This window comes from Micromonospora sp. DT48 (assembly GCF_049844495.1).
Taxonomy (GTDB): Bacteria; Actinomycetota; Actinomycetes; order Mycobacteriales; family Micromonosporaceae; genus Micromonospora.
The window spans coordinates 57672-115342 of sequence record NZ_JBNCLE010000007.1; the positions used below are offsets into that span (position 1 = coordinate 57672).

The following is a 57671-nucleotide window of genomic DNA, read 5'->3' on the forward strand; positions in this document are numbered from 1 at the left end:
GCCACCCTGGTCTGCGTCCCCTACGGCGGTGGCAGCGCCGTGGTCTACCAGCCGTTGGCCGACGCGCTGCCGCCCGGCTACCGGCTGCTGTCGGTGGCGGTGCCGGGGCACGACATCGGCCTGGCGGACGACCCGGCACCCCTCGACGAGGTCGCCGCCGAGGTGGTCGCCGAGGTGCTGGAGCGGGCTCCCGGGCCACTGATCCTGTACGGACACTGCGGCCCCGGCGGAGCCCTGGCGGTGGAGGTCGCCCGGCGGTTGGAGGCCGCCGGGCGGGAGCTGACGGCTGTCTACCTCGGCGCGGTCTTCCCCTTCGGGCGGCCCACCGGCGGCCTGCTCGGGCCGCTGCTGCGGCTGCGTTTGGCCGAACGGCTGCGCAGTGACCGGATCTACCGCACCTGGTTGCAGGCGCAGGGCACCAACGTCGGATCGCTCGCTGCGGACGAGGTCCGGTTCCTGATCCGCGCGATGCGGCACGACGCCGAGGTGTCCGAGGAGTACTTCACCGAACTCATGCGGCAACGGGTGACTCCGCTGCGCGCCCCGATCGTCTCGGTGGTCGGTGAGCGCGACCGCAGCACCGACTTCTACGAGGAACGCTACCGGGAGTGGCACTTCCTCACCGACCGCACCGCGCTCGCCGTGATCGACGAGGCCGGACACTACTTCCTCAAGTACCGGGCCGCCGAGCTGGCCGAGATCGTCACCGGCGCACACCGCCGGCTCGACGATCCGGCTTCCGCCGGAACCGACCGGCCCCCGGTGACCGGCGCGCCCCCCGCGTGGCAGCTCGCCGGGGTGTCCCGACACGACCGGGCCGAGGCATCCGAGGCGCGGACGGCGGTCGATGCCGCGCCACCGCCGAGCCTGCGCCGCTTCGGCATGGTCGCCGCCGGTCAGATCCTCTCCGGCCTGGGCACCGCGCTGACCACCTTCGCCGTACCCCTGTGGATCTACACCCAGACCGGCTCGCTCGCCCGGTTCGCCCTCTTCGCGGTGCTCGCGCTGATGCCCGGCCTGCTCGTCGCCCCGCTGGCCGGTGCCGTGGTCGACCGCTTCAGTCGACGCCGCGTCCTGTTGGCAGCCTGCGCCGCGGCGGGCAGCGCCGTCGCGGTGATGGCCACGCTGGTGCTGGTCGACCGGGTCCAGGTGTGGCACTTCTACCCGTTCACCGCGTGGCTGTCGGTGGCGTTGGCCTTCCAACGGTTGGCCTTCGTCTCGGCGGTGCCGCAGTTGGTGCCCAAGCGTTTCCTCGGGCACGCCAACGGCCTCGCCCAGACCGCCGTCGGCCTCACCCAGTTCACCGTGCCGCTGCTCGCCGTGGCGTTGCTGCAAGCCGTCGGACTGCGCGGCATCCTGCTCATCGACGTCGCGTGCTACCTGTTCGCGCTCGGCGTGCTGGCCGCCGTGACGTTCCCTCGTACGCTGGCGCTGCGACGCCGGGAGGGCATCGGCGCGGAGATCCTCGCCGGGCTGCGTTACTCGCTGCGGCGCCGGCATTTCCGCGCCATGCTGGCGTTCTTCGCGGCGCTGAACTTCTTCCTGTTCCCCGTGCTGTTCCTGGTCTCCCCGCTGGTGTTGGGCTTCGCCGAGTTGGACCAGGTGGCGCAGGTGGCGCTGACCGGCGGGATCGGCGCGGCGACCGGCGGCCTGGTCATGCTGGTCTGGGGCGGCCCGCGTCGCCGCCGGATGCGGGCGGTGCTGTTCGGCACCCTCGGCATCGCGGTGGCGGCCGTGGTCACCGGGCTACGACCGAATCTGCTGGTCATCGGTGCCGGCGCGTTCGGCATGTACCTGGCGCTCGGCATCGTCAACGGCGTCTACAACACCATCATCCAGACCAAGGTGCCGCCGCGCGTCCACGGCCGGGTCTTCGCGCTCAACCAGATGGTCGCGCAGTCCACCCTGCCACTGGGCTGGGGACTCGTCGCACCGGCCGCCGCCCGGGTGGTGGAACCGATGCTGCTCGCCGACGGTCCGCTCGCCGACACCGTCGGCGTGGTCATCGGCGTCGGTCCGGGACGCGGACACGGGCTGCTCTACGTGCTGTTCGGCGTCTGCATCGCGTTGACCGCGTTGGTGTCGCTGGCCACGCCGGTGCTCGCCCGGTTCGACGACGAGGTACCCGACGCCCCGCCGGACGACCTGATCGGCCTCGAGGAACGCCGCGCGAGGACCGGCGGTGTCGAGGGCGAACCGGCACCGGCCACGGCGTCCGGGGTGGGCCGGTCGTGAGAGCCACCACCGTCCGTACCGTGCCCGACCTGCTCGACTGGCGCACCGCCGTGCATCCGGACCGGGTGGCCGTCGAGGTGCACGGCGTGGCCACGCTGACCTTCGCCGAATGGTCCGCCGGTGCGCGTTCGGTCGCCGCCGCCCTGAGCGCCCGAGGGCTGCGGCCCGGCGACCGGGTGGGCCTGCTGTTCGGCGCCCGGGACTGGACGTCGTTCGCCGTGGCGTACTGCGGGGTGCTGCGGGCCGGTGGGGTCGCCGTCCCGCTGTCCGACCGGCTCGCCGCCGGACAACTCGGGTACGCGTTGACGCACTGCGCGGCCACCGCCGTCGTCCACGGCGACAGCACGCCGGCACCGGCCGTGCCCGCCGCGACACCGGTGTACGGCTGCGGTGAACTGCTCGCCGAGGTGCCGACCGCCCCCGCCGTGACCATGCCCCGCCCCACCGACCTGGCGCAGATCCTCTACACCTCCGGCACGACCGGGCGACCCAAGGGCGTCGCGGCCAGCCACGCCAACCTCACCGCCGGTGCCCCGAACCATCCGCGTCGGCTGGCCCTCGGCCACTCGGAGAAGTTCCTGCACGCCTTCGCCATCGGCACCAACGCGGGCCAGACGATGCTGCTCAACGCGCTCACGGCCAAGGCCACCGCGCTCACCCTGCCGCGCTTCACCCCGGCCCGGTTCGCCCGGCTGATCGAGGCACCCGGGACCGGGACGCTCTTCGTCGTCCCGTCGATCGCCCACGAACTGCTCGACTCCGGGGCACTGGAGGGCCGCCACACCGGCGGCGTACACCTGATCGGCTCCACCGCCGCGCCGCTGGCACCGGCGGTCGCCGCCCGACTGGCAGCGACCTTCCCGACCGCCACGATCGTCAACTACTACACCTCCACCGAAGCGGCACCGGCCCAGACCACGATGGTGTACGACCCGTCGCGGCGGGACTCGGTCGGCCGGCCGCTCGGCGGCCGGTTGATGGTCGCCGACGCCGACGGGACACCACTGCCTCCCGGCAGCACGGGCGAGGTCTGGCTGCGCGCCCCGCACCCGCGCTCCTACTACCGCGACGACGCCGCCAACCGGGCCACCTTCCGCGACGGCTGGGTCCGGATGGGCGACATCGGTCGCGTCGACGCCGACGGCTACCTGTATCTCACCGACCGGCATCAGGACGTCATCAAGACCGGGGCGTTCAAGGTCTCCACCCTGGAGGTCGAGGCGGCGCTGCACGAACATCCGCTGGTCGCCCAGGCGGCGGTGGTGGGCGTGCCGCACCCGGTGCTCGGCTCGGCTGTCGCCGCGGCCGTCGTACCCCGACCGCACGCCGACCCGGACGGCCTCTCCCTGCCGGCACTGCGCGGATTCCTCGCCGACCGGCTGGCCGACTACCAGTTGCCGGCCCGGCTGCTGCTGCTGGACCAGTTGCCCCGCAACGAGGGCGGCAAGGTGCTCAAGCGGCAGCTCACCGACCTGTTCGACGACTGACCACCACCAGCACAACCCAGGGAGCGCATGTGGGCACCGCCGAGGCGACATACGCACAGCACGCCGTCTGGTTCACCGAGCAGGCCGGGGTCGCCGGCACCGCGTACCACATGGCGCTGGGCATCCGGTTCGCCGCTGACCTCGATCGCACGGCACTCGTCGCCGCGTGCGTCGCGTCGACCGAGCGGCATCCGATCCTCCTCGCCCGGGTCACCGGCGACGACGACGGCGGTCCGCGTCTCGCCCCCTCCGACAGCCGTTCGTCGGTCACCTTCGGCGAGTTGACCGAGGCGCGTATCACCGAGGAGATCGCCCGGCCGTACGACCTGCGCACCGGCCCGCTGGCCCGGTTCACCCTGTTGTCCGCCGCCGACGGCACCCACCTGCTGCTGGTCACGGCACACCACCTGGCCTTCGACGGCATGTCCAAGGACGTGCTGGTCCGGGAGCTGGCCGAGGCGTACGCGGCGGCCCGTGACGGCGCACCGCTCCGCCCCGCTCCGCCCGCCGACGGGTACGCCGGTCTCGCCGCCGCCGAACAGCACCGCGTCGCCGCCGACCTGCCCGCCGCCCGCGCCTACTGGGCACGGCACTGGACCGGCCCGCAGCCGGTGGTGCTGCCCGGCCTGCGTCGCTGCCCGACCGGTGCCGAGCCGGGGGTCGCGGTCGCCGTCGACCTGCCGGCCGAGGTGACCGACGGGCTCGACCGGGCAGCCCGGTCGCTCGGGGTGACTCGCTTCGAACTGCTCTTCACCGCGCTGCACACGCTGCTCGGGCGGTACGGCAACGGCGCGATCCCGCTGGGGGTGTCACTGTCCACCCGGACCCCGGACCAGGCCGACCGGATCGGGTTGTTCGTCAACGAACTGCCGGTGACCGTCGACCCGGCCGAGGGCACCTTCGGTGAGCACGCACGCGCCGTTCGGGCCCGGCTGCGCGAGGTCTACCGCCATCGTGCGGTTCCGCTGACCCACGCGGTGCCCGGTCTGCGGCCGACCCCGGCGGTGACACCGGTCAGCATCGGCTACCGGCGGCGCGGCGCGGAGCCGACCTTCCCCGGGGTGGCCAGCCAGGTCGACTGGACCATGTTCTGCGGGGCCGCCCGCAACGCCCTGCACGTGCAGATCGTCGACGCATCCACCGGGCTCACGATCAGCCTCCAGCACACTCCGGCGGCGATCGACACCGAGGCGGTACGCCGGGTCGGTGACCACCTGCGGACCCTGCTCGCCGCGGCGGTCGCCGACCCCGACCGACCGGTGGCCGACCTGCCGGTGCTGCCCGCCGACGAGTTCGACCAGGTCACCACCGGCTGGAACGACACCATCCGCGGCTACCCGCAGACCACGGTGACCGCCCTGTTCGCCGCCCGGGTCGCGGCGGCGCCGGACGCCCCGACACTGGTCGACGGCGACCGTACCCTCAGCTACGCCGAGGTGGACGCCGCCGCCAACCGGCTCGCCGAGGTCCTCCGGCAGCGCGGGGTGGGGCCCGGCGCGCTGGTCGCGGTCGCGCTGGACCGGTCCTGGCAGGCGGTGGTGACCCTGCTGGCGGTGCTGCGTCGCCGGGCCGCGTACCTGCCGATCGATCCGGCGCATCCACCGGCCCGGCAGGAGATGGTGCTGGCCGACGCCGAGCCGGCCCTGGTGGTCACCCGCACCGAGGGCCGGTCGACCCGGCCAACGCTCGCCCTCGACCGGCTCGACCTGCTCGACGGCCCGCAGCCGCCGCCTCCCGCCGAGGAACCGACCACGCGGGACCTGGCGTACGTGCTCTACACCTCCGGCTCGACCGGGCGGCCCAAGGGCGTGGCGGTACCCCACGGCGCGTTGACGAACATGCTGCTCGGCGTGCGTGACCTGCTGGGCAGCGGACCGACGGACCGGTGGCTGCACCTGACCTCGCTGTCGTTCGACATCTCCACGGTGGAGGTCTTCCTGCCGCTGGTCACCGGCGGCCGGGTGGTCGTCGCCTCGGGGATCAGCGCCCTGGACGGCCCGGCCGTGCTCCGCCTGCTCCACGCCGCCGGAGTGACCCACGCACAGGCCACCCCGTCGGGTTGGCGGGTCTTGCTGGAGGCCGGTCTCGGCACCACCGCTCCGACCGGCGAGGGCACCACGGCGTCGCCACTGGTGGCGCTCACCGGCGGCGAGGCGCTGCCGGTCACCCTCGCCCGCAAGTTGCGGGCCCGCACCGCTCGACTGGTCAACGGGTACGGCCCGACCGAGGCGACCGTCTACGCGACCATGGCCGAGATCCCGGCCGAGGTCGACGAGGTCACCATCGGACGGCCGCTGCCGAACGTGCGGGCGTACCTGCTGGACGCCGCGGGCCGGCCGGTGCCGGTCGGGGTGCCCGGCGAGCTGTACCTGGGCGGTGCCGGGCTCGCCGACGGCTACCGGGGGCGCGTCGACCTGACCGCCGAGCGGTTCGGACCGGACCCGTTCGCACCGCCCGGCGGTCGGCTCTACCGCACCGGTGACCGCTGCCGCTGGCTGCCGGACGGGCGGATCGAGTTCCTCGGCCGCCTCGACGACCAGGTCAAGGTCAGGGGACACCGGATCGAGCTGGGGGAGGTCGACGCCCGACTGCTGGAGCACCCGGACGTGGTCGGCGCGGCCACCGTGCTGCGGGAGGACGCGGGGGAGGCGTCGCTGGTCGCGTACGTGGTGTGCCGGGCCGGTGTCGTCGTGACCCCGGCCGAACTGCGTCGGCACCTGACGCTGAGCCTGCCGCCCGCCGTGCTGCCCAACGCCTACGTGGTGCTCGACCGGCTGCCGCTGAACCCGAACGGCAAGGTGGACCGGGCCGCCCTGCTGGCCTCGACGGCTCCGGCGGTGGACCCCGGGCCGGTCGCCTCGGCGTCGCCCACCACCGGTGACCCGGCCGAGACGGACGACGACCCGGTGGTGTCACAGCTGCGGCTCATCTGGCAGGAGGTGCTGCGCATCCCCGACATCGGCGTGCACGAGGACCTGTTCGACCTGGGTGGGCACTCGTTGCACATCACCCGGATCAGCGGCCGGATCCAGCAGCGGCTCGGTGTGGAGGTGCCGCTGGACGCCTTCTTCGACACCCCGACCATCGCCGAGATCGCGGAGGTCGTCCGTACGTCCGGAAAGGAGTCCTGAGCATGACCGCCACCGAACGGCGCGTACGGATCGCGGAGCTGGTCAGCGCGGCCACCGGCGGTGCCGTCGCGGTCGACGACGTCCTCTCCGGCGAGTCCATGATCGCCCTGGGCGTCGACTCGCTCGCGCTGCTGCGTCTGGTCGACGCCATCGAGCTGGAGTACGGGGTGGAGGTCGAACTGGCCGGCGGTGGCCGCGCGGTGGACAGCGTCGACGACGTCGTGGCGTTGCTGGCCGACCAGGACGATCGGGCCACGGCACCCGGCACCCGAGAGGTCTGATCTGACCGGGAACCGCCCGGCACCAGAGCGACACTGGTCTGGTGCCGGGCAGGCCGCCCGGACAGGTCCTGTGGGTGGGTGCGTGGTTCGTCAGCCGGCCGTGCAGGTCAGCGTCGGTGTGCTGGGCGTGCCGCTGGTGGAGCCGAGGAATCCGAACGTGGTGCTGGCACCCGCGCCGAGACTGCCGTTGTAGCTGACGTTACGAGCGGTCACCGTCGATCCCTGACTGGTGACGGTCGCGTTCCACGCCTGGGTGACCGTCTGACCGGCCGGGTAGGTCCAGGTCACCGTCCACCCGGTGATCGGCGAACTGCCCGCGGTGACCTGAACCTCGCCCTGGAAGCCACCTGCCCACTGGTTGACCACCGTGTAGGTCGCGGTGCAGCCACCTGCGGTGGGCGGCGGCGTGGTCGTCGGCGGCGTGGAGGGCGGGGGAGTCGTCGGCGGGGGCGTGGTGGGCGGCGGCGTGGTCGGCGGGGGAGTGGTCGACCCGCCCCAACCGGCGGTGGAGTCGAGCCAGGCCGCCCGGCGCAGCATCCAGTCCCGCATGAAGTCGACCTGCCCCTGCCAGGTCGGCGCGGTCGGCGTGATGAACGGCCCGACCATCCGGCTGCTCAGGTTGGGCCAACGCTGGAAGTTGCGCTGCGCGGCGGCCGTCAGCGGTGCGCTGAGCTGGTTGACCAGGGACTGCAGCGACGCGTCCGAGAGCAGACCCTGACGCAACGACTGCCAACGTAGCCGTACCTCGTTGACGAAGGCCGGGTCGCGCATCAGCTGCGTGTACCAGTCGTTGGCCAGCGGCTGGCGGATCTGCTGGTACTGCCAGCCGGCGATCTGGTCGTTCTGGAAGAAGCCACCCACCCCGAAGCTGAGGTCGTAGTCCCAGAGCGGACCGGCGAAGATCTTGGTGTCGCGGTCCTTGTAGAAGTACGCGCTGCGGATGTACGAATCCATCTCCCGGCTCAGTTCGTTGATGATGAGCTGGTCGATGAAGGAGTCCACGTCGATGTACGCCCGGTAACCGGTTGTCGGGTCGGCGAAGTTCGGTGCTCGTAGCACGTTGTGGAACTCCTGGATGTGGTTGCGCAACCAGTCACGCTGCTCGGGTTGCAGCGGCGACGGATCGGCGACCTCCAGGTAGTTCCAGCAGGTCGCCGTCGGGCCGGTGCAGGGCAGGGTGGGCTCCTCGGCCGCCATCCACTCGAACTTCCAGATGTAGCCGCCGGTGATCCTCGGCAGGGTCCGGTCGTCCTCGCGTAGCTGCTTGAGGTCGAGACGGTTCTTGGAGTTCTTGATCGTCTCCACGATCATGTAGACGCCCATGTAGTCGTCGGCCCCGACCGGTCCGGCGTCGGTGTTCAGGTAGAACTCCGCGAAGGCGTACCGGGGCGCGGGCAGACCCATCTGCCGCCCGAGGTCGTAGATGAACGCGTCGCGGATCAGGGACTTGTCGCTGAACGGCCCGCGCAGCACCCAGTCGGAGTCGGCCGGCATGCCGAGCACCGGGTAGTCGGCGTCATCGTCGTCGTTGTCCCAGAATTCGATGCGGAACGGTGTCTTGTCGAACATCGACGACGACTGCCCGCGCAGCCGGAACCCGGCCCGGGTGGCCACGGCGGGCGCGGCGGCCAGGGAGGTGCTGCCACCGTTCGGTTCGAAGATCATCGTGGTGGAGTCGAAGTACTGCCGGTCGGGTCGGCCCGCGCCGTACGAGTCGATCAGGATGATCGGCAGGTCGTGTGCGGCGCTGGTGTTGCGGGCCACGTACATGGCGGTGCCGGGCGCGCCCGAGGCGGTCTGTCCGACGAACGCCTGCGCCCGCAGCTGGGTCGTACGGGTGAACCGCAGCGCCGATCCGGAGTAGAGCGGCGACTGTGCGTTCGGCAGGCTTCCGTCGGTGGTGTACCGGATCTGGGCGCCGCTGACGGTGGTGGTCAGCGACACCGAGACCTCGCCGGAGAAGGTACCGCTGGGTACGGAGAAGCCGATGTCGCCGACCAGGTCGTCGGCGGCCTCGGCAGCCGCCGCGGTGTCCGCGGCGGTGCGGGCGGCCTCGGCCTGGTCGACCCGGGTACTGGAACTGGACGTGTCGGCGACGGGTTCAGCGCCGGCCGGTGTGGGCGACGGGACGAGGATCCCGGCGACCAGCACGGCGACGGCCGCGACCCCCGCGATGCGCAGGGGTGCCGCCGAGGTGCCGGCGCTGCGGTCGGTCAGACGCACGATGCCTCCTGTACGGGACGGTGGGTGGTGGCGGTCGGTGCCGTGCCCACCGACGTCGTGGTACGGAAGTGGCGGCGCAGTGTGCGACGCCAGGGCGCGTCCGGCAGCTCCGGACGTAGCGCGGCCAGACCTGTGGCGTACTTGGAGATGCGGGCGGGCCGCAGCCCCTGTTGCCACAGCATCCGGTCGGCGGGTGACGCGGCGGCGCTGGTCTTGGTCTCGACCACGGCCAGGGCGGGCAGTTGCAGGGACGCGTCACCGGCCTGCCAGGCGAGTTCGGTGTCGATGGTGACCCGGCTGGCGGTTGCCGGCAGCAGCAGCGTGGCCCGTCGGTAGGCGGTGACCAGCACCGGGTCGAGCACGCTGCCGGCGGGCGGGCAGATCGCCTCCCGCACCAGCGCGTCCTCGACGAAGTCCTGACCGGGGCCGACGGTGGTGCGATGGCGCGGGTCGTACGGCAGCCGGTGCTTGGTGATGCTGTCCCGCGCTCCGCTGATCTTGACTTCGAGCCAGCACTGGGCCGAGTCGAGGTAGGTGCGGGTGCGTACCTTGAAGCGGCGTCGCCGCCGGTAGGCCGCGCCGTGATAGCTGACCAGCCTCGCGGTGTCGAAGTACACCGACTCGTAGCGGAAGCTCCGCGCGCCGTCGATGTCCAGCACCCGTGCGTGCGGCACGAGCTGCTCCAGCAGGTGCGGCAGTCGGTCGAGTGGGACGAGGTACTTGCGGTCCACCCTGGTCTGCAACGCGGCCCGCTCGATGAGTTCGGTCAGGCCGATGGGGTCCATGTGGGTCAGCGGCGCGGTGATCGCCTCGGTGCTCATCGGTTGGCTCCCGCCTGCGCCGGGGCGGGCGTGGCCCGGGTGGCGCGGCCGTTGACCGAGTATCGGACGTCGACCACGGTGGTTTCGTTGACCATGTCGAGTCGTTGCACGGTGGCGACGTGCACGCGTGCGCCGAGCAGCTGTTCCAGCTGGGCGACGAGGGTCACGTGGTCGGTCACGGCCGAGTCGAGCACCATGATCTGGTGCCGGTAGTGACGGAGCAGCCGGGGATGGTCGCCCAGGAACATCACCACGAGGATGAGGGCCATCAACCCGGCGCTGAGCCAGACCGAGGTGGTGCTCAGCGCGCCGAGGATGCCCAGGGCCAGCGCTGAGAAGTAGTACGCGACCTCGTGCTGGTCAAGCTCCGTCGACCGCAGGCGAATGATCGACAGTACGCCGAACAGCGCCAGCCCGAGCCCGAGCCCGGCACCGACGTTGCTGGCGCTGAGCGCGCTCGCCACCGCGAGGACACCGACGTTGACGCCGAGGTAGGCGACGACGAGGTCACGGCGGCGGTGTCTCGGGAAGTAGAGCCCGAAGACGAGCAGCACCACCGCGCCGATGTCGATCGCGAACAGGATGAGCTGCGACATCTGCTGTCTTCCTCCTGGGTCCTGTCGCGCCGGCCCGACACCGTCCCTCGTCGGCACGAGTTGCGACCAGCCGACCGAACGCGACCGAAAATCTCGGTAAACTTACGACAACTATTCCGAGAATATAGGCAGAACAATCGAATCAGGTCAATGGTTGCGCGGGGGTTGACGTGGGCTTCGTGTGTGCCGCTCCCACCCCGGTCCGCCGATTCGGGTCGACGTCACTGGTCAGCGCGTGATTGGGGGCGGTGCGAGCCCGAACATTGAGCACGACGAATGCAAAAAGGTGAGATCCGATCGCCGCTCGCCGTGCTGGCGGTCGCTTGCCCCCGGGTTGCGGTCGGTGGGCGCCTTGGCGCGCTCCGATCATCCGGGTGCGCCTCGCGCGGTGCCGGGTCGGTCGGCTCGGAATGATGTCGGCTTCGCGCGCGATCGGTGGCGGCAGGTCGTGATCGATTGTCCCGCTGTCGGATCGGTCGCCGAAAACCACCGAAACCATATTGACATGTTTCGCTGCCCGGGTCGAAACTTCCCCTCAACCGGCTATCGATGTACCTCGATTCTGCTGGTTGTCCCTGCGCTGCCTGCCCCCGAAGAGGTTCTCCGTGATCACGAAGCTGGGCCGTTCCCGGACCCGCGTGACGGTCGTCGTGCTGGCGGTGACGGCACTCACCCTTACCGCGTCATGGCTCGTGGCGCCGGCCGACACGGCCCGGGCCACCGCCCGGCTAGCGGCCGTCTCGCCGGTGGAGGACGAGGGGGTCGACTGCCCCACCCCGGATCCTGGCTCGACCACGGCCAACTCCCGACTGCCCGACCCCTTCCGCAAACCCGACGGGAGTCGGATCGCCACCAAGGCGGACTGGCGCTGCCAGCGCGCCGCCACCAAGCAACTCGCGCAGCGGTACGTCTACGGTGACAAGCCGGCGAAACCGCAGACCGTCAGCGGCACCGTCTCGAACACCTCCATCACGGTGAACGTGGCGCACAACGGTCGCAGCGCCAGCTTCTCGGCGAGCGTGCAACTACCCAGCAGTGGCACCGCGCCCTATCCGGCCGTGGTGGTGCTGGGCGGGTTCGGTGCCGACACCGCCACCATTCGGGCCGCCGGCGCTGCGGTGATCAGCTACGACCCGCTCGCGGTGGGACGCGAGGGCACCCCCCGCAACAACAAGCAGGGTGCCTTCTACACCATCTACGGCTCGTCCAGCAGTAGTGGACTGTTGGTCGCCTGGGCCTGGGGCGTGAGCCGGATCATCGACGTCATCGAGCAGTCCGGTGGCGGCATCCTGCGCGCGGACGCGACCGGTGTCACCGGGTGCTCCCGCTACGGCAAGGGCGCCTTCGTGACCGGGGCGTTCGACCAGCGCATCGCCCTGACCATGCCCATCGAGTCGGGCAGTGCCGGTTCGCCGATCTTCCGGGGCATCCCGGGCGAGTCCGGTTCTCAGCCGCTGAGCAGCGCGTACGGTGAGCAGCCGTGGCTCGGTGACGCCTTCGGCTCGTACACCGGCAACCCGGCCAACCTGCCGGTGGACACCCACCAGACGGTGGCCATGGTGGCCCCGCGCGGATTGTTCATCATGGACAATCCGCACATCGACTGGCTCGCAGCGCGTTCGTCCAGCGTCGCGGCGCTGGCCGGCGCGGAGGTCTACCGGGCGCTCGGCGCGGGCGACAACATCACCTACTGGTCGGACGTCCAGGACGGCACGCACTGCGCCGCCCGGTCGGAGTGGCGGACCCCGTTGCAGCAGCACATCCAGAAGTTCCTGCATAAGACGGGCAGCTCGGCGGGCGTCTTCCGGATCTCCAGCCGTAAGGCCGGCAGCCTGCCCGAGTGGCGGGACTGGCAGACCCCGGTCCTCGCCGACAGCCCGACCACGCCCCCGCCGACCACGCCTGCGCCGACCACGCCTGCGCCGCCGACCACGCCTGCGCCCACGACTCCGCCGCCGAGCACGCCGCCGCCGAGCGGTGCCTGCACCGCGTCGGTGTCGGTCGACCAGTGGACGGGCGGCTTCGTCGCCACCGTGCGGGTCACCGCCGGCCCGGCCCCGGTCAACGGCTGGACGGTTGCCATGACGCTGCCCTCCGGCGTCAGCGTCACCAACGCCTGGAACACCCAGCGCAGCGGCTCCAGCGGCGCGGTCACGTTCAGCAATGTCACCTACAACGGGTCCATCTCCGCCGGCGGGTCGACCGAGTTCGGTTTCCAGGGCACCGGCACCGCCGGCACGTTGAGTCCCACCTGTACCGCCGGGTAGTACCGACAGCACCGCCCCCCCCCCGGGGCGCGACGGCGACCGCCGTCGCGCCCAGTCATGCTCCGAAACTTCCGAGGAAACTTCCGGAAACCATTGACGTGTGTGAAATCCCGCTGCAATACTTCGGCCCCGTAAGGGCGCTGCGAACCATTAGCCCGGATCGCGTAGTCAATCAAGTCCGCACCCAAAAGTCCGGATTCATGCTGCCCGGCTACGGGCCACCGGACCTGGAAGGAGCGTCAGATGGCCAACTCTTCCCGAGCACCTGGACGGTCGAGGCGAGTGCGTACCGCGTTCGCCGTCTCGGCCGCCGTCGGCCTGCTCGCCACCGTGGCCGCCGTGGTCCTTCCCGGCAGTGCCAGCGCCGCGAGCACCCTCGGTGCCTCGGCGGCTGAGCGCGGCCGGTACTTCGGCACCGCCGTCGCGGTGAACAGGCTCAACGACTCGGCGTACACGAGCATCCTGAACCGCGAGTTCAACCAGGTCACCGCCGAGAACGAGATGAAAATCGACGCGCTCCAGCCGCAGCAGGGGCAGTTCAACTACGGCACCGCCGACCGGCTGGTCCAGCACGCCCGCAGCCAGGGCATGCTGGTCCGGGGGCACACCCTCGCCTGGCACTCGCAGCAGCCCGACTGGATGCGCAACATGTCCGGTCCCACCCTGCGCAACGCCATGCTCAACCATGTGACCCAGGTCGCCACCCACTTCCGGGGCCAGATCGAGTGGTGGGACGTGGTGAACGAGGCGTTCGAGGACGGATCGAGCGGCGCCCGCCGCGACTCGAACCTCCAGCGCACCGGCGACGACTGGATCGAGGCGGCCTTCCGGGCCGCGCGCCAGGCCGACCCGAACGCCGACCTCTGCTACAACGACTACAACATCGACAACTGGAACGACGCCAAGACCCAGGCCGTCTACCGGATGGTCCAGGACTTCAAGAGCCGTGGCGTGCCGATCGACTGTGTCGGCCTTCAGTCGCACTTCACCGGCGGTTCGAACTACCCGAGCAACTACCGCACCACGTTGTCCAGCTTCGCCGCCCTCGGCGTCGACGTGCACATCACCGAGCTGGACATCCGGAACGCGCCGTCCGACGCGTACCGCAACGTGGTCAACGACTGCCTCGCCGTCGCGCGCTGCAAGGGCATCACCGTCTGGGGCATCCGTGACTCGGACTCGTGGCGTTCGAACGAGAGCCCGCTGCTGTTCAACGGCAGCGGCCAGAAGAAGCCGGCGTACGACGCGGTGCTCGCCGCGTTGAACAACGGCACCCCGCCGCCCACCGGCGACCCGACCACCCCGCCGCCCACCGGTAACCCGACGACCCCGCCGCCCGGTGGTGGTTGCACCGCGACGGTGACGCCGGGCCAGGTCTGGGGTGACCGCTACAACACCTCCGTGACGGTCAGTGGGGCCAGCACCTGGTCGGTGGTCGTCGAGATCACTCCGCCGCAGCGGATCTCCGCCACCTGGAGTGGCAACCCCACCTGGGACAGCAGCGGCAACGTGATGACCATGCGCTCCAACGGCAGCGGCAACACGTTCGGCTTCACCACGATGATGAACGGCAACTCCAGCGCTCGACCGCAGATCAGGTCCTGCACCGCAGGTTGATCTGACCGAGTCGCACCGGCCGTGCGGGGCTTGCCCCGCACGGCCGGTCTGTGTCGCGGCACCGACCATGGTGGTCGGCCGACAAGGCGTGGTTCGGCGAATGCGGGCCACCGAAGAGCTCATTGACGGCCGTCCAACCGTTACCGTACCGTCGCTGCGACAGCCATCGATGCCGGGCGGTCGAGTGGGCACCGTGTCTGCCGGGTGACCTTTCGGGCATGGTCGCCGGGCGAGACGGGCCGCGACGGCCGGGGCCACTGCCGCTGGCGCGGCTCGACCACGCACATGCCGCTGCCGGCTGCCGCATCAGTACGCGCTCACGACCTGCTCGGCGGAGTCCCGTCGCTGTGGTGAACGCGTTCGATCCCGGCCGTCCGGACGCGGCCGGGATCGAACGGAGAAAGCAATGGTGAAACGCAAGCGCACCACCCTGCTCGCCGCCGTGGTAGCCAGCACCGTCGTCACCGCCGCCGTCGGAGTGGCGGTCGCACACGCCGCCGCCGTCGGTTGTGCGGTGCGCTACGCCATCCCGTCGGAGTGGCAGGGCGGCTTCAACGCCGACGTGACCATCACCAACCTCGGCGATCCGGTGTCGTCGTGGCGACTCACCTGGTCGTACGCCTCGGGGCAGCGGGTGACGCAGGCGTGGAACGCCACGGTGACCCAGGACGGCGCGCAGGTGACCGCGGTCAACGCGTCGTACAACGGGTCGATCGGCACCAACGGCACCGCGAGCTTCGGGTTCAACGGCTCGTGGAACGGCAGCAACCCGGTACCGACCTCGTTCGCGCTCAACGGGGTGACCTGCACCGGCTCGGTGAACCCGGGCCCGACGCCGACCGTGACCACCCCGGGGCCGATACCCGACTGGCCGCCGGTCGGGCCGCTGTGCGACAGCAGTGACGTGATCGAGATCGGCAGGTACTGGATTCCCAACAACCAGTGGGGTGCCACCGGTGCGACGGGCAACCAGTGCATCTGGTCCCGTGGCGGGCCGGGGAACCCCCTCTCGTGGAGGACCAGCTACAACTGGAGCGGCGACCCGAGCAGCGTCAAGTCGTACGCGGCGGCGATCCTCGGCTGGCACTGGGGCTGGCGGAGGTCGAACACCGGGCTGCCGGTGCAGCTCGCGGAGAACCGTAGTGTCGACACCCATTGGTTGTTCAACGTCACCTCCAACGGCGACTCGCGGATGAACGTCGCGTACGACATGTGGTTCCACCCGATGGCGAACCCGGGCGCGGACGACCAGCCCACCGACGAGCTGATGATCTGGCTCTACCGTTCCAACGCCTCCCCGGCCGGCACTCGCCAGGGCACCGTCACCATCGCCGGTACCACCTGGGAGGTGTGGCGTGGTCACGTGGGCAGTTGGAACGTCTACTCGTACGTGCGGACCACCAACACGACCAGCGCCACACTCGACCTCCGCGACTTCACCAACGACGTGGTCTCCCGTGGCTGGATGAGCAGCTCGAAGTACCTGACCAGCGTCCAAGCCGGACCGGAGATCTTCACCGGCGAGGGTGAGGTCGACACCACGTCCTACTCGGCCACCGTCCGTTGACCCTCGTCAGGACCTGACCGCCTCGCGGCACCCAGCACCCGTAACGCCTCGGCCGGTCATCGGCGGCTGCCAGCGACCGGCCGTGGCGGCGCGGCACCTCGGCGCGGTGTTCCGCGCTCTCGCCTACCCCGCCTCCAGGGCCAGGATTCCTGACGGACCGTATTGCTGACTGTCACGAACCCGGAGTGTCACGGGCGCAGATCGCGGCGGCCGCAGGGGCGAGCGTCGGGTGGTGGGGCGATCGGCCTACGCGATCAGCATGCTGCGGGCCTGGGCGAGGCCGCCGACGAGTTCCCGCAGCGCCGCGACGATCGCCGCTTCGAGATCCGGTCGCAGCCGGCTGACCGGCACCGAGACGCTCACCGCGTCGACCGCCGGGCTGGCTAACGGTACGGCCATCGCGAAGCACGTGATGCCCTCGGTGTTCTCCTCGCGGTCCACGGCGTGCCCGGCGGCTCGCACGGCGGCCAGCGTGACGTGCAGGTCCTCGCGGTCGGTGATCGTGTGCGGGGTGAGCCGGGGCAGGGGCGAGGGCAGCGCGTGGTCCACCTCGTGTTCGGGATGTTCGGCGAGCAACGCCTTGCCGAGTGCGGTCGCGTGGGCCGGTAGCCGACGGCCGATGGCGCTGTAGAGACGCAGCCGGTGCACCGATTCCCGTTTGGCGAGGTAGACGACCTGGTCGCCGTCGAGTCGGCCGAGGTGGACGGCTTCACCGAAGCGGCGGGACAACTCGTCCAGCACCCCGGAGAGCAGACCGACCAGGTCGTCCCCGTCGAGGTAGGCCGCACCGACCCGCAGGGCCCGCAGGCCGAGCCGGAACCGGGTGCCGGTCTCGTCGGTGCGAACCCAGCCTCGGCTGGTCAGCGTCCGGAGCAGCCCGTGCAGGCTGCTCTTCGGGATGCCGAGCGTGCGGGCCAGGTCGCCGAGCGCCCAGGGCTGCGGATGGTCGGCGAGCAGTTCGAGCAGATCGAGGGTGCGCCCGGCCGACTTGACGGGCTGGAAGTCGTCGGGGGCGGTGGACACGGGGCCACTCTAGCGAAGGGTGAACAGCTCCAGTAGGGTCACATACGTGACCAACGTTCATGAGTCTGAACAGCTTCCGGTCGGCCGGGTGCTTCCAGTGGTGGTGCTCGACGACGCGCGGCTCGCCGAACCGCTCGCCGACGCCCTGGTCAAGGGCGGTGTGACGGCGATCGAGGTGACCCTGCGTACCGCCGCCGGGTTGGACGCCATCGCGGCGCTCGCCGCTCGCGACGACCTCACGGTGGGCGCGGGCACGGTGCTCACCGTCGAGCAGGCCGAGCAGGCGATCGGAGCCGGTGCCCGGTTCGTGGTGACCCCCGGCTTCGCGCCCGCCGTGGTCCGCGCCTGCCGAGAGGCCGGCGTGCCGGTGGTGCCCGGAGCCGCCACCGCCACCGAGATCCAGATGGCCCTCGACGCCGGTCTGAACGTGGTCAAGTTCTTCCCCGCCCAGCAGCTCGGCGGCGCGGCGATGATCAAGGCTCTCGCGGCGCCGTTCCGCAACGTGCGGTTCATCCCCACCGGCGGCATCACCGCCGAGGTGATCGCCGACTACCTGGCCCTCCCGGCGGTCCTGGCCGTCGGGGCGAGCTGGATGGTGGCGGCCGACCTCATCGCCGGTGAGCAGTGGGACGAGATCACCTCCCGCACCCGGGCGGCGCTGGCCGCCGCCGGAGGTGCGGCATGAGCGTGCTGAACCCCCGACCGAAGGCCGACTGCCACTACGACCTGGTCTCGCTCGGCGAGGTCATGCTGCGGCTCGATCCGGGCGAGGGCCGGGTACGCACCGCCCGCCAGTTCCGGGTCTGGGAGGGCGGCGGCGAGTACAACGTGGCCCGGGGCCTGCGCCGCTGCTTCGGCCTGCGGACCGCGGTCGTCACCGCGTTCGCCCGCAACGAGGTCGGCCTGCTGCTGGAGGACCTGATCCTGCAGGGAGGCGTGGACACCCGTTTCGTCACCTGGCTGCCGTACGACGGAATCGGCCGCGCCGTCCGCAACGGCCTGAACTTCACCGAGCGCGGCTTCGGCGTCCGGGGCGCGGTCGGCACCTCGGACCGCGGCCACTCCGCCGCCAGCCAGCTCAAACCAGACGATGTCGACTGGGACCACCTCTTCGGCACGCTCGGGGTCCGGTGGCTGCACACCGGCGGCATCTACGCCGCGCTGTCCGACACCGCCGCGCAGACCGCCGAGGCCGCGATGACCGCCGCCCGACGGCACGGAACCATCGTCTCGTACGACCTGAACTATCGACCCAGCCTCTGGAAGGCCGTCGGTGGCCAGGAGCGCGCCCAGGAGGTGAACGCCCGCCTGGCCCGCCTGGTGGATGTCATGATCGGCAACGAGGAGGACTTCACCGCCTGCCTCGGCTTCCCGGTGCCGGACACCGACATCCACAGTGGCGCGCTCGACACGGGCAACTTCAAGGCGATGATCGAGGCGGTCGTGCGGGCGTACCCCAACTTCAAGGTGGTGGCGACCACCCTGCGTGGGGTGCGCAGCGCCACCGTGAACGACTGGGGTGCGGTCGCCTGGGCCGGTGGCGCGTTCGCCGAGGCCACCCACCGACCCGGCCTGGAGATCCTGGACCGGGTCGGCGGCGGCGACAGTTTCGCCTCCGGGCTGATCTACGGCCTGCTCGAACGCGACGGCGACCTGGCGCTCGCGGTGGAGTACGGTGCCGCGCACGGCGCGTTGGCGATGACCACTCCGGGCGACACGTCGATGGCCAGTCTGGCCGAGGTGGAGGCGTTGGTACGTGGGGCCGGTGCCCGCGTGCAACGCTGACTCGCGCCGCGTCCGGACGCAGCGAGTGTCGGCACGTGCTGGCATGCTGTCGCAGTGACCACGACACCCACCGCCGTCGAGGATGTCCGCAACCAGCCGCTGCGGGCGCAGTTCGAGGCGTTTCTCGACCAGCACCGCGCGATGCTCAACAGCTGCCTGGACGGGCTGACCGAGGAGCAGGCGCGCCGGTCGCTGGTGCCGTCGCGGACCACCCTGCTCGGGCTGGTCAAGCACGCCACGTTCGTGGAGAAGGTCTGGTTCGACGAGGCGGTCACCGGCCGGTCGCGCGCCGAGATCGGCATCCCCGCGACGCCGGACGAGTCGTTCGTGCTCGACGACACCGACACCATCGACGGCATACGGCGGGCACACCGGGAAGCGTGCGCTGCCGCCCGCCGTGCCACCGCGGCTCTCGACCTGGACGATCTGTTGCCCGGCAACCGGCGCGGACCGTTGCCGCTGCGCTGGGTCTACCTGCACGTGCTGCGCGAGCTCGCCCAGCACTGCGGGCACGCCGAGATTCTCCGCGAGCAGATCCTCGCCGCCGAGTGAGCGCCGGGCGCCGGGCCGGCCCGGCACCCGGCGCCGACGTCGGATTCCGGTAGCACGGCGACACGACCGGCTGTCGCCGTGGGTTGTCGGACGCGGCCACTATCCTCGCGCGCCATGACCACACAGTTGAACGAGATGCCGGCGGAGTTGTCGGAGTTGTTCGTGACCGCCGCTCCGCGCACCCGGGCGCTGTCGGTGCCGCTCCCGCCCGGCCGGACGGTGCGCGGCGACGGAGGCGACGCCGACCGGCCCTCACTGTGGCTCAGCGACGGCCCGGCCCCGGCCGAGCTGTGGTCGCGATTGCGGGCGGCGCATCCGCAGTCGGGGTTGTGGCCGTTGCTGCTGGACGGCTACGACGGTGCGCCGACGCGTCCCTGGGACGACGGCGAGTTCTGGCCCGACCGTGTGTCGTCGCCCAGCGAGCATGATCCGGAGGATCTGCTCGCCGGTTGGTGGGCCGACCAGACCGCGCCCTACGACGGCGACGACGACCTGTCCAACGACAGGCGGGTGGCCGTCACCGCACCGTACGGGCGGGACTGGCCCGGGCTGGCGCCTGCCGGCGAACCCTGGACGACGCCGGAGCGGCACGCGGACCACTGGGCCGAGCAACTGTCGCTGGCCCGACCGGCGATGCGCCTCGGCCTGGTCCCCGCCGAGCGGGGCAGCGACGCCCTGGCCGTCCTCGGTTGGCAGGGCGCGGTCAACCACACGAACGATCCGGGGCGGCTGTCGGCCGTGCTGCGCAGCTGGGAGGACCGGTTCGGGGTACGGGTGATCGGGATCGGCTTCGCCGAGCTGTATCTCAGCGTCGCCGCGCCACCGGAGGAGACCGATGAGGCGTTGCGGGTGGCGGCCGAACACTTCGCCTTCTGCCCGGACAACGTGTGGCAGGGGCAGCGGCCGTGCACCCTGGCCGCCTACGCCGAACGGATCGTCGACGCCCCGACCTGGGCGTTCTGGTGGGACTGATCGGCACCCCTCAGTGCGCGGGATCGCCCTGACCGGGCAGCGTGAGCCTCACCAGGAAGGCCGCGTGGTCGGTTGTCCGTTCCATGCTCACCGGTCTGGTGACGTCGATCCGCAGGTCTGCGGTGGCCATGAACTGCTGCACCCCGCCGTCGTGCCGGTGGTGGTAGTCGGCCGGCACGCAGGACCGCACGTCGGGTGTGCCGCCGTGGCGCAGGTTGAGGTCGCCGCTGACCACGGTGGGGCGGTAGCGACCATCGGCGTGTAACCGGGGGATCGCCGTGCCGACCAGGTGTGCGCACTGGGCGAGCGCCAGGGTCGAGCTGGTGTACGCAAGGTGCGTGGTGCAGGCGAAGAAGAGGCCACTGGCTTCGACGCAGAGCCAGGCCCGCTGCTCCGGGTCGGCGGGGTCCTGGGCCGGGTAGATCCCGGCGTGCACCTCGTGGTCACCGCCGGACCCCGGGATGTGCGTGAGCACCCCGACGCCGTACTGCTGCCCGTTGAGGCAGCGGTACGGCTCACCGGTGCGGCCGTTTCGCGCCGGTTGGAAGGCGGCCACCACCGTGCCGTCGTGCACCTGCGTCATCACGCGTTCCAGCGCGTCCACGTCGTCGGCGCAGATCTCGTTGAGGGTGACGACGTCGGGTGTCTCGGCGCGGATCACCTCGGCGGCACGGGCGACCGCGCGGCCGGTGTAGCAGCCGGTGGCCATGCCGCTGTTGCACAGGTTCAGTTGGAGCACCCGCATCCGCGTCTGGGCGGTGGCCGTCTCGACCGTCGAGCAGTCGGTCAGCAGCGCGGCGAACGAGACGAGGGCGACGAGGGCGACCACCGGTCGTGGTACGCGGCACGGAGGGGAGAGCATGCACCAGCCCTGGGCTCGTGGAGCGGGCTGACAGTGTATCCGGACCGCCCGCGACACCCGGCCCGTTCGTCACGGTGGGTGAGTGGACCCTGCGGCTGGGTGGCCGTGGGCTCAGGTGCGCAACGGGTACGGGATGAAGGTGCTGCGGTTCTCGTCCACGTCGAGTTGGCGGCTGATCGGCGGGGCGGCCCGCTGCGGGCAGGTCAGCCGCTCGCAGGTCTTGCAGCCCGGCCCGATCGGCGTCGCGGCCTCGGCCGCGTGCAGGTCCATCCCGGTGGAGTAGACGAGCCGACCGGCGTGGCGCACCTCGCAGCCCAGCCCGATGGCGTACGACTTGCCGGGCTGGCCGTAGCCGCCGTGGTGCCGGGTGATGGTGCGGGCGATCCACAGGTAACGCTGCCCGTCCGGCATGGCGGCGACCTGGGTCACCACCCGTCCCGGGGCGCTGAACGCCTCATACACCGTCCATAGTGGACATGTGCCGCCGGTGCGGGAGAACGGGAAGCCGGTGGCCGACTGGCGTTTCGACATGTTCCCGGCCCGGTCGACCCGGACGAAGGAGAACGGCACCCCCCGTGCCCGGGGCCGTTGCAGGGTGCTGAGCCGGTGGCAGACCGTCTCCCACCCCATCGCATAGTGCTGGGTGAGCAGGTCGATGTCGTAGCGACGCTGCTCCGCGGCCGCGAGGAAGTGCTCGTACGGCAGGATCAGCGCCGCCGCGAAGTAGTTGGCCAGACCGACCCGGGTGAGGATCTGCGTCTGCACGTCGTCGAACTCCTCCGACTCGACGATCTCGTCGATGACGTCGGCGAACTCCAGCAACGCGATCTGCGCCGCCATCCGCATCGCCTCCTGCCCGGCGCGCAGCGACGTGGACAGGTGCAGGGTGCGGGTCTGCGGGCGGTAGCGGTGCAGGTCTCCGCCGAGTGCGGCGGCGTCCTCGCGGGCGACGCGTACGCCGTGCCGCTGCGCCAGCCGGTCGCGGAGCAGGGCGCGGACCTCGCCGCGGCGCAGCCCCATCCGCCCGGCCAGCCGCTCGGCCTCCTCGTCGAGGTCGGGTACGTAGTTCTGCCGCCGGTAGAAGAACTCGGTGACCTGGTCGTGCGGGCTGCGGCCGATCCGCTCGCGGTCGCCGACCAACTCGGCGAGCTGCTCGTCGGCCTGCTGGTAGCGGCGGTGCAGCTCGATGACCGCCGCAGCGACCTCGGGCAGCCGGGTGGCCAGTTCGGTGAGTTCGGTGAGACCGGCGCGTCCGGGCAGCGCCTCGCGTAGCCCGGCGACCAGTCGAGGGGTGTCGTGTGCGGCGAACACGGTCGGGTCGACGCCGAACAGCTCGGTGATGCGCAGCAGCACCGGCACGGTCAGCGGCCGGGTGTCGTGCTCGATCTGGTTGAGGTAGCTCGGGGAGATGCTCAGATGCCGGGCCAACTCCGTCTGGCTGAGCCCGCGCTCCTCGCGCATCCGCCGCAGCCGAGCCCCGGCGAAGGTCCTGGCGATGGTCCCCACCTCCCTGGTCCGGCGATCCGATCCGGGTCACATTAGCACTGCTGCGAATAGGCCCTTTCACAAGTTTTCAGAATCGCCTGTGGACTTTTCAAGAATTGGCTTTTTCCGTCCCTCGACCACCTCCGGTCGGCCGTGTGACCGTGAGTCACACACCCGGCGACCAGCATCGGCGCAGCGTCACCGGGTGATGACGGAATCCGAAGGGAATGAGCAACGATGGTTACCGCGGTCGAGCAGTTGCAGCACGAATGGGACACCAACCCCCGTTGGCGGGGTGTGCGGCGCAGCTACCGCGCCGAGGACGTGGTGCGGTTGCGTGGCGCGATCCAGGAGGAACACACCCTGGCCCGGCACGGCGCGAACCGGCTGTGGCGGCTGTTGAACAGTGAGGACTACATCCACGCCCTCGGAGCCCTCACCGGCAACCAGGCCGTGCAGATGGTCCGGGCCGGGCTCAAGGCCATCTACCTCTCCGGCTGGCAGGTGGCCGCCGACGCGAACCTGGCCGGGCACACCTACCCCGACCAGAGCCTCTACCCGGCCAACTCGGTGCCCGCCGTGGTGCGCCGGATCAACAACGCCCTGCTGCGCGCCGCGCAGATCACCACCGCCGAGGGCGACACCTCCGGCATCGACTGGCTGGCACCGATCGTCGCCGACGCCGAGGCCGGCTTCGGTGGCGTGCTCAACGCGTACGAGCTGATGAACGCGATGATCGCGGCGGGCGCCGCCGGCGTGCACTGGGAGGACCAGCTCGCCAGCGAGAAGAAGTGCGGTCACCTCGGCGGGAAGGTGCTCATCCCCACCGGTCAGCACGTGCGCACCCTGGAGGCGGCGCGGCTGGCCGCCGACGTGGCGGGCGTGCCGTCGGTGGTCATCGCCCGCACCGACGCCCAGGCCGCCACCCTGCTGACCACCGACGTCGACGAGCGGGACCAGCCGTTCGTCACCGGCGAGCGCACCGCCGAGGGCTTCTACCGGGTCCGTAACGGCATCGAGCCGTGCATCGCCCGAGGGTTGGCCTACGCCCCGCACGCCGACCTGCTCTGGATGGAGACCAGCACGCCGGACCTGGAGGTCGCCCGCCGTTTCGCCGAGGCGATCAAGTCCGAGTACCCGGACCAGCTGCTCGCCTACAACTGCTCGCCGTCGTTCAACTGGCGCAAGCACCTCGACGACGCCACCATCGCCAAGTTCCAGCGGGAACTCGGCCACATGGGCTACAAGTTCCAGTTCATCACCCTGGCCGGTTTCCACGCCCTCAACTACTCGATGTTCGACCTGGCCAAGGGCTACGCGACCGACGGCATGTCGGCGTACGTCTCGCTCCAGGAGCGGGAGTTCGCGGCCGAGCCGGCCGGATACACCGCCGTCAAGCACCAGCGCGAGGTGGGTACCGGCTACTTCGACCTGATCAGCACCGTGCTGAACCCCACCGCCGAGACCACCGCGCTGCGGGGGTCGACCGAAGAGGAGCAGTTCGCGTGAGGTACGAGATCATCGGCGACATGGCCGAACGGTTCGACGAGGTGCTCACGCCCGAGGCGCTGGAGTTCCTGGTCGCGCTGGACAGCGAGTTCGCCGCCCGCCGGGTGGCCCTGCTCGACACCCGCCGCGCCCGCCGGGACCGCTACGCCACCGGCCAGTTGCCCGACTTCCTGCCGGAGACCGCCGCGATCCGGGAGGACCCGAGCTGGCAGGTGGCACCGCCCGCGCCGGGCCTGGTCGACCGGCGAGTCGAGATCACCGGGCCGCCGGAACGCAAGATGACCGTCAACGCGTTGAACTCCGGTGCCAAGGTGTGGCTCGCCGACTTCGAGGACGCCACCGCCCCGACCTGGCACAACGTCATCAGTGGACAGCTCAACCTGATCGACGCCCTGGACCGCCGGATCGACTTCACCGACGCCCGGGGCAAGCAGTACACCCTCGGCGAGGAGCTGGCCACCATCGTGGTCCGTCCGCGCGGCTGGCACCTGGCGGAGAAGGGCATCGTGGTGGACGGCCGACCCATCTCGGCCAGCCTGGTCGACTTCGGGCTCTACCTCTTCCACTGCGCCCGCCGCCAGCTCGACGCCGGCAAGGGCCCGTACTTCTACCTGCCGAAGCTGGAGACCCACCGCGAGGCGCGGCTGTGGAACGACATCTTCGTCTTCGCCCAGCGCTACCTCGGGCTGCCGCAGGGCACCATCCGGGCCACCACGCTGATCGAGACGATCACCGCCGCGTTCGAGATGGAGGAGATCCTCTACGAGCTGCGCGAGCACTCCGCGGGGCTCAACGCCGGGCGGTGGGACTACATCTTCAGCGTCATCAAGAACTTCGGGCAGTGGCCGGACTTCGTCCTGCCGGATCGCGCCGAGGTGACGATGACGGTGCCGTTCATGCGCGCGTACACCGAACTGCTGGTGCGGACCTGCCACCGGCGTGGCGCGCACGCGATCGGCGGGATGGCCGCCTTCGTCCCGGCCCGCGACCCCGAGGTCAACGAGGCGGCGCTGCGTAAGGTGCGGGCGGACAAGCAGCGCGAGGCCGGCGACGGCTTCGACGGCTCCTGGGTCGCCCACCCCGGCCTGGTGGCGACCTGCCGCGAGGTCTTCGACGCGGTGCTGGGTGAGCGTCCGAACCAGCTCGACCGGCGTCGCGACGAGGTGGCGGTCACCGCCGCCGAGTTGCTCGCGGTGGACAAGACCCCCGGCCAGGTCACCGAGGCGGGGGTACGGGCCAACGTCGCGGTGGCGCTGCGCTACATCGACGCCTGGCTCGGCGGTACGGGCGCGGTGGCGCTGTGGAACCTGATGGAGGACGCCGCCACCGCCGAGATCGCCCGCTGCCAACTCTGGCAGTGGCTGCACCACGGCACGCCGCTGGCCGGTGGGGGAACGGTGACCGAGGAACTGGTCCGCTCGATGCTCGCCGAGGAGCTGGCCGCCCTCGCCGAGGGGCGGGTGGGCGCGGAGCGCGAGCGCGCCGAGCACGCCGCCCGGATCGTCGAGGAGACGGCCCTCGGTGAGGACCTGCCGTCCTTCTTCACCACCAAGGCGTACGCCCGGCACCTCGGGGTCACCCGGGAGCCGGCGCTGGCCGCTCGCTAGCCAGGACCGGAGCGCGGCCCCCGGTGAGAACCGGGGGCCGCGCTCATGCCCGAACGCCCTGGCGGCCGTCACTCACGGTGTCGGGTCCGCGTCGAGCCGGGTGATGTTGCGGATCTTGTTGGAGGCGTCCAGGGCGGCCACCTTGTACGCCTCGGCCAGCGTCGGGTAGTTGAACACCGTGTCGACCAGGTAGTCCACCGTGCCGCCGCAGCCCATCACCGTCTGCCCGATGTGGACGATCTCGGTGGCGCCGGTACCGAAGACGTGCACACCGAGCAGCCGGCCGTCCGTCGGCGAGACGAGCAGCTTCAACATGCCGTACGAGTCGCCCACGATCTGGCCGCGCGCCAGCTCGCGGTAGCGGGCGATGCCCACCTCGAACGGCGTCGCGCTGTCGGTCAGCTCCTCCTCGGTCTTCCCGACGAAGCTGATCTCCGGAATGGTGTAGATGCCGATCGGCTGCAACTCGTGCATCGGACGGTCCGGCTCGCCGCAGGCGTGCTGCGCGGCCAACCGTCCCTGCTCCATCGAGGTCGAGGCCAGCGCCGGGAAGCCGATCACATCGCCGACGGCGTAGATGTTCTCCACCGCGGTCCGGTAGTGCGCGTCGACCTCGATGCGTCCGCGCCGGTCAGCGCTCAGTCCCGCCGCCGCGAGGTCCAGGCCGTCGGTCTGACCCTGCCGGCCCGCCGAGTACATGACGGTGTCCGCGACGATCTTCTTGCCGCTCTTGAGGACGCACAACGCGGCCGTCGGGTGCTTCTCGACCGAGGCCACCTCCTCGCCGAAGCGGAACGTCACCGACAGGTCCCGCAGGTGGTACTTCAGCGACTCGACGACCTCCTCGTCGCAGAAGTCGAGCATCCGCTCGCGCCGCTCGACCACCGTCACCTTCGTGCCGAGGGCGGCGAACATCGAGGCGTACTCCATGCCGATCACGCCCGCGCCGACCACGACCATGCTGCGGGGTACGGACTGGAGGTTGATGACCCCGTCGGAGTCCACGATCGTCCGGTCGTCGAAGTCGACACTGTCCGGCCGGGCCGGTCGGGTGCCGGCGGCGATGATGGCCTTGTCGAAGGTGATCCTGGTTTCCCGCCCGGAGTCGCCGTCGATCCAGACCGAGTGCTGGTCGGCGAACCGCCCGGTGCCGGTGATGAGCGTGACCCGATTGCGGGCCAACTGGTTCCGGATGACATCGGTCTGGCGGTTGATGACGTGCTGGGTCCGCGCGGCCAGATCGCTGACCGTGATCTCCTCCTTGACCCGGTAGCTGCTGCCGTAGAGCTCGCGCTGGCTGAGGCCGGTCAGGTAGAGCACCGCCTCGCGCAGGGTCTTCGACGGCACGGTGCCGGTGTTGATGCACACCCCGCCCAGCATGTCGCGGCGCTCCACCAGGCCGACCCGCCGGCCCAGCTTCGCGGCGGCGATGGCGGCCTTCTGACCGCTGGGCCCGGAGCCCAGCACCAACAGGTCGTAGTCATACATGATCACCAGCGTCGCAAAGGTGTGCCACCGCGCGCCATACCTACGGCCGGGCGGGGTCGAGACTTTGTGGCCCGCCCGGCCTAGCTCGGATCAGCAGCTGCGCAGCTCCGGAGACTGGTTGAGCAACTGGCCCCGGACCGAGATGAACTGGCGGTAGGTGTCGGAGTCGACGGCGGACGGTCGGAACGCCGCGATCCGGTGGCAGTTCTGGAAGGCGAGCTTGACGCCGAAGTGACGCTCCAGACTGGATCGGATGGCGTCGCTGGCCAACGCGCGCAACAGTTGGCCCCGCTCGGCCTCGCTGGGTGGGGGCACCTGGTTGTCGGCAAAGTCGGCGTCCGAGGACACGAGTTCCGACACCACCCGGTTGACGGTCCGCCAGGCGTACGGCAGTGACTCGCGGACGCAGGCCACGAATGCCTCGTCGTCGACGGGGCCGGATTCGGCGGCCCGCAGCAGGCTCGGCGACACGGTGAGAGACATGATCCTCCTTAACTAATGACAACGATTGTCGTTACCATTGCGTGCCGAGCACATCACGTCACCATCGGGGCTGTCAACGCTGACGGGCCGAGTCGATGAGCACCGCCGCGACACGATGCGGGCCGGTGGCCGGGTCGGGATCCCGGCCACCGCGCGCCGGGCGGAACGGGCGGGAGCGGTAGATGCCACGACGGGAGCGACTGGTCCGGTACTGGGACGGTCAGGCCGACGGCTACGACCGGAAGGTCGTCTCGGTCGCGCGACGGCTGCTCGCCGAGCAGTTCGAGATCAGTCGACCGGCGATTCAGTCGGCACCTGCGCGTACTGTGCGACAGCGGAGTGGTCCGCGACACCGTCGTCGGTCGCCACCGGCTCTACGAGCTGGATCCGACCCGGCTCGCCGACCTGATCCGGTGGCTGATCCAGCTCACCCGGACCGACCTCTGGGAATGCCGCTTCGACGCCCTGGAGACCGAGGTCTACCGTGCCCGCCGCGATCGCCGCACCGGCGAGACGCCAACCGCCCCACAGGAGCGCACCGCATGACCCGTACACCGACCGGCCGACTCCTCGACGCCGAGAACGGCGTCGACCTGGTCCTCACCCGAACGTTCCGGGCCCCGATCGACGATGTATGGGCCAGCCTCACCGAACCGGAGCGCACGGCACGATGGTTCGGCCCCTGGGAGGGCGAGGCCGCACCCGGGCGCACCATCCGGGTGCGGATGACCCTCGAGGAGGGGGCACCCTGGTCCGACCTGGATATCGAGGCGTGTGAGCCGCCCCACCGGCTGGCCGTGTCCCTGCGGGACGAGTACGGCCACTGGGTGCTGGAACTGCTGCTGACCACCCTGGGCGATCGCACCGAGCTGCGCTTCGTCCAGCACCTCGTCGACGCCACCGGCATCGGTGAGGTGGGGCCGGGCTGGGAGTACTACCTCGACTGCCTGGCGGCGGCTCATGACGGTACGGCGATGCCGCCGTTCGACGACTACCACCCGCCGATGAAGGCGTACTACGAGCAACTGCGGCCGGAGTGATCGAGGATACCCACATCCGCGCCATTCGCTCCGTTTTGCTCGTTCTACCCCGGGTACCGCCCTGACATCTGGCTCTCGTGTCCCAGGAGGTACCCGCAGAAATGAACGCCCGCAACCCCGCCAAGGCGGTCAAGGATGTCGTGGAGGCCGCGGCGGAGAAGGTGACCGACGCCCTCGCCCCGGAGGTGCCGGGAGCGCCGGGCAGCGCCCCGCCACCGCTCGACGAGCCGACGACCCCACACGATCCGCTGCCCGCGAAACCCGAACAGGGCGCCCCGCAGACCCGTACGCCGACCGGTGCCGAGACCGGCGCGACGGCCGAGGCGTACGGCCAGCAGGGTTCTTTCCTCACCACCGCGCAGGGCGCGCGGCTGCGGGACACCGACCACTCGCTCAAGGCCGGGCCGCGTGGGCCGGTCCTGCTCCAGGACCACCACCTGCGAGAGAAGATCACCCACTTCGACCACGAGCGGATCCCCGAGCGGGTGGTGCACGCCCGGGGCGCGGGCGCGCACGGCGAGTTCACCGCGTACGGCACCGCCGAGGCCGTCACCCGGGCGGGTTTCCTGGCCAAGGGCCGGACCACCGAGGTCTTCGTCCGCTTCTCCACCGTCCTCGGGTCGCGTGGCTCGGCCGACACCGTCCGCGACACCCGGGGCTTCGCCACGAAGTTCTACACCGACGAGGGCACCTTCGACCTGGTCGCCAACAACATCCCGGTCTTCTTCATCCAGGACGCGATCAAGTTCCCCGACATCATCCACGCCGGAAAGCCGCACCCCGACCGCGAGATCCCCCAGGCGCAGAGCGCGCACGACACCTTCTGGGACTTCGTCTCACTGCACACCGAGGCACAGCACCACGCCATGTGGACCATGTCCGACCGGGGCATCCCGCGCTCCTACCGGACGATGGAGGGCTTCGGTGTGCACACGTTCCGGCTGGTCAACGCCGCCGGGGAGACGGTGCTGGCCAAGTTCCACTGGAAGCCGAAGCTGGGCGTGCACTCGCTGGTCTGGGAGGAGGCCCAACTGCTCGGCGGCATCGACCCGGACTTCCACCGGCGTGACCTCTACGACGCCATCGAGGCGGGGGCGTTCCCCGAGTGGGAACTCGGCCTCCAGGTCTTCCCCGACACCCCCGAGGAGACCTTCGCCGGCATCGACCTGCTCGACCCGACGAAGATCGTGCCGGAGGAACTCGCGCCGGTCCAGCCGGTCGGCAAGCTGACCCTGAACCGCACCCCGAGGAACTTCTTCGCCGAGACCGAGCAGGTCGCCTTCCACGTGGGCCACCTGCCGCCGGGCATCGACGTCACCAACGACCCGCTGCTGCAGGGCCGACTCTTCTCGTACGTCGACACCCAGCTGACCCGCCTCGGCGGGCCGAACTTCACGCAGATCCCGATCAACCGGCCGCACGCCCAGGTCAACGACATGCTGCGCGACGGCTTCCACCAGCACGCCGTCCACGCCGGGGTGGCCCCGTACCGGCCGAACACCCTCGACGGCGGCAACCCGTTCCCGGCCGGTGCCGACGACAACCCGTTCGTCGAGGTGCCGGTCCAGGTCACCCAGGCACCCAAGGTACGCGCCAACCCGGCCTCGTTCGACGACCACTTCAGCCAGGCCCGCCTGTTCTGGTCGAGCATGTCCCCGGTCGAGCGGGAGCACATCATCCGGGCGTACACCTTCGAGCTGGGCAAGTGCTACCACCAGGCGATCAAGGAACGGCAGCTCCAGTGCCTGGCCAACATCGACCCGGTGCTCTGCGCCGAGGTCGCCACCGGCCTCGGTCTGCCCGCGCCGGAGCCGACGATCCCGCTGGCCGACGTCGAGCCGAGCCCCGCGTTGTCCCAGGTCGGGCGGGAGTGGCCGGCCGACGGCCGGATGGTCGGCATCGTCGTCGGACCCGAGGCCGACCTCGACGGCGTCCGGGCGGTCCGCGAGGCGGTCTTCGCCGCCGACATGGTGCCGCTGCTGATCGCGCCGCACGGCGGAACGATCGGCGACCTGCCCGCGCAACGGAGCTTCGCCACCGGCCGCTCGGTCGAACTCGACGCGCTCCTGCTCGCCTCGGCACCCGCTCCGGCACCGGATGCGACGCCGGCCCGCGACGCCAAGGCGGGCACGACCGGTTCGGCCACCATCGACCCCCGGGTGCTGCTGATGGTGGACGAGTGCTGGCGGCACGCCAAAGCCATCGGCGCGTGGGGGACCGGCGTCACGGCGCTGGAGCAGTCCGGTGTCGTCGGCACACCCGGCGTGGTCACCGGCGACTCCGCGACGGAGGTGTTGGCCGCCGTCGGGCAGCTCATGGCCGGTCACCGGGTCTGGGAGAGGTTCCCCGCCCCGGTCGGCTGACCGCAAGCGCGGCACCGGCGCCAGGTCACGAGCGGCCACGCCCTCGTGACCTGGCACCGGTTCGTGGGGTGAGCCCTGCTCGGCTCACCCCGCGTCGAGGACGCGGTGCAGCCTGCGGGCCTCGGTGACCAGGCGACCTGACCCGCCCCGCCCGGCGACGGCGGCCAGGCCCGGCACCTCGATGCGGACGCCGGTCGTGGCGGCGGTCTCGGCCGCCACGGTCAGCAGGTCCGGCAGGCCACGCGGTGCGGTGGGCATGGCCAACACCGCCGGGAGCGTGGCGGCCAGCAGCCGCCACACGGTCAGCGGCGCACCCGCCTGCGCGACGTCGCGCAGCGGCTCGACGACCCGGGACAGCTTCACCAGGTGCCGGGCGACGAGGGTCCCGAGTTGCTCCCCGATGCCGGCCGCGTCGATGTCGCCGGTGGCCGCCAAGGCGAGCAGGGCGTCCACCGTGGCCACCCGGTCCGGGCCGTGCCGGGCGCTGAGCCCGTAGGCCAACGCCAGGTCGAGGGCCACCCCGCCCGGACCAGCGATCTCCGCGAGCAACGGCAGCAACGCGGGCCCGCCCCGCTCGTCCATGTCCGCGGCACCGGCGATCAGCGGCAACGCGTACGCGGTGACCAGCCCTCGGTGCCCGGGCAACATCGACGGCCACAGGTCCACCCAACCGACGTGCTCGCCGGTGAGCGGTGACACGGGCGTGGTGAACAGCCCGTACCGGTCGACCGCTCCGTCCGGTGGGGCCAGTTCGACCAGGATCCGCTCGTCCGGCAGGTACGCGTCCGCCCAACGTCGGCCCTGGCTGCTGGACTGGGTGACGGTGCGGGGGCGGACGACCGGCTGGGGTAGGCCACCGTCGCGCACCCAGGCGGCGAGCCGTCGACCGGCCGCCGTGCCGAGCGCCGCCGCCTGACCGGCGATCGCCTCGTCCACCTCGGTCGGCAACCGCAGCAACGCCTGGGTGAGGTCCCAGTGGCCGGGCTCCCGGTCACCGAGCGCGGCGAGTCGGTCCACCAACGCCGCCGGGTCGAGCTGACCGTTGGTCGTGGTGGGAGCGGCGAGCAGCCCCGGCTGCCCCGGCCCGGTGAGGTACCCGCCGATCTCGGCCAGCCGGGCGTGGAGCAGCCGGTGGACCGGCGGCACCCGGGGGTCGGTGACCACCAGCTCCGGTGTCGCGTCGACCCGGTGCAGCGCGGTGCGCAGCCGCTCCCACCGTTCCCGCTGACCGTCCGAGCACCCGGCGCTCGTGAACAACTCGACCACCGTCGCGCAGAGGCAGAGTGGATCGGAGCGGTGCGCGTCCGCCCAGGACCAGTGCCGCCGTTCGACCACCGGGGCGAGCGCGGCGTGGACCCGAGGCCCGTCGGTCGCGGTGAGCCGGACCAGCCCGTCGAGGACACGCTCCAGGGCCGTCCCCCGGTACGGCGTGGCGAGCAGCGCGGCGACCTCCTCGGTCAGCTCGTCCAGGTCCGTGATCGGCGCGGGCGACTGTGCGGGCGTGGGCGGCGGGGGCAGGTCGTCGCCTCGGGGTCGGGTGACCGCCGGGGCCGGCCCGTCCGCTGCCGGGTCGAGGCCGTGCCGGGCGGCCAGTGCCACGGCACGCTCCCGCAGCTGCACGGCGGGATGGTCGGCGGCGACCGCGATCACCTCGGCGATCTCACCGGCCCGGTCCCGGTGCTGGCGGGCGAGCTGGTCGAGCCAGCCGAGCTGGGCCCGGACCAGTGTCTTGTCGGGTCGGGTGAGCATCTGGCGGGAGGCGTCGAGGATCGACTCCAGTTCCAGTTCGGGCAGCGTCCGGAGCGCCTTCTGCGCCATCGTGGCCACCGGCGCGGGTGCGTCGACGAGCAGCCGGAGATAGTCCGTGACCCGGGCGGTGACCTCGGCGGTGGTCGGTGCGAGCTGGTCGAGCAGCATGGTGAAGGCGCGCAGCGCGCCCGGCCGGTCGCCGCGCAACAGCCGACCGAGGGAGCCGTCGAGCAGGAGCGACCGGTCGACCACCCCCTCGGCGGCGAGCTGGGCCAGGGCGGGCGGCAGGACGGGGCGGCCCGGGTCAGTGCGGTCGTGGTGATCGGTGATGCCCAGCATCAGGTTGCCGATGTCGTCCACCTCGAACAGCCGAGGCAGCATGACGGCCAGGAACGGGTCGTCGCGTAGCCGGTCCGCCACCGGCGGGGGCTGACCCTGGTGGAACGTGGCGGGGGAGTCCACCGCGGTCAACCACAGGCGTACGGCCATGTCGTCGGTGGGTGGCGCGCCACCGTCCAGGTGCAGAAGCGTGGCGACGAAGTGCCACTTGCCGACCCAGGTCTGCTCGGTGAACCGGGCCGCGATCCGATGGGCCAGGTCGACGAGCCAGTCGACCCCTCGCTCCCGCGCGACGGCGTGCACCAGCTCGGCCGCGAGGCGACCGTGCGGGTTGACCGAGGGACGGCCGAGGATCGTCGCGGCCTGGGCGGCGGTCGGTAGGCAACCGACCACGGCGATCGCCAGGGCCGTGCCGGTGCCCGACCACCAGATGCCCCGCTGGTGCTGCTTGAACCAGGCGGTCAGCTCGACGCCGATCTCCCGGCGGCGCTGTTCCGGCAGCCCGTGCAGCGCTGCCGCGACCGCTTTGATCGCACCCCGGTCCACCAGGTCGAACAGGTCGCTCGTGCCGCCGTTGGCCAGCTCGTGCCGACGTCGCACAGTGCGCAGGGAAGGGTCCGCGTGCGTCATGCCGACTCCTCGACCTGTTCGGTGACCAGCATCCGGGCGGCCAGGGCGTGCCGGCACGGCCCCCGCTGCCCCCGATGTCTCGCCCACCATGGACAGGTGCAGGTCAGCCCGCCGTCGGCGAGCCGACGGACCCGGTACACCTGGTCGCCGCCGCGTACCGTCGCCGCCGTGCCGTCCCACCGCACCGCTGCGGCGTCGAGCAGCGCCCGCGCGCCCACCAGCCGGGGATTGTCCCGCTCGGCCCGGCCCGCGTCGTACGGCATCACCCGGTGGAAGTACGCCCCGTCGGCGACGTCGTAGCCGACCCGACCGGCGGTGCCGAGCTGGGCCAGGGCACCCCGTACCCGGGCGGTGTCGATACCGGCCTGCCTGGCCAGCCGATCCGGGTCGATGGTCGGATCCCAGGACAGCAGGGCCGAGACCAGGTCGGCGTCGTCGACGACATCGTCTCCGGCGAGTGCGGCGAGCGCGGCCCCCTCACCGGAGAAGCCACGGTACGGCTCGGGGGAGAGGGTCAGCGACAGTCGTAGCGCGCCGGTGTCGAGTTCCCAGACGCTCGGGGCCGGGGCGGAGCCGGGCGCCACCGTCGGGCCGTACACCCGGAGGGTCTTCGCGAAGCGCAGCATCGGTCGCAGTGCGGTCAGCCGGTCGGCCCCGGCCAGGCAGACCGCCCCGGCGACGGGCCGGGAGGTCAGCCGCAGGGACCGACCGGCCGGTACCACCCAGAGCACCGACCGGTCGCCGCGCGGCAACCGACGCAGGAAGGCGCCGGCCTCGGTCGCCGGCAGCTCGGCCCGGGGCTCGAAGCGGGCGGCCAGCACGTGGACCTCGGCGAAGCCGCGCAGCCAGCGCGCCGGCAGCGGCACCTTCTTCTCCACCACCGTGCCGTCCAGAGTGGAGACGGTGAGGTCATCGGGGCCGACCGACAGGTGCAGCGGATCCAGGCCACTGACCCGGGCCAGTGACTCGCGCAGCGGATTGTTCACGTCGACGTTGGTGGTGCCGTGCTCGGCGACGTCGCCGTCCAGACCCGCGGGCAACGCGTCGAGCCGCGCGTACACCCCGCAGCACCCGGAGAAGGACTCGAAGCGGAGCCGGTCGCGGCTGCCGGTGACCACCGGATCCAGACTCGCCGGACTGACCGGCCGGTGGTAGCGGGTGCGGGCCACCTCGGCCACCGCCAGCAGCCCCACCGCCGCCGCCTGGCCGGTGGTGAGGAAACCGGTGAAGAAGCGGGGATTGGGTGCGGGTCCGCCGCTGGTCTGCAGGGCGAGTGAGCGTTGCGTGAGGGTGGAGGGGGCGAGGTAGCGGTAGGTCTGGACTGTGGTCACGCCGCCGCACGGTAGAGGAAGCCTCTGACACCGGCGGCGGCGCGGCAGGTCACCCGCGATCGGACGGTCAGTGTGCCACGACGGTCGCGGCCGCCACGGGCTCCGGCACGGCCAGTCGGCCGGGGCGGACCACCACGACGAACACGATCAGCGCCGAGGCCAACCCACCGGCGATCACCACGGCCATCGCCACGGCCCCGGTGCCGAGCACCCCCACCAGCGGCGCGGCGATCGCCCCGATGCCGAACTGCACCGCGCCGAGCAGGGCGGAGGCGGTGCCGGCCGCCTCGCCGTGTCGGCTCAGGGCCAGCGCGGGCGCGTTCGGCAGCGCCAGCCCGGCCGTCGCCAGCACCAGCCAGAGCGACGCGAGCAGCGCCGGCAGCCCGCCGATCCCGGTCGCGGCGAGCCCGACCAGCACCAGACTGGCGGCCGTACCCACGATCAGGGCGGTCAGCAGGATCTGCTGCGGGGACCAGCGGCGCAGCAGGCGTACGTTGGCCTGGGTGGCGATGATCAGCCCGATCGCCCCGGCACCGAAGGCGAACCCGAACTGCTGCTCGTCGAGCCCGTACTGCCCTTGCAGGACGAACGAGGAACCACCGACGTAGGCGAACAGTGCCGCCATGGCGAACCCGGCCACCAGCACCAGCCCGACGAAGGGGCGGTCACGCAGCAGCGAGGCGTAGAGCCGGCCGGTGGACGACACACCGCCGCGCTGACGGCGCAGCGGCGGCAGCGTCTCCGGCAGGCCCAGCATCGCGACCAGGAGCAGCAGTACGCCGAACACGGCGAGCGCGGCGAACACGCCCCGCCACTGCGTCCACCGGAGCAGCTCACTGCCGAGGGTCGGCGCGAGGACCGGGGCGGCACCCATCACGAGCAACAGGCGGGACAGCAACTGGGCGAAGGCCGAGCCGCTGAACAGGTCGCGGACCACGGCCATGGCGATCACGGCAGCCGCCGCCGCACCGAGGCCCTGCACCACGCGCATCGCGCCGAGGGCCGCGATGTTCGGGGCGAGGGCGCAACCCACGGAGGTCACGATGTGCAGCGCGGTGCCGGCGATCAACGGAGTACGGCGGCCGACGGCGTCGGAGAGCGGACCGATCAGCAGTTGTCCCAGGGCCAGACCGATCAGGGTGCCGGTGAGCGTCAACTGGACCGCCGCCGAGGTGGTGCCGAGGTCGTCGACGATCGAGGGCAGCGCCGGGAGGTACATGTCGATGGTCAGCGGGCCCACCGCGATCAGCGAGCCGAGGACGAGGATGAGGCGCAGACGTTGGCGGCGAGTCATCAGGTCGCCCGGCATCGGCGCGGGTGGCGCGGCGACGGTGTCGACGCCGCTCACCGGAGCGTCTTCCGCGAGCAGGTGCAGCGGGCGGAACGTGGTGCGATGGTCATATCTGGCTGCAACCCGCCGCCGCCGACCTCATTCCCCACATCTGCAGAGGTTACGCACCTCACACCGCTGGTGGAGCGGACGACGGCAGGGAACCGCCGCCTCAGGTGGTGCTGAGGCGGCGGCTTCCCCCCACTGTGGTGATGGCTCTGGAGTGCCGGGTGTCAGGTGCCGGCGGTCACCTCCCGCCGGGACGCCGGGTAGCGGATGCCCTCCACCATCTCGACGATCTCGTCCGGCGGTGGTGCCGTCAGCTTCGACACCACGATGGCGACCGCGAAGTTGACGATCGCGCCGATGGTGCCGATGCCCTCCGGGCTGATGTCGAAGATGTGCGGGTTGGCCTCGGTGCCGAACACCGGCAGCGTGTAGATCATGTAGCTGGCGGTGAACACCAGACCGGTGAGCATGCCGGCCGCCGCGCCCGTGGCATTACATCGTTTCCAGAAGATGCCGAGCACGATGGCCGGGAAGAAGGTCGACGCCGCGAGACCGAACGCGAAGGCGACCACCTGCGCCACGAACGCGGGCGGGTTGATGCCGGCGTAGATGGAGACCAGTACCGCCAGACCCATCGCGATCCGGCCGACGAGCAGCCGTTGCTTGTCGGTGGAGTCCCGCTTCACCCGCCGGAAGTACAGGTCGTGCGAGAACGACGACGAGATCACCAGCAGCAGTCCGGCCGCCGTGGACATCGCGGCGGCCATACCGCCGGCCGCCACCAGACCCACGATCGGTGCCGGCAGGCCGGCGATCTCGGGACTGGCGAGGACCAGGATGTCGTTGTTGACGATCAGGTCCGCGCCGGAGGTCGGGTTGTTGCTGACCGTGTTGATGGTCGTCGCTCCGTCGCTGACCGTGACCAACCCGGTCGCCGCCCAGTTCTCGATCCACCTCGGCAGCGCGTCGGCGGCGACGCCGTTGACGTCCCGGAGCAGGTTCAGCTTGGTGAAGGCGCCCACCGCCGGGGCGGTGGTGTAGAGCAGCGCGATGAAGAACAGCGCCCAGAACGCCGAGTAGCGGGCACCCCGTACGCTCTTCGTCGTGTAGAACCGGACGATCACGTGCGGCAGACCGGCGGTGCCGATCATCAGCGCCATGGTCACCAGGAACACGTCGATCTGCGGCCGGGCCGCGAACGCCTCGGTGTACTGGTTCAGCCCCATCTCGACACTGATCGCGTCGAGTTCGGCGAGGATCTGTCCGAACGACACCTGCGGCACCGGGAAGCCGGTCATCTGCTGCGCCACCGCGATCGCGGGAATCAGGTAGGCCACGATCAGCACCGAGTACTGCGCCACCTGGGTCCAGGTGATGCCCTTCATGCCGCCGAGCACCGCGTACAGGCCGATGATCAGTGCCGCCACGATGACGCCGCCGGTGACGTCCAGGCCGAGGAACCGGCTGAAGACGATGCCGCCACCTCGCATCTGCCCCACCACGTAGGTGAAGGAGATGATGATCGCGGCGACGGCGGCGATGGTGCGGACGGTCTCGGAGTACCGGTCACCGACGAACTCGGGCACCGTGAACTTGCCCCACTTGCGCAGGTAGGGGGCGATCAGCAGGGCCAGCAACACATAGCCGCCGGTCCAGCCCATCAGGTAGATGGTGCCGTCGGAGCCGAGGAAGGCGATCAGGCCGGCCATCGAGATGAACGACGCGGCGGACATCCAGTCGGCGGCGACCGCCGCGCCGTTGGCGATGGTCGGGATGCCCTGACCGGCGACGTAGAAGCCGGCCGTCTCCCGCACCCGGCTGCGCCAGGCGATGTAGAGGTAGACCGCGAAGGAGCCGACGATGAAGACGAGGGTCCAGGTCTGGATCTGACTCATTTGCCAGCCTCCTGGATCTCCTGCTCATCGACGCCGAACTGGTTGTCGAGGCGGTCCATCAACTTCGCGTAGACGAAGATCAGGATCACGAAGACGTAGATCGATCCCTGCTGGGCGAACCAGAACCCGAGCGGGAATCCGGCGATGACGATGTTGTTGAGCGGCTCGACAAGCAGAATGCCGAAGCCGAACGAGACGATGAACCAGATGGCCAGCAGGATCACCATGAGCCGCAGGTTCCGGCTCCAGTACTCCTTGCGCCAGCCGTTGTCCGGCGGCGACGCCGGTGGCGGTGCCGACGGTGGCGGCTCACCGCCACGGGTCTCCTTGTCGGGGGTTACCTCGGTCATCTCTGGAGCCTCCTGGTCGATACGGGACGGGCTGCTCGACGTTGTGCGGTCAGTCACACCTCTGGTGTGGGAAGAGAACGTGACGCGGCCTGGCCAGGCAAGAGTTGATCCGGTCAGGTTCGGGTTCGGGTCGCTGAGCGGTCCGTTGGATCCCGTGAACGGTTCAGCGGTAGGAACTGTCGTGCGGACTCGCCCGATTTGCGGTCGTTCGCGGACCCGCTTCGGCCGCCCACCGACACCGGCCGACCGTTCACCGATTTGCCCGTTCGGTCCGGCGGCGCTGACCGCCTAGCATCCGGACATGGCCGATACCGCATCCACCGCCGCCCCGGTTCGCCGGCGCGTCTTCCACGCCGGCAGTCTCGGCATGCTCGTCGGCGGCGTACTCGTGCTGGTCGGCTCGCTGCTGCCCTGGGTCATCACGCCGTTCGGGTCGCTCTCCGGCGCGGCCGGTCCCGGGCTCTGGACGCTGAGCATGGCGTTCCTCGCCGTCGCCGGTGCCCTGCTGCCGTACCGGAAGGTGGCCATCGCGCACAGCCTGATCCCCGGGCTGGTCGTCGCCGCCATCGTCGGATGGCAGGTGGTCCGCCTGATCAGTCTCAGTGCCAGCACCGACGCCTGGGGGCAACTGATGCCCGGCATCGGGCTGGTCATGGCCGCCGGTGGCGCGGTCGTCCTGATCCGCGCCGGCATGCGCCTGATCGCACTGCGCTGACCGGTCCGCCACGTTTCTGCCGGAGACACGCCCGGCCCGGTGCCTGGGCTACTTCGGACCGGTGCCCCAGCTGCCGCCCGCTCGTAAGAGGTTGGCACGAGATCTTGGGCGGTTTCCGTTGGCAGCTAACGGGAACTGCCCAAGATCTCGTCTCGGCGAGGGCTCGGCTGTCCCGGTGTGTCGGTCGGTGCGCAAGGTGGGGTCCGGCGGTCGGGACAGGCAGGCTGAGCAATGGCACGGAGGCACCTGCTGCACCTGTGGCGGCAGCGGGGTGCCCTTTCCCGCTAGGCGTTCGGGCGCGGGCTGGGTAGGCGAAGGCCGTGCATGCCGCCGTCGACGGCGAGGACGGTGCCGGTGGTCGCGGCGGACAGCGGGCTGGCCAGGTACGCGACGGCGGCGGCCACCTCCTGCGGGGTGGTGAGGCGACCGATGGGCTGGCGGGCCCGCAGCGCGGCCAGTTCGGCCGCCGGATCGTCGGCGGCGTCGAGCAGTCGGCGTACCCACGGGGTGTCCGCCGTGCCGGGGTTGACGCAGTTGACCCGGATGCCGGCCGTCACGTAGTCGGCGGCCATCGCCAGGGTGAGTGCCTGCACCGCGCCCTTGCTGGCGCTGTAGAGGGCCCGCTGGGGCAGGCCGAGCCAGGCGGCGATGGAACCGATGTTGACGATCGCGGCGTGGCCGGAGGCGCGTAGGTGTGGCAGCGCGGCCCGGGTCACCCGGACGATGCCGACCACGTTGACGTCGAGCACTCGGTGCCATTCGTCGTCGGGGTCGGCCTCGACGGTGCCGACCGCGCCGACGGCGGCGTTGTTGACCAGGATGTCGAGACCGCCGAACGTGTCGTGGACGGTGTCGATCGCGGCCCGTACGGAGGCGTCGTCGGTCACGTCGGCGGCCAGACCGAGCAACGGCTCGGGTACCTGCTGCGGGTTCAGGTCCAGGCAGGCCACCCGGGCGCCACGCTCGGCGAGCAGGGTGGCGGTGGCCAGTCCGATGCCGGAGGCGCCCCCGGTGACCACCGCCGACAGTCCGGCGAAGTCGCCGGTCATGCCGGTGCCAGCGTCTGACGTTGCCGACCCAGGCCGTCGATCTCCAACTCGACCACGTCGCCGGTGACCAGGTACGGCTTGGGTTCCGGCTGCCCGAGCGCGACACCGGCCGGGGTGCCGGTGTTGATCACGTCACCGGGGTAGAGCACCATGAACTGGCTCAGGTAGCGGACGATCTCGGCCGCCGGGAAGACCATGTCCTTGGTGGTGCCGTCCTGCCGCAGCACCCCGTTTACCCAGAGCCGCAGCCGCAGATCCTGTGGGTCGGGGACCTCGTCGGCGGTGACCAGCCACGGACCGAGCGGGTTGAACGTCTCGCAGGACTTGCCCTTGTCCCACTGGCCGCCCCGGTCGAGTTGGAACTCCCGCTCGGAGACGTCGTGGGAGACGGCGTACCCGGCGACGCAGTCCATCGCCGCCTCGGCCGACGGCAGGTAGCGCGCCTTGCGGCCGATGACGACGGCGAGTTCGACCTCCCAGTCCGTCCTGGTGCTGCCGCGGGGCACCAGCACCGGGTCGCCGGGACCGACCACCGTGTCGGCCGCCTTGAGGAAGACCACCGGCTCGGTGGGCAGCGCCGCCCCGGTCTCGGCGGCGTGGTCGCGGTAGTTCAACCCGATGCAGACGATCTTCCCGGGGTGCAGCGGGGGGCCGATCCGCAGCCCGGTGCCGTCGATCGGCGGGAGTTCGTGGGCGGCGATGCCGGCCAGGCGGGCCAGCCCGTCGGTGGCCAGGAAGGCGGGGTCGACGTCGTCGATCACGCCGCTGAGGTCCCGGAGTCGGCCGGTCTCGTCGAGCAGTGCGGGCGTTTCCCGCCCCGGCGGGCCTACTCGCAGCAGCTTCACCGTCACCCCCAGATACCGCGACGCGAACGAGTCGCAAGACGTGTGATGTCTATCAGGTGATCGTGACGCCTCACAAGGCCCATGGTGGACGGCGGCTCTCCTCGGTCGGCGTGGTCGGGTGGCCCGACCGGGTCGCAGGTCCCGCCCGGCGCAGGGCCGTCCGACCTGTCCGCGGGGGACTCCGGCCGCTGGTCCGCGCCACGTCCGCACGCTGCACTGGAAGCAGGACGGAGAGGAGTGAGGACGATGTCGTACCTGATTGTCGTCGGTGTCGACGGTTCGGACGGTGGGCGACGTGCCCTGCGCTGGGCGGTCGGTGAGGCGGCCGAGCGCAACGGCACCGTGCAGGCGGTGATCGCCTGGCGGTGGGACGGCCTGGACGGTGGGGCCATGGTCGCGCCGAACCCGTTCGAGGAGGAGGAACGGGCCACGGACCTGCTGGCCCGGGAGATCGGCGAGGTCACCGGAGGTACGGCGACGGTACCGGTCTCGGTCGAGGTCGTCGAGGGGCGGCCGGCCGATGTGCTCACCGCCGCCGCCCGTGGCGCCGACCTGCTGGTGCTGGGCAGCCACGGGCACGGCCGGCTGCGGCACACCGTGCTCGGCTCGGTCAGTGAGGAGTGCGTACGCAAGGCGACCTGCCCGGTGGTGGTGATCCCGGTGCCGGTGTCGGCGCCGGGCGGTCCGGTCGTGCCGGCGGTGCCGGCCTGACAGCGGCCGACGGAGGTTGCCGATCTCTGTCATGCTCTGGACCGTGACGACCGGCCAACCTCGTTCCCGTCGCCGAGCCCGCCGGACCAGGCCCGGGCTCCTGTTCACCCTCGGAATCGTGGTCGCGCTGGTCGTGGCAGCGGTGATCGTGCTGCGGCCGGCGGGGCCCCGCCCGCTGTTCCAGATGCCGGTCGGCTGCGGGGAGACGTGGCAGCTCGGCACCTATCCCGGGCACGGTGACTACGACGTGGACTTCTTCCCGCTCTCCGGTGACCCGTGGGGGCAGCCGGTGCTGGCGTCGTACGAGGGCACCGTCACCGTGGCCGGGATCAACGGGTCGCTGGGTGGGCGTACCCCGGACAACCCGGACGGACCCCGGGGCCGTGGTGGTGGCTACTGGGTGAAGATCGACCACGGCGGCCGGTGGGAGACGCAGTATCTGCACCTCTTGGAGCCGCCGATGGTGGAGGCCGGTGAGCGGGTCGTCCAGGGTCAGCAGATCGGGCGGATCGGCAGCACCGGCAACTCCGGTGCCCCGCACCTGCACTACGAGCAGCGCCGGGGCTGGCAGAAGGTGGAGACCTTCTTCGACGGCGTCCCGTCGGGCATCACCGTCGACGACTCCGAGTACACGGTCCGCCGGACCAGCAACAACTGTCCGTAGCGGGAGCCTGTCGGTCGGTATCTGCCCTGGTGGCCGGGGCGTAAGCGCGGCCTTGGGCTGCCCCGACGCGCCGGGTCACAGCTTGACGGCGATCGGGACGATCACCGGTCTGGGCCCTGCGACCAGCGGGATCACGGGTTAGCGTGGGCGAACCGGTGGATCGTCAGCAGGGCAATTTGCCACGTTTTGTGTTGACATCGGCTGACCAGCGAGCCAGACTCGCAAACTCTTCGACCGCCGGAGAAGGAATCCAGGGGAGGACCATGTCCAGGGCCAGATTCAGGTTGGCCGGCGCGACGATCGCCCTGATGCTCGCCGCCGTCGCGGGATGCAGCGGTGGCGAGGGCGTCGACGTCGACGGCAACGACACGGCGGGCGCCGGGGGCGTGCTCAACGCCGCGATCGGCGGCGAGCCGGACCAGCTCGATCCGCACAAGACCTCCGCCTACTACAGCTTCCAGGTGTTGGAGAACGTCTTCGACACCCTCGTCGAGCCGGACGAGAACCTGGAGATGAAGCCTGCCCTGGCCACCGAGTGGACCACCAGCGACGACCAACTGACCTGGACGTTCACCCTCCGTGAGGGCGTCACGTTCTCCGACGGTTCGCCGCTGACCGCCGAGGACGTCGTCTACTCGTACAACCGGATCATCGACGAGAAGCTGAACAACGCGTACAAGTTCGGCACGGTGAAGTCGATCGAGGCCGCCGACCCGAAGACCGTCGTGGTGACGCTCAACGCGCCGACGCCGAACCTGCTGGCCAACCTGGGTGGCTTCAAGGGCGTGGCGATCGTGCAGAAGTCCAATGTGGAGTCCGGCGAGATCACGACCAAGCCGGTGGGCAGCGGCCCGTTCGTCGTGGAGAACTACAGCTCCGGCGACAGCATCCGGCTGGTCCGCAATGACAACTACTGGGGCGAGAAGCCCAAACTGGACGGCGTCCGGTTCACCTTCGTCAGCGACCCCACCGTCGCCCTGCAGAACCTGCGCGGCGGTGAGGTGCACTGGACCGACAACCTGCCACCGCAGCAGGTGCCCGGGCTACTCGACGGGGACGACCCGACGGTGCGGTCGGTACCGTCGACCGACTACTGGTACCTCTCGCTGAACCAGGCGCGTAAGCCGTACGACGATGTCAACGTCCGCCGGGCGATCGCCTTCGCGCTGGACCGCGAGGCGATCACCAAGGCCGCGAAGTTCGGGCTGGCGACGGTCAACCAGACGGCCATTCCGCGCAACAGCGCCTTCTACTACGAGTACGCGCCGTACTCGCACGACGTCAACCAGGCCCGGCAGCTGCTCGACCAGGCCGGCGTCAGCGGGCTGACCATGGACCTGATGGTCACCAGCGAGTACCCGGAGACGGTCACCGCCGCCCAGGTCATCGCCGCGCAGCTGGAAGCCGTCGGGATCACCGTCAAGATCCGTACGCTGGACTTCGCGCAGTGGCTCGACGAGCAGGGCGCGGGCTCGTTCGACTCGTTCATGCTCGGCTGGCTGGGCAACATCGACCCGGACGAGTTCTACTACGCGCAGCACCACAGCGACGGCTCGTTCAACTTCCACAAGTACGCCAACTCGACCGTGGACCGCCTGCTCGACCAGGCCCGGACGGAGACCGACCAGGCCGCCCGCAAGCAGCGGTACGAGCAGGTGGCCAAGCAGATCGTGGACGACGCCAGCTACATCTACCTCTACAACCCCGACGTCGCCCAGGGCTGGTCGAAGCAGGTCACCGGCTACGAGGTACGCACGGACAGAGCCATCCGCTTCCGCGAGGTCGCACTCGCACGGTGACCTGGCGGGGGACCTCTCAGATGGCCCGTTTCGTAATCCGTCGGCTGTTGCAGTCGGCAGTCGTGCTACTCGGCGTGACGCTCGTGGTGTTCCTGCTGCTCCAGTTGGTGCCGGGCGACCCTGTACGGGTCGCCCTCGGCACCCGCTTCGACCCGCAGACGTACGAGGCGCTGCGCGCCCGTGCGGGGCTCGACCAGCCGTTGGTGGTGCAGTACTTCGACTACCTGCGACGGGCGTTGACCGGCGACCTCGGGGTCAGCTTCCGTAGCGGACGCCCGGTCACCGCGATCGTGCTGGAGCGGCTGCCGGCGACACTGTCGCTGGCGGTCACCGCGGTGCTGTTCGCGGTCGTGATCGCCTTTCCGCTGGGGATCGTCTCGGCCATCCGCAGCGGTTCGCTGGTCGACCACGCGGCGCGGGTGTTCAGCCAGTTCGGTGTCTCGGTGCCGGACTTCTGGATGGGCATCATGGCGATCCTGCTCTTCTCCGGGGTGCTCGGTTGGTTGCCCCCGTCGGGGTACGTCGCGCTCACCGAGGATCCGGGCCGCTGGGCCTCCCACGTGGCGTTGCCCGCCGCCACGGTCGGCCTGGTGACCGCCTCGATCCTCACCCGCTTCGTGCGCTCGTCGATGTTGGAGGTGCTCTCCGAGGACTACGTGCGTACCGCCGAGGCGAAGGGGCTGCGGACCCGGGTGGTGGTGTTGCGGCACGTGCTGCGCAACGCCCTGATCCCGGTGGTGACCGTGGTGGCGGTGCAGTTGGCCAGTCTGCTCGGCGGGGTGATCGTGATCGAGGTGCTGTTCGCCTGGCCCGGTATCGGGCGGCTGACGTACGACGCCGTCGCGGCCCGGGACTACCCGGTGCTCCAGGGTGCGGTGCTGCTGGTGGCGGCGCTGTTCCTGCTGGTCAACCTGGTGGTCGACATCCTCTACGCCCGCCTCGACCCGAGGATCACGGTCAAGTGAGCGGCGTACGGATGATCAACCGGGACGGTCAGCTGGGCCGGGCGTTGTCGGCGCTGCGGCGGGATCCGCTGGCGCTCACCGGAAGTTTGGTCCTGGTGGTGCTGGTCGTGGTGGGCGTGGGCGGGGCCTGGCTGGCGCCGTCGGGGATCAACGAGGTCGACGTCGACCGGATGCTGCAACCACCGAGCTGGGCGCACCCGTTCGGCACCGACGAGCTGGGCCGCGACGTGCTCAGCCGGGTCATGGTCGCCGCCCGGGTGTCGTTGCAGGTCGGCCTGGTCAGCGTCGGGATCGCGCTGACGGTGGGGGTGACCCTCGGGTTGTTCGCCGGCTACTACCGGGGCTGGCTCGACAACGTGGTGATGCGCTGCATGGACGTGCTGTTCGCGTTCCCGGTGCTGCTGCTGGCGGTGGCGATCGTGGCGGTGCTCGGCCCGGGGTTGCTCACCGCGATGGTGGCGATCGGGGTGGTCTACACGCCGATCTTCGCCCGGGTGACCCGAGCCGGCGTGCTCTCGGTGCGGGAACAGGTGTTCGTCCGGGCCGCGGTGTCGGTCGGCGCGTCCGACCTGCGGATCATGCGTCGACACGTGCTGCCGAACATCGCGGCCCCGTTGATCGTGCAGACGTCGCTGTCCCTGGCCTTCGCGATCCTCTCCGAGGCGGCGTTGTCCTTCCTCGGCCTCGGCGTCCAGCCACCCGATCCCGCCTGGGGTCGGATGCTGTTCGACGGTCGCGGGTTCGTCACCGAGGCGTGGTGGCTGGGCGTCTTCCCCGGCGCGGCGATCTTCCTGACCGTCCTGGCGTTCAACCTGGTCGGTGACGCGCTGCGGGACGTGCTCGATCCCCGCCAGCTCACCGTCAACGAAGCCAGGAGGAGCACGTCATGAAACCCGTGCTGGCCGTCGAGGACCTCACCGTCACCATCGACACCCGGCGGGGACCGGCCCGTGCGGTCGCCGGGGTCGACTGGGCGGTGCGGCCGGGGGAGACGCTGGCGCTGGTGGGGGAGTCCGGCAGCGGCAAGAGCATGAGCGTGCTCGCCGCGACCGGGCTGGCACCCCGTACCGCCCGGGTGTCCGGGCGGATCCACCTGCTCGACACGGAGTTGACCGGGCTGCCCGAGCAACGTCGTCGTCGGCTGCGTGGGCGGCACGTCGGATTCGTCTTCCAGGATCCGATGACCTCGCTCAACCCGGTGCTCACCGTCGGCCGGCAGGTCGTCGAGGCCGCCCAGGAACACCTCGGGCTGACCCGGAGGGCCGCCCGGTCCCGCGCCGTCGAGCTGCTGGACCTGGTCGGCATCCCGTCGGCCGGGCAGCGGGTGGACGCGTACCCGCACCAGTTCTCCGGCGGGATGCGCCAGCGGGTGGTGATCGCCATGGCGCTGGCCTGTGAGCCGGATCTGCTGATCGCCGACGAACCGACCACCGCCCTCGACGTGACCACCCAGGCCCAGATCGTCGAGCTCGTCGCCGACCTGCAACGCCGCCTCGGCACGGCGGTCGTCTGGATCACGCATGACCTCGGTGTGGTCGCCGGCATCGCCGACACCGTGGCGGTCATGTACGCGGGCCGGATCCTCGAACAGGGGCCGGTCGACGCCGTCTTCGGCGCGCCGTCGCATCCGTACACCCGGGCGTTGCTGGCCGCTCGCCCGGACCCGGCGGCCGGTGACGCCGATCTGGTCACCATCGCCGGTGCGCCGCCGAGCCCGTTGGACCTGCCGCCGGGCTGCGCGTTCTGGCCCCGCTGCCCGGTGCGGGGCGACGCGCGTTGCGAGCACGAGATGCCGCCGCTGGTGCCGGTCTCGGCCGGGCACCAGGTGCGGACCTTCTATCCGCAGGCGACCGACCGGAGGGACTGACAGGTGAGCGAGGTGGTGGCCGCACTCGACGATCTGGCCGTGTGGTTCCCGACGGCGGCCGGTGTGGTCCGCGCCGTCGACGGCGTGTCGTTGCAGATCCGGCGGGGCGAGACGCTGGGGTTGGTCGGCGAGTCCGGCAGCGGCAAGTCGACCACCGGGCTGGCCCTGCTGCGGCTGGTGGATCCCACCGCCGGCACGGTCCGGGTCGCGGGTGAGGACGTCACCCGGTGGTCCCGGCGGCAACTGCGGACGCTGCGTCGCCGGGTGGCGATGGTGTTCCAGGATCCGCAGGCGTCCCTGGACCCTCGACTCACCATCGGGGCGAGCATCGCCGAACCGCTGATCGTGCACCGGCTCGTCGACGGCGGCGCGGCCCGACGCCGCCGCGTCGACGAACTGCTCGACATGGTCGGGTTGCGCGGTGACCTGGCCGACCGGCATCCCCACGAACTCTCCGGCGGCCAGCGGCAGCGGGTCGGCATCGCCCGTGCCCTGGCCGGCGAACCGGACCTGATCGTGCTGGACGAACCGATCGCCTCCCTCGATCTGAGCGTGCAGGCGCAGATCATGAACCTGCTCCGTCGCCTGCAACGGGATCTCGGCCTGACGTACCTCTTCATCGCCCACGACCTTGCCGCCGTCGAGCACATGAGTGACCGGATGGCGGTGATGTACCTGGGCCGGATCGTGGAGAGCGGCACACCGGCGCAGATCTGGCAGGCTCCGGCGCACCCGTACACCGCCGCGTTGTTGTCGGCGGTGCCGGTCGCCGACCCGCAGGTCGAGCGGGACCGCCGTCGGATCATCCTCAGTGGAGACATCCCCAGCCCGGTGGACCCGCCGGGCGGCTGCCGGTTCCGCACCCGCTGCCCCCAGGCGCGGCCGGAGTGCGCCGAGACCGATCCGGTGTTGGCCGAGGTCGCCCCGGAGCACCGCGCGGCGTGCCTGTTCGCCGGGGAGGCCGTGCGCGCGATGCGGGCGGCCTGAACGCCCACGCCACCACCGTTGCCGGCTCCGTCCGTCCGTAGTCGTACCGCATCACCGTCGGCATCTTGACGATGGTGACCTCCACCCTGTCCACTATCCCTACATGTTTTGTGTGGAATAGCGGGACGGGGGTGCGGTCGTGCACATCTCGGCGCGGTCGGATTACGCCGTCCGGGCGATGCTGGCGGTGGCGCAGCATCACCCGGAGGTGGTGAAGGCGGCGGTGCTGGCGGCCAGCCAGGACATTCCGTACCCCTTCTTGCAGGGCATCCTGCTCGACCTGCGACGTGCCGGTCTGCTGCACAGCCTGCGCGGCACCGACGGTGGCTACGCGTTGACCCGGTCGCCGGCCGAGATCGCGGTGGGGGACGTGCTGCGGGCCACCGCAGGTGCGTTGACCACGGTCCGGGGGGCGCCCGCCGAGGTGGCGACGTACCACGGTGTGGCGACCGGTCTGGGCGAGGTGTGGCTGTCGGTGCACCGGGCCATCGAGGGGGTGGTCGACCGGACGAGCCTTGCCGACCTGCTCGAGCGCGAGCATCCGGGGCGGCGGCCGGTGGTCGACCAGGGCACCGGCGCGGCGTGACGGCGTCGCGGTGCCCCGGTGTCGGTCAGGTGTCCGACACCAAGGCTTGAAAACCTGTCGAGTTAGTGGGATATTCGGTTCGCGATCGACGTGGTCGATCGCGGGCTCGCCGTACGGCTGTGCGGCGATCGTTCTGGTGGTGCGCGCCGGGCATCGAGGCTCGGGGCGTGATCCGCGTCCGTCGTGTCCGTCCAATGTGACGGCATGATGCTGGGCAAATTACCTATTTAACCAGTCGGATTTATATAGTGCGGGGCACTGAAGGAGGACGGGTTCGCAGATGAGGCACCGGATCAGAGCAGTCAGCGCCCTGGCCGTGGTCGTCGGCCTGGCCTTGGCGGGCTGCGGTGGCGGGGACGCCGCCAGCGGTAACGCCACGTTGAGCATCGTCGGTTTCGCGGTACCCGAGGCGGCGAACAAGGCCATCGCCGCGGAATGGAACAAGACCGAGGCGGGCAAGGGGGTGCGGTTCCGCACCTCGTACGGCGCGTCCGGCGACCAGAGTCGAGCCGTCGTCTCCGGGCTGAAGGCCGACTACGTCCACTTCTCCGTCAGCAGCGACGTGACCCGGCTGGTCGAGGCCGGTCTCGTCGACGAGAGCTGGGACGACGGGCCGAACAAGGGCATCGTCTCCTCGTCGGTGGTGGTCCTCGCCGTGCGCCAGGGCAACCCGAAGAACATCCAGGGCTGGGACGACCTGATCAAGCCGGGGATCGGCATCGTCACGCCGAACCCCGCCTCGTCGGGCGCCGCCCGCTGGAACGCCCTCGCCGCCTGGGGACACATCGCCGCCAACGGCGGCACCGACGCCCAGGCCGAGGAGTTCCTCAACAAGCTCTTCGCCAACGTGGTGTCGCTGCCCGGCAGCGGTCGGGACGCCACGACCACGTTCCTCGGCGGCACCGGCGACGTGCTGCTGGCCTACGAGAACGAGACCATCCTGGCCCGGCAGAAGGGCGAAGAACTGGACTGGGTGCTGCCCGCCACCACCCTGCTGATCGAGAACCCGGGCGCCGTCCTCTCCAACGCCGACCCGAAGGCGAAGGAGTGGCTCGACTTCGTGCTCGGCCCGCAGGGTCAGCGGCAGTTCGCGCTGACCGGTTTCCGACCGATCATCGAGGGCGTCGACACCAGCGGCATCGAGGGCGTCCTCGACCCGAACGACCCGTTCCCGGCACCGCAGAAGCTGCTGACGGTCGACAAGGACTTCGAGAGCTGGTCGGCGTTGTCGAAGAAGTTCTTCGACGAGAATGACGGCATCGTCACCAAGGTCATCGCGGCCTCCGGGAAGGCGAAGTGACCTCGACGGCTGTGACACCGGACCGGCCGGCGGGCGACCGCCGGCCGGTCCGGGCCGGTCTGCCGCTGACCCGGCTCTCCGGTCTGGGCCTCGGTGTCGCCATGGTGTGGTTCAGCCTGCTGGTGCTGATTCCGCTCGCCGCGGTGGTGGTGACCGCCTCCGAAGGCGGATGGGACGGTTTCTGGCAGACGGCCACCAACGAGCAGACCGCCGCCACCCTGCGGCTGACCGTGGGGACCGCGCTGCTCGTCACGCTGGTGAACATCGTCATGGGCACCCTGATCGCCTGGGTGCTGGTGCGCGACAACTTCGTCGGTAAGCGGGCGCTCGAAGTCCTCATCGACGTGCCGTTCGCGCTGCCGACGATCGTCGCCGGTCTGGTGCTGCTGTCGCTGTACGGGCCGGACAGCCCGCTCGGCGTCAACGTCGCCAACACCCGGGTCGCGGTGTTCCTCGCCTTCCTCTTCGTCACACTGCCCTTCATCGTGCGGACGGTGCAGCCGGTGCTGGCCGAACTCGATCCGGAGGTCGAGGAGGCGGCGGCCTCGCTGGGCGCGAGCCGGTTCGTCACGTTCCGACGGATCATCCTGCCCAGCCTCACCCCGGCCATCGCGGCCGGGGCCGCGCTGTCGTTCGCCCGCGCCGTCGGCGAGTACGGCTCCCTGGTCCTGCTCTCCGGCAACCTGCCGATGCGTACCGAGGTGGCCTCGGTACGGATCCTCAGCAGCATCGAGAACGACAACCCGGACAGCGCGGCGGCGGTCGCGGTGATGCTGCTGGCCGTCTCGCTCACCGTCATCGTGGTCCTCGACGTCATCCAGCGGAGGGTGGTGCGCCGTGGCTGACAGTTCGATCGCCACCCGTAGCCCGGTCGGTCGACGCCCCGGTCGCCACCTGCTGCGGCTCGTGGTGGTGGCGTACCTGTTCTTCCTGGTGGCCTGGCCGTTGTACCTGGTCGGAAGCAACGCCTTCGCCGACGGGTTCACCAGCTTCGAGGACATCCTCACCGACCCCGACGTGACCCACGCGTTGCGACTCACCGTGGTGATCGCGGTGACCGCCGTGGTCATCAACACCGTGTTCGGTGTCGGCATCTCGATCCTGTTGGTCCGTTACGACTTTCCCGGCAAGCGGGTGCTCAACGCGTTGCTCGACGTGCCGCTGTCGGTCTCCCCGATCGTCGTCGGGCTCGCGTTGATCCTGGTCTACGGCGGCCGCGACGGCTGGTTCGGTCCGACCCTGGAGTCGGCCGGAATTCAGATCATCTTCGCGGTGCCGGGCATGGTGATGGCCACCGTCTTCGTCGCCCTGCCGCTGGTCATCCGGGAGGTCGTGCCGGTCTTGCAGGAGGTCGGCGACGAGCAGGAACAGGCCGCCCGCAGCCTCGGCGCCAACGCCTGGCAGACGTTCCGCCGGATCACGCTGCCGTCCATCAAGTGGGGCGTGATCTACGGCGTCGTGCTCAGCCTCGCCCGCTCGCTCGGCGAGTTCGGCGCGGTCAAGGTGGTCTCCGGCAACGTGCTCGGTGACACCCGCACGGCCACCCTCGTGGTGGAGGAGAAGTACCTCAACTTCGACAAGGGCGGAGCGTACGCCACGGCCTTCCTCCTCGCCCTCGTCGCGGTGGCCTGCATCATCGTCGTATCCGTTCTCAGGCCGAAGGAAGAGCGTTGAGCATCGAGATCTCCAACGTCGGCAAGCGGTTCGCGGACTTCGTCGCACTCGACGACGTGTCGGTGAGCATCCCGGCCGGTCGGCTCACGGCGTTGCTGGGCCCCTCCGGTGGCGGCAAGTCCACCCTGCTTCGGATCATCGCGGGACTGGAGCGCGCCGACACCGGACGCGTCGAGATCGACGGTGTGGATGCCACCACGTTGCCCCCGCAGAAGCGCAACGTCGGATTTGTGTTCCAGCACTACGCGGCCTTCAAGCACCTGTCGGTACGCCGTAACGTGGCCTTCGGTCTGGAGATCCGCAAGCGGTCCAAGGAGGAGATCCGTCGGCGGGTCGACGAGCTGCTCGCCCTGGTGCACCTCGGACAGTTCGGTGACCGGCTGCCCACGCAGCTCTCCGGCGGGCAGCGGCAGCGGATGGCGCTGGCCCGTGCCCTGGCCGTGGAGCCGGCGGTGTTGCTGCTCGACGAGCCGTTCGGCGCCCTCGACGCGAAGGTCCGCAAGGAACTGCGGGACTGGCTGCGTCGGCTGCACGACGAGGTGCACGTGACCACCGTCTTCGTCACCCACGACCAGGAGGAGGCCCTGGAGGTCGCCGACGAGATCGTGGTGATCAACGAGGGGAGGGTGGAACAGATCGGCTCGCCGGACGACCTCTACGACCGCCCGGCGAACGAGTTCGTCATGCGGTTCCTCGGCCCGGTCACCCAACTCGGCGACCAACTCGTGCGTCCGCACGACCTCCAGCTCTCCACCGACTCGGGCGACGGGGTGCCTGGCCGGGTCACCCGGGTCACCCGGATCGGTTTCGAGATCCGGGTCGAGGTCACCACCGCCGACGGGCAGCCGGTCACGGTGACCCTCACCCGCAACGAGTTCCTCGCCCTCGGCATCGGGACCGGTGACGACGTGCGCCTCCGGATCGCCCCGAACAGCCCCACCACGGCGGTGTCCACGCCCGCGCAGCGGGCCGACCTCGCGGCCGCCAACAGCTAGGGCCCTGCGTCGAGGTCCTCGGCTCGGCCGAGGACCTCGACCAGGCCCTGAAGCCGCTGTCGAACGTTCACCGGGCCGGCGACCGACGGTGTCGGGGCCGGTCGGGAACGACCTCACTCACCCACGGATCGCGCGACCAGGCCGACCGACGGGTCGTAGCGGACCGGGACGGGATCGCTGAGTTCGCCGACGAACTCGCCGTCGGTGTGCTCGACGAAGCCGATCAGGGACCAGCCGTCACCGTCCGGGACCAGGCGTGGGGCGTACAGGTGGGGTTGGGCGACCGGCCGGGCGGCGGCGACGTCCCAGGGGCCGCGTACCGTCGGCCCGGTGGCGACCCAGATCCGCTGCCCGGCCTCCCGGTCGGCGGCGAAGGCGTTGGTGCAGAACAGCAGTAGGGGCTGCCCGTCGACGACCGCGACCTGCGGTACCTCCAGGTGACCGAACCCGGCCGGGGTGGACAGCGGCGGTCGCACCGTCCAGTTCACCAGGTCCGGTGAGGTGGCGTGGCCGACGACCCCGCGCGCGTCGCCTGGTCCCTGGTTGCCGCGTGCGGTGACGAGCATGTGCCAGCCGTCGCCGTCCGGGTCCGGGAAGACCCACGGGTCGCGCCACGCCTCCTCGTACCACATCTCGTGATCGAGCAGCTCGTACCAGGTCGGGTCGGCCTCCACCACCGGGCCGCAGCCGTGCCGGTGCCAGCTGACCAGGTCGTCGGAGACGGCCAGGCCGATGCGCTGGACCAGACCGTCCTCCGCCCGGCTGACCCCGGTGTAGAAGAGGTACCACCGCTGGTCCGGGCCGCGTACCGTGCAGCCGGTCCAGGTCGCCAGGTCGTCCCAGGCGGGCGCGTCGGCGGGCACCAGGGCGTCGGCGCGCAGGTCCCAGGAGCGCAGGTCGGTGGAGACGGCGTGGCCGATCGAGGCCCGCCGATGGCGACGGTGTGGGTCGAGTAGGGCCCGCGACGCGCGCAGGAAGAACGCGTGCCAGCGGCCGTCGTCGTCCTGGGCGTACCAGCTGTCCCACACCCAGTGGTCGGGCAGTCGAAGCATGGCCGGAAACGTACCAGTGAATCGGTTTAGCGGCTATGGCGGGTGGTGGTCTGCCCGGCTCAGGGACGGTCGGATCAGTCGGCGGGAGCGGCCACGGACCCTCGCCGCCGCATCGGCATCGGGACGAACGACGTGGCGGCGTCGCCGCCGTCGAGCAGCACCTCCACCGCTCGGCGGCCCATCTGTTCGTGCGGCAGCGCCGCGGTGGACAGCCCCGGACGCAGCCACGCGGCGATCGGGTCGTCGTCGAAGGAGATCACCGAGAGGTCGTCGGGGATGGTGAGTCCGGCCTCGCCGAGCGCCTGGTACGCGCCGAAGGCGAGGCGGTCGTTCATGCAGATCACCGCGGTGGGGCGGGTCGGGTGCTCCAGCAGCTCACGCATGGCGTTGTGGCCGTGTTCCGGCAACCACTCCGGGCAGAAACTCTCCTCCAGCAGCGAGACCCCGGCGGCGGCGAGGGTGGCCCGGATGCCTCGCAGTCGGGCGTCGGCGGCCAGGGAGACCTCCGGGTCCTGTTCCTTCTCCAGGTTGCGACCGATCAGGGCGATCCGGTCCCGGTGACCGGAAGCGAGCAGCGCCTCGGCCGCCGCCGCGCCGGCCCCCTCGTCGTCGGGAAGCACGCAGGGCAGCGGCTCGGGACTGGTGGCGTTGAGCAGCACCACCGGGCCGCCGAGGATGGCCGGCGGCACCGCCAGCCGACGGGTCGCCATGGCGGCGTAGACCACGCCGTCGACCTGGCGGTCGAGGATCGCCTCGATGGCGTACCGCTCGAACGTCGGGTCCCCCTGCGTCTCGGTGATCAGCAGGGCGTGGTCCCGCTCGCGGGCGGCGTCCAGCGCGCCACGGATGAGGCCACCGGCGAAGCGGGTGGTGGCGACGATGTCGGAGACGAACGCGATGGTGGCGGTCTTGCGGGTACGCAGGCTGCGGGCGGCCACGTTGGGGCGGTAGCCGAGCTCCTCGGCCGCCGCGAAGACCCGTTGGTGCGCCTCGGCGGAGAGCCTGGTGCCCTCGCGCCCGTTGAGCACCATCGACGCGGCGGTCTTGGACAGACCGGCGCGTCGTGCCACGTCGGCCAACGTCGCTCTCTCACGACCCATGTGCGTCCTCCGTTCACGGCGGCCGTCCCGATGCCGTCGTCGTCCCATCATCGCGCGTCGAGTCACCCCCGTGGCACCGACGGTGTGTCGCATCGGCGCGCGGACGGTGGCGGACCATCTGTTTCCAGACCGTTGCGAACTCGTCCTTGACAGTCACCGGGCGACGCGCGCATGCTCTGCTAAATCAGTTTAGCGACGAGTTTCGGCTCTGCGGTGGACGCCTCGCGCCTACCGATGTCGTATTGGGTACCGCGCGCCGCGCGCCGGAGTTTCGGCACGCGACGGGCGCGACATGTGGTGGTCGGCGGACCGATGGCCGCAGGTCGCCACGAACGGCCGTCACAACCGGCTCGGCGCGCGGATGAGTCAAGGAGCAAGAGGTGCCGGAGTTCTCGACGAGATTCACCCGACGCCGGGTGGCGTTGCTGACGCCACTACTGGCCGTCGGTCTGGCTGTCACCGGCTGTAGCGCGCCCGGTTCGGAGCAGACCCCCTCCGGGGACTCCGACGCCCCGGTCAGCACCGAGCTGGGGACCGACCCAATCACCCTCGAAATGTACGCCGAGACCGGCTTCCCGCTGGCCAAGGCGCTCGCGGAGGAGTTCACCAAGCAACACCCGAACGTCACGTTCAACATCCGTGAGGACCAGTTCACCGTGATCACGGAGAACGCGCCCCGGGTGCTCGCCTCGGACAACGCGCCCGACCTCATCCGGCTGCCCACCATGGTCGACCTGGTCAAGGACGGGCTGCTGAAGAACCTGGACCCGTACTTCGACGCGTACGGCTGGGACGCCTTCCCCGCCTCCCAGCTGATCCAGCTGCGCCTGTCCGACGGTGGGGCGGTGCGGGGCAGCGGATCGCTGTACGGCATGGGCCTGGGTTACAGCGTGACCGGCGTCTTCTACAACCTCAAGCAGGCCGAGCAGATCGGCATGACCCAGCCGCCGGCCACCATCGCCGAGTTCGAGGACCTGCTGGCCAAGGCGAAGGCCGCCAACCTGCTGCCGATCATGCAGTTCAACAAGAACACCGCGGGTATCAACTTCCCGCACCAGGCATTGCAGAACCAGTACGGCGACCCGAACGCCATCGCCGACTGGATCTTCCAGAAGCCGGGCGCGACCTTCGACACGCCGGCCGCGCTCAAGGCCACCCAGACCATCCAGAAGTGGGCCGAGGCCGGTTACTTCCCGAAGGACGCGAACGCCATCGACTACACGGCGATGATGGGCGAGTTCCAGAAGGGCAACGGCCTGTTCATGTTCAACGGCGACTGGGAGTCGGGGAACCTGGACAAGAACATGGCCGGCGAGGTCGGCTTCTTCCTCTTCCCGGGGGAGACCGCCGACGCCAAGCGGGTCGCCATGTCCGCGCCGAACACGTTCGGCGTCGGTGCCCGGGCGAAGAACCCGGACGCCGCCGCCTTCTTCCTCAACTGGGCGCACACCAACGACAAGGCCCGCGAGATCTCGGTGACCATCGGCGGCTCGCACCCGGGCGGCCCGGCCGACCTCGCCCTACCGCCGGTGGTGGAGGGAACCGTGCTGGCCGAGACGCTCAAGGCGTCCCAGCAGCTCGGGGCGGACAACGGCGCGGTCGACTTCACCGCGAACGCGACCGGCGGCATCTTCGCCGCGGCCATCACCCCTGAGATGCAGAAGCTGATCGCCGGACAACAGACCCCCGAGGGGTACGTGAAGGCGGTCCAGGCCGAATACGAGAAGGAACTGTCCCGATGACGTCTGCCCTCGGCAGCGCCCCGGCCGGGTCGGACACCGCGTCCCGACCCGGCCGGGGGGACACCCGGGCACCCGTGCGGCTCCACCAGAAGCGGTGGGGCCGCACGGTCCGGTGGGCCGGGTGGCTCTGGGTGCTGCCCGCACTGGTCATGTACGGCATCTTCGTGCTGCGTCCGCTCGTGTTGACCGTGCAGTACTCGCTGTACCACTGGAACGGCATCGGCGCGGCCCGCTGGGCGGGGCTGGACAACTACCTCACCGTCTTCACCGACCGCGACCTGTTGAAGATCATTTCGAACGCCTTCATCCTGATCATCTTCTTCAGCTTCATCCCCGTCCTCCTCGGCCTGCTGGTGGCCAGCCTGGTCCGGCGGATCACCACCGGCCCGGCCGGCACGCTGGTCCGGACCGTGCTGTTCCTGCCCCAGGTGATCCCGCTCGTCGCGGCCGGCATCGCCTGGAGTTGGGTGCTCTCCACCAACGGCCTGGTCAACCAGGCGCTGCGGGCCGTCGGGCTGGACGTCGTCACCCGGGCCTGGCTCGGCGAGTTCAGCACCGCGCTGCCGGCGGTGGGCGTGATCGGCACCTGGGTC

Annotated in this window: 48 protein-coding genes (2 of these 48 cut by a window edge); 31 read left to right on the forward strand and 17 right to left on the reverse strand. The window is 70.8% G+C overall.

Annotation, left to right across the window (positions count from 1 at the left end; translation table 11 throughout):
- The 4 genes in view from ACLQ2S_RS08355 to ACLQ2S_RS08370 are tightly spaced (at most 29 nt apart) and all read left to right on the forward strand, a layout consistent with a single transcriptional unit that may run on beyond the window.
- Positions 1-2235, forward strand: the final stretch of a protein-coding gene (locus ACLQ2S_RS08355; protein ID WP_425701456.1) for an amino acid adenylation domain-containing protein. Its footprint begins 3273 nt before the window's first position; only the last 2235 of its 5508 coding nucleotides appear in the window; its start codon lies beyond the left edge, outside the window; it ends in the stop codon at positions 2233-2235.
- Positions 2232-3722 (forward strand): class I adenylate-forming enzyme family protein, encoded by a 1491-nt coding sequence (locus ACLQ2S_RS08360; RefSeq protein ID WP_309223022.1) that lies wholly within the window; start codon positions 2232-2234, stop codon positions 3720-3722. The genes ACLQ2S_RS08355 and ACLQ2S_RS08360 overlap by 4 nt, the downstream gene beginning before the upstream one ends.
- A gap of 29 nt (positions 3723-3751) precedes the next feature.
- Positions 3752-6853: a non-ribosomal peptide synthetase gene (locus tag ACLQ2S_RS08365; RefSeq protein ID WP_425701457.1), complete on the forward strand. Its 3102-nt coding sequence runs from the start codon at positions 3752-3754 to the stop codon at positions 6851-6853.
- Positions 6854-6855: 2 nt separating this feature from the next.
- Positions 6856-7134, forward strand: coding sequence for an acyl carrier protein (locus tag ACLQ2S_RS08370; RefSeq protein WP_155216623.1), 279 nt, complete (start codon positions 6856-6858; stop codon positions 7132-7134).
- 90 nt (positions 7135-7224) lie between these two features.
- On the opposite strand, the gene ACLQ2S_RS08375 is transcribed toward ACLQ2S_RS08370, so the two are convergent.
- From ACLQ2S_RS08375 to ACLQ2S_RS08385, 3 genes are read right to left on the reverse strand one after another with little or no spacing between them, the layout of a single operon-like run.
- On the reverse strand, positions 7225-9357 hold the full coding sequence (locus tag ACLQ2S_RS08375; RefSeq protein ID WP_309223020.1) for a CotH kinase family protein: 2133 nt from the start codon (positions 9355-9357) through the stop codon (positions 7225-7227).
- Entirely contained in the window at positions 9348-10178 is an 831-nt protein-coding gene (locus tag ACLQ2S_RS08380; protein ID WP_155216621.1) for a polyphosphate polymerase domain-containing protein, read from the reverse strand. Before ACLQ2S_RS08380 ends, ACLQ2S_RS08375 begins: the two co-directional genes overlap by 10 nt.
- Complete coding sequence (locus ACLQ2S_RS08385) at positions 10175-10774, reverse strand: DUF4956 domain-containing protein (RefSeq protein WP_155216619.1); 600 nt, start codon at positions 10772-10774, stop codon at positions 10175-10177. The genes ACLQ2S_RS08380 and ACLQ2S_RS08385 overlap by 4 nt, the downstream gene beginning before the upstream one ends.
- A 605-nt stretch (positions 10775-11379) precedes the next feature.
- On the opposite strand from ACLQ2S_RS08385, the gene ACLQ2S_RS08390 reads away from it, so the two are divergent.
- From ACLQ2S_RS08390 to ACLQ2S_RS08400, 3 genes are all read left to right on the forward strand, one after another.
- Positions 11380-13041: a cellulose binding domain-containing protein gene (locus ACLQ2S_RS08390; RefSeq protein WP_425701458.1), complete on the forward strand. Its 1662-nt coding sequence runs from the start codon at positions 11380-11382 to the stop codon at positions 13039-13041.
- Positions 13042-13284: 243 nt separating this feature from the next.
- A complete protein-coding gene (locus ACLQ2S_RS08395; protein WP_425701459.1) occupies positions 13285-14658 on the forward strand; it encodes an endo-1,4-beta-xylanase in 1374 nt (457 codons plus the stop codon).
- A 406-nt stretch (positions 14659-15064) separates the two neighbouring features.
- Entirely contained in the window at positions 15065-16225 is a 1161-nt protein-coding gene (locus tag ACLQ2S_RS08400) for a GH12 family glycosyl hydrolase domain-containing protein (protein WP_425701460.1), read from the forward strand.
- A 246-nt stretch (positions 16226-16471) separates the two neighbouring features.
- On the opposite strand, the gene ACLQ2S_RS08405 is transcribed toward ACLQ2S_RS08400, so the two are convergent.
- Entirely contained in the window at positions 16472-17248 is a 777-nt protein-coding gene (locus ACLQ2S_RS08405) for an IclR family transcriptional regulator (RefSeq protein ID WP_425701461.1), read from the reverse strand.
- 46 nt (positions 17249-17294) lie between these two features.
- Here ACLQ2S_RS08405 and eda point away from each other — a divergent pair, with 46 nt between their 5' ends.
- The 4 genes from eda (at position 17295) to ACLQ2S_RS08425 (ending at position 20557) form a co-directional block, all read left to right on the forward strand.
- The gene (eda, locus tag ACLQ2S_RS08410; RefSeq protein ID WP_425701462.1) at positions 17295-17933 is read left to right on the forward strand and encodes a bifunctional 4-hydroxy-2-oxoglutarate aldolase/2-dehydro-3-deoxy-phosphogluconate aldolase; all 639 of its coding nucleotides are present in this window, start codon (positions 17295-17297) and stop codon (positions 17931-17933) included.
- Positions 17930-19033 (forward strand): sugar kinase, encoded by a 1104-nt coding sequence (locus ACLQ2S_RS08415; protein ID WP_155216611.1) that lies wholly within the window; start codon positions 17930-17932, stop codon positions 19031-19033. The genes eda and ACLQ2S_RS08415 overlap by 4 nt, the downstream gene beginning before the upstream one ends.
- A 54-nt stretch (positions 19034-19087) precedes the next feature.
- Positions 19088-19585, forward strand: a complete 498-nt coding sequence (locus ACLQ2S_RS08420; RefSeq protein WP_309223016.1) for a DinB family protein — start codon at positions 19088-19090, stop codon at positions 19583-19585.
- A 114-nt stretch (positions 19586-19699) separates the two neighbouring features.
- A complete protein-coding gene (locus ACLQ2S_RS08425; RefSeq protein ID WP_196222501.1) occupies positions 19700-20557 on the forward strand; it encodes a DUF4253 domain-containing protein in 858 nt (285 codons plus the stop codon).
- A gap of 10 nt (positions 20558-20567) precedes the next feature.
- On the opposite strand, the gene ACLQ2S_RS08430 is transcribed toward ACLQ2S_RS08425, so the two are convergent.
- Positions 20568-21419 (reverse strand): endonuclease/exonuclease/phosphatase family protein, encoded by an 852-nt coding sequence (locus ACLQ2S_RS08430; protein WP_155216609.1) that lies wholly within the window; start codon positions 21417-21419, stop codon positions 20568-20570.
- 111 nt (positions 21420-21530) lie between these two features.
- Positions 21531-22925 carry a short-chain fatty acyl-CoA regulator family protein gene (locus ACLQ2S_RS08435; protein WP_309223015.1) on the reverse strand — a complete coding sequence of 465 codons (1395 nt, stop codon included), beginning with the start codon at positions 22923-22925 and terminating at the stop codon, positions 21531-21533.
- 216 nt (positions 22926-23141) lie between these two features.
- Between ACLQ2S_RS08435 and aceA the strand changes: the two genes are divergently transcribed.
- Together aceA and aceB are read left to right on the forward strand one after the other, a co-directional pair.
- Positions 23142-24413 carry an isocitrate lyase gene (gene aceA, locus ACLQ2S_RS08440; RefSeq protein WP_155216607.1) on the forward strand — a complete coding sequence of 424 codons (1272 nt, stop codon included), beginning with the start codon at positions 23142-23144 and terminating at the stop codon, positions 24411-24413.
- Positions 24410-26020, forward strand: a complete 1611-nt coding sequence (gene aceB, locus ACLQ2S_RS08445; protein WP_309223014.1) for a malate synthase A — start codon at positions 24410-24412, stop codon at positions 26018-26020. Before aceA ends, aceB begins: the two co-directional genes overlap by 4 nt.
- Positions 26021-26092: 72 nt before the next feature.
- Here aceB and sthA read toward each other — a convergent pair whose 3' ends face one another.
- Positions 26093-27508, reverse strand: a complete 1416-nt coding sequence (gene sthA, locus ACLQ2S_RS08450; RefSeq protein WP_155216605.1) for a Si-specific NAD(P)(+) transhydrogenase — start codon at positions 27506-27508, stop codon at positions 26093-26095.
- A 90-nt stretch (positions 27509-27598) separates the two neighbouring features.
- Entirely contained in the window at positions 27599-27991 is a 393-nt protein-coding gene (locus ACLQ2S_RS08455; RefSeq protein ID WP_155216603.1) for an SCO5389 family protein, read from the reverse strand.
- A gap of 339 nt (positions 27992-28330) precedes the next feature.
- On the opposite strand from ACLQ2S_RS08455, the gene ACLQ2S_RS08460 reads away from it, so the two are divergent.
- From ACLQ2S_RS08460 to ACLQ2S_RS08470, 3 genes are all read left to right on the forward strand, one after another.
- Positions 28331-28537 carry a hypothetical protein gene (locus ACLQ2S_RS08460; RefSeq protein WP_230462433.1) on the forward strand — a complete coding sequence of 69 codons (207 nt, stop codon included), beginning with the start codon at positions 28331-28333 and terminating at the stop codon, positions 28535-28537.
- Positions 28534-29031 carry an SRPBCC family protein gene (locus ACLQ2S_RS08465; RefSeq protein WP_155216601.1) on the forward strand — a complete coding sequence of 166 codons (498 nt, stop codon included), beginning with the start codon at positions 28534-28536 and terminating at the stop codon, positions 29029-29031. Before ACLQ2S_RS08460 ends, ACLQ2S_RS08465 begins: the two co-directional genes overlap by 4 nt.
- 101 nt (positions 29032-29132) lie before the next feature.
- Positions 29133-31394: a catalase gene (locus tag ACLQ2S_RS08470; RefSeq protein ID WP_155216599.1), complete on the forward strand. Its 2262-nt coding sequence runs from the start codon at positions 29133-29135 to the stop codon at positions 31392-31394.
- Between the two features lie 84 nt (positions 31395-31478).
- Here the strand turns inward: ACLQ2S_RS08470 and ACLQ2S_RS08475 are convergent, their stop codons facing one another.
- From ACLQ2S_RS08475 to ACLQ2S_RS08495, 5 genes are all read right to left on the reverse strand, one after another.
- Positions 31479-34112, reverse strand: coding sequence for a DUF6493 family protein (locus ACLQ2S_RS08475; protein WP_425701463.1), 2634 nt, complete (start codon positions 34110-34112; stop codon positions 31479-31481).
- Positions 34109-35443 carry an SWIM zinc finger family protein gene (locus ACLQ2S_RS08480; protein ID WP_309223013.1) on the reverse strand — a complete coding sequence of 445 codons (1335 nt, stop codon included), beginning with the start codon at positions 35441-35443 and terminating at the stop codon, positions 34109-34111. The genes ACLQ2S_RS08475 and ACLQ2S_RS08480 overlap by 4 nt, the downstream gene beginning before the upstream one ends.
- Positions 35444-35510: 67 nt before the next feature.
- Positions 35511-36737 (reverse strand): multidrug effflux MFS transporter, encoded by a 1227-nt coding sequence (locus tag ACLQ2S_RS08485; RefSeq protein WP_155216962.1) that lies wholly within the window; start codon positions 36735-36737, stop codon positions 35511-35513.
- Positions 36738-37006: 269 nt separating this feature from the next.
- Complete coding sequence (locus ACLQ2S_RS08490; RefSeq protein ID WP_155216597.1) at positions 37007-38677, reverse strand: sodium:solute symporter family protein; 1671 nt, start codon at positions 38675-38677, stop codon at positions 37007-37009.
- Positions 38674-39027 (reverse strand): DUF4212 domain-containing protein, encoded by a 354-nt coding sequence (locus ACLQ2S_RS08495; protein WP_155216595.1) that lies wholly within the window; start codon positions 39025-39027, stop codon positions 38674-38676. Before ACLQ2S_RS08495 ends, ACLQ2S_RS08490 begins: the two co-directional genes overlap by 4 nt.
- A 301-nt stretch (positions 39028-39328) precedes the next feature.
- On the opposite strand from ACLQ2S_RS08495, the gene ACLQ2S_RS08500 reads away from it, so the two are divergent.
- Positions 39329-39742 (forward strand): hypothetical protein, encoded by a 414-nt coding sequence (locus tag ACLQ2S_RS08500; RefSeq protein ID WP_155216593.1) that lies wholly within the window; start codon positions 39329-39331, stop codon positions 39740-39742.
- Positions 39743-40026: 284 nt separating this feature from the next.
- On the opposite strand, the gene ACLQ2S_RS08505 is transcribed toward ACLQ2S_RS08500, so the two are convergent.
- A complete protein-coding gene (locus ACLQ2S_RS08505; RefSeq protein ID WP_425701464.1) occupies positions 40027-40791 on the reverse strand; it encodes an SDR family NAD(P)-dependent oxidoreductase in 765 nt (254 codons plus the stop codon).
- Positions 40788-41642 carry a fumarylacetoacetate hydrolase family protein gene (locus ACLQ2S_RS08510; RefSeq protein ID WP_425701465.1) on the reverse strand — a complete coding sequence of 285 codons (855 nt, stop codon included), beginning with the start codon at positions 41640-41642 and terminating at the stop codon, positions 40788-40790. The genes ACLQ2S_RS08505 and ACLQ2S_RS08510 overlap by 4 nt, the downstream gene beginning before the upstream one ends.
- Before the next feature lie 240 nt (positions 41643-41882).
- Here ACLQ2S_RS08510 and ACLQ2S_RS08515 point away from each other — a divergent pair, with 240 nt between their 5' ends.
- The 12 genes from ACLQ2S_RS08515 (at position 41883) to ACLQ2S_RS08570 (ending at position 53184) form a co-directional block, all read left to right on the forward strand.
- Positions 41883-42347 carry a universal stress protein gene (locus ACLQ2S_RS08515; protein ID WP_425701466.1) on the forward strand — a complete coding sequence of 155 codons (465 nt, stop codon included), beginning with the start codon at positions 41883-41885 and terminating at the stop codon, positions 42345-42347.
- Between the two features lie 118 nt (positions 42348-42465).
- Positions 42466-43011, forward strand: coding sequence for a M23 family metallopeptidase (locus ACLQ2S_RS08520; RefSeq protein ID WP_425701467.1), 546 nt, complete (start codon positions 42466-42468; stop codon positions 43009-43011).
- A 263-nt stretch (positions 43012-43274) separates the two neighbouring features.
- Positions 43275-44810, forward strand: coding sequence for an ABC transporter substrate-binding protein (locus tag ACLQ2S_RS08525; RefSeq protein WP_425701468.1), 1536 nt, complete (start codon positions 43275-43277; stop codon positions 44808-44810).
- Between the two features lie 20 nt (positions 44811-44830).
- Positions 44831-45775 carry an ABC transporter permease gene (locus tag ACLQ2S_RS08530; protein ID WP_155216579.1) on the forward strand — a complete coding sequence of 315 codons (945 nt, stop codon included), beginning with the start codon at positions 44831-44833 and terminating at the stop codon, positions 45773-45775.
- An 11-nt stretch (positions 45776-45786) separates the two neighbouring features.
- A complete protein-coding gene (locus tag ACLQ2S_RS08535) occupies positions 45787-46665 on the forward strand; it encodes an ABC transporter permease (protein WP_155216958.1) in 879 nt (292 codons plus the stop codon).
- Positions 46662-47642 (forward strand): ABC transporter ATP-binding protein, encoded by a 981-nt coding sequence (locus tag ACLQ2S_RS08540; protein ID WP_155216577.1) that lies wholly within the window; start codon positions 46662-46664, stop codon positions 47640-47642. The genes ACLQ2S_RS08535 and ACLQ2S_RS08540 overlap by 4 nt, the downstream gene beginning before the upstream one ends.
- A 3-nt stretch (positions 47643-47645) precedes the next feature.
- A complete protein-coding gene (locus tag ACLQ2S_RS08545; protein ID WP_425701469.1) occupies positions 47646-48629 on the forward strand; it encodes an ABC transporter ATP-binding protein in 984 nt (327 codons plus the stop codon).
- A 139-nt stretch (positions 48630-48768) separates the two neighbouring features.
- Positions 48769-49215 carry an RrF2 family transcriptional regulator gene (locus tag ACLQ2S_RS08550; protein ID WP_309223009.1) on the forward strand — a complete coding sequence of 149 codons (447 nt, stop codon included), beginning with the start codon at positions 48769-48771 and terminating at the stop codon, positions 49213-49215.
- 280 nt (positions 49216-49495) lie between these two features.
- Positions 49496-50515: a sulfate ABC transporter substrate-binding protein gene (locus tag ACLQ2S_RS08555; protein WP_155216575.1), complete on the forward strand. Its 1020-nt coding sequence runs from the start codon at positions 49496-49498 to the stop codon at positions 50513-50515.
- On the forward strand, positions 50512-51360 hold the full coding sequence (gene cysT / locus ACLQ2S_RS08560; RefSeq protein ID WP_309223008.1) for a sulfate ABC transporter permease subunit CysT: 849 nt from the start codon (positions 50512-50514) through the stop codon (positions 51358-51360). Before ACLQ2S_RS08555 ends, cysT begins: the two co-directional genes overlap by 4 nt.
- Entirely contained in the window at positions 51353-52189 is an 837-nt protein-coding gene (locus ACLQ2S_RS08565; RefSeq protein WP_425701470.1) for a sulfate ABC transporter permease, read from the forward strand. The genes cysT and ACLQ2S_RS08565 overlap by 8 nt, the downstream gene beginning before the upstream one ends.
- On the forward strand, positions 52186-53184 hold the full coding sequence (locus ACLQ2S_RS08570) for a sulfate/molybdate ABC transporter ATP-binding protein (RefSeq protein WP_425701471.1): 999 nt from the start codon (positions 52186-52188) through the stop codon (positions 53182-53184). Before ACLQ2S_RS08565 ends, ACLQ2S_RS08570 begins: the two co-directional genes overlap by 4 nt.
- A 113-nt stretch (positions 53185-53297) precedes the next feature.
- Here ACLQ2S_RS08570 and ACLQ2S_RS08575 read toward each other — a convergent pair whose 3' ends face one another.
- Positions 53298-54236 carry a glycosyl hydrolase family 32 gene (locus ACLQ2S_RS08575; RefSeq protein ID WP_425701472.1) on the reverse strand — a complete coding sequence of 313 codons (939 nt, stop codon included), beginning with the start codon at positions 54234-54236 and terminating at the stop codon, positions 53298-53300.
- Positions 54237-54310: 74 nt separating this feature from the next.
- Positions 54311-55336, reverse strand: a complete 1026-nt coding sequence (locus ACLQ2S_RS08580) for a LacI family DNA-binding transcriptional regulator (protein WP_155216570.1) — start codon at positions 55334-55336, stop codon at positions 54311-54313.
- A 380-nt stretch (positions 55337-55716) separates the two neighbouring features.
- Here ACLQ2S_RS08580 and ACLQ2S_RS08585 point away from each other — a divergent pair, with 380 nt between their 5' ends.
- Entirely contained in the window at positions 55717-57078 is a 1362-nt protein-coding gene (locus ACLQ2S_RS08585) for an ABC transporter substrate-binding protein (protein WP_425701473.1), read from the forward strand.
- On the forward strand, positions 57075-57671 hold the 5' portion of the coding sequence (locus ACLQ2S_RS08590) for a carbohydrate ABC transporter permease (RefSeq protein WP_155216568.1). It continues 372 nt past the right edge of the window; the window shows 597 of its 969 coding nt (coding positions 1-597); the start codon lies at positions 57075-57077; its stop codon lies beyond the right edge, outside the window. The genes ACLQ2S_RS08585 and ACLQ2S_RS08590 overlap by 4 nt, the downstream gene beginning before the upstream one ends.

Excerpts from the sequence above, each read along its gene's own strand:
- ACLQ2S_RS08370 (WP_155216623.1), top strand. The coding sequence starts at position 6,856 with ATGACCGCCACCGAACGGCGCGTACGGATCGCGGAGCTGGTCAGCGCG.
- ACLQ2S_RS08380 (WP_155216621.1), bottom strand. The coding sequence starts at position 10,178 with ATGAGCACCGAGGCGATCACCGCGCCGCTGACCCACATGGACCCCATC.
- ACLQ2S_RS08385 (WP_155216619.1), bottom strand. The coding sequence starts at position 10,774 with ATGTCGCAGCTCATCCTGTTCGCGATCGACATCGGCGCGGTGGTGCTG.
- ACLQ2S_RS08395 (WP_425701459.1), top strand. The coding sequence starts at position 13,285 with ATGGCCAACTCTTCCCGAGCACCTGGACGGTCGAGGCGAGTGCGTACC.
- ACLQ2S_RS08400 (WP_425701460.1), top strand. The coding sequence starts at position 15,065 with ATGGTGAAACGCAAGCGCACCACCCTGCTCGCCGCCGTGGTAGCCAGC.
- ACLQ2S_RS08415 (WP_155216611.1), top strand. The coding sequence starts at position 17,930 with ATGAGCGTGCTGAACCCCCGACCGAAGGCCGACTGCCACTACGACCTG.
- ACLQ2S_RS08425 (WP_196222501.1), top strand. The coding sequence starts at position 19,700 with ATGACCACACAGTTGAACGAGATGCCGGCGGAGTTGTCGGAGTTGTTC.
- ACLQ2S_RS08430 (WP_155216609.1), bottom strand. The coding sequence starts at position 21,419 with ATGCTCTCCCCTCCGTGCCGCGTACCACGACCGGTGGTCGCCCTCGTC.
- aceA (WP_155216607.1), top strand. The coding sequence starts at position 23,142 with ATGGTTACCGCGGTCGAGCAGTTGCAGCACGAATGGGACACCAACCCC.
- sthA (WP_155216605.1), bottom strand. The coding sequence starts at position 27,508 with ATGTATGACTACGACCTGTTGGTGCTGGGCTCCGGGCCCAGCGGTCAG.
- ACLQ2S_RS08455 (WP_155216603.1), bottom strand. The coding sequence starts at position 27,991 with ATGTCTCTCACCGTGTCGCCGAGCCTGCTGCGGGCCGCCGAATCCGGC.
- ACLQ2S_RS08465 (WP_155216601.1), top strand. The coding sequence starts at position 28,534 with ATGACCCGTACACCGACCGGCCGACTCCTCGACGCCGAGAACGGCGTC.
- ACLQ2S_RS08470 (WP_155216599.1), top strand. The coding sequence starts at position 29,133 with ATGAACGCCCGCAACCCCGCCAAGGCGGTCAAGGATGTCGTGGAGGCC.
- ACLQ2S_RS08475 (WP_425701463.1), bottom strand. The coding sequence starts at position 34,112 with ATGACGCACGCGGACCCTTCCCTGCGCACTGTGCGACGTCGGCACGAG.
- ACLQ2S_RS08485 (WP_155216962.1), bottom strand. The coding sequence starts at position 36,737 with ATGACTCGCCGCCAACGTCTGCGCCTCATCCTCGTCCTCGGCTCGCTG.
- ACLQ2S_RS08490 (WP_155216597.1), bottom strand. The coding sequence starts at position 38,677 with ATGAGTCAGATCCAGACCTGGACCCTCGTCTTCATCGTCGGCTCCTTC.
- ACLQ2S_RS08495 (WP_155216595.1), bottom strand. The coding sequence starts at position 39,027 with ATGACCGAGGTAACCCCCGACAAGGAGACCCGTGGCGGTGAGCCGCCA.
- ACLQ2S_RS08500 (WP_155216593.1), top strand. The coding sequence starts at position 39,329 with ATGGCCGATACCGCATCCACCGCCGCCCCGGTTCGCCGGCGCGTCTTC.
- ACLQ2S_RS08505 (WP_425701464.1), bottom strand. The coding sequence starts at position 40,791 with ATGACCGGCGACTTCGCCGGACTGTCGGCGGTGGTCACCGGGGGCGCC.
- ACLQ2S_RS08515 (WP_425701466.1), top strand. The coding sequence starts at position 41,883 with ATGTCGTACCTGATTGTCGTCGGTGTCGACGGTTCGGACGGTGGGCGA.
- ACLQ2S_RS08525 (WP_425701468.1), top strand. The coding sequence starts at position 43,275 with ATGTCCAGGGCCAGATTCAGGTTGGCCGGCGCGACGATCGCCCTGATG.
- ACLQ2S_RS08530 (WP_155216579.1), top strand. The coding sequence starts at position 44,831 with ATGGCCCGTTTCGTAATCCGTCGGCTGTTGCAGTCGGCAGTCGTGCTA.
- ACLQ2S_RS08535 (WP_155216958.1), top strand. The coding sequence starts at position 45,787 with ATGATCAACCGGGACGGTCAGCTGGGCCGGGCGTTGTCGGCGCTGCGG.
- ACLQ2S_RS08540 (WP_155216577.1), top strand. The coding sequence starts at position 46,662 with ATGAAACCCGTGCTGGCCGTCGAGGACCTCACCGTCACCATCGACACC.
- ACLQ2S_RS08555 (WP_155216575.1), top strand. The coding sequence starts at position 49,496 with ATGAGGCACCGGATCAGAGCAGTCAGCGCCCTGGCCGTGGTCGTCGGC.
- ACLQ2S_RS08575 (WP_425701472.1), bottom strand. The coding sequence starts at position 54,236 with ATGCTTCGACTGCCCGACCACTGGGTGTGGGACAGCTGGTACGCCCAG.
- ACLQ2S_RS08580 (WP_155216570.1), bottom strand. The coding sequence starts at position 55,336 with ATGGGTCGTGAGAGAGCGACGTTGGCCGACGTGGCACGACGCGCCGGT.